Origin of the sequence: Streptomyces umbrinus, from assembly GCF_030817415.1 — a bacterium.
GTDB classification, from domain to species: Bacteria; Actinomycetota; Actinomycetes; order Streptomycetales; family Streptomycetaceae; genus Streptomyces; species Streptomyces umbrinus_A.
This window is the reverse complement of sequence record NZ_JAUSZI010000002.1, coordinates 11,255,165-11,312,835: the sequence shown is the minus strand read 5'-3', so window position 1 is coordinate 11,312,835 and position 57,671 is coordinate 11,255,165. Positions and strand designations below refer to the sequence as shown.

The 57,671-nt window shown below is 69.8% G+C and carries 48 protein-coding genes (2 of these 48 running past the window's edge); 28 read left to right on the top strand and 20 right to left on the bottom strand.

The window, feature by feature from the left end:
• A protein-coding gene (locus QF035_RS50140; protein WP_189841800.1) for a DUF4360 domain-containing protein crosses the window boundary here: on the bottom strand, nucleotides 1–126 show its start. 525 nt of this gene lie to the left of the window's left edge; only the first 126 of its 651 coding nucleotides appear in the window; its start codon is at nucleotides 124–126; its stop codon lies beyond the left edge, outside the window.
• A 534-nt stretch (nucleotides 127–660) separates the two neighbouring features.
• Between QF035_RS50140 and QF035_RS50135 the strand changes: the two genes are divergently transcribed.
• Nucleotides 661–2,307, top strand: a complete 1,647-nt coding sequence (locus tag QF035_RS50135) for an alkaline phosphatase D family protein (RefSeq protein WP_307529288.1) — start codon at nucleotides 661–663, stop codon at nucleotides 2,305–2,307.
• A gap of 48 nt (nucleotides 2,308–2,355) precedes the next feature.
• Here QF035_RS50135 and QF035_RS50130 read toward each other — a convergent pair whose 3' ends face one another.
• The 4 genes from QF035_RS50130 to QF035_RS50115 form a co-directional block, all read right to left on the bottom strand.
• The gene (locus QF035_RS50130) at nucleotides 2,356–2,808 is read right to left on the bottom strand and encodes a hypothetical protein (RefSeq protein ID WP_307529285.1); all 453 of its coding nucleotides are present in this window, start codon (nucleotides 2,806–2,808) and stop codon (nucleotides 2,356–2,358) included.
• A 63-nt stretch (nucleotides 2,809–2,871) separates the two neighbouring features.
• Entirely contained in the window at nucleotides 2,872–3,405 is a 534-nt protein-coding gene (locus tag QF035_RS50125; protein ID WP_307529283.1) for a GNAT family N-acetyltransferase, read from the bottom strand.
• 7 nt (nucleotides 3,406–3,412) lie between these two features.
• Nucleotides 3,413–4,351, bottom strand: coding sequence for an SRPBCC family protein (locus QF035_RS50120; RefSeq protein ID WP_307529282.1), 939 nt, complete (start codon nucleotides 4,349–4,351; stop codon nucleotides 3,413–3,415).
• A 115-nt stretch (nucleotides 4,352–4,466) separates the two neighbouring features.
• Nucleotides 4,467–5,426: a LysR family transcriptional regulator gene (locus QF035_RS50115; RefSeq protein ID WP_307529280.1), complete on the bottom strand. Its 960-nt coding sequence runs from the start codon at nucleotides 5,424–5,426 to the stop codon at nucleotides 4,467–4,469.
• Between the two features lie 215 nt (nucleotides 5,427–5,641).
• Between QF035_RS50115 and QF035_RS50110 the strand changes: the two genes are divergently transcribed.
• The 8 genes from QF035_RS50110 to QF035_RS50075 all read left to right on the top strand — a co-directional run bounded on the left by QF035_RS50110 (nucleotide 5,642) and on the right by QF035_RS50075 (nucleotide 14,246).
• On the top strand, nucleotides 5,642–6,535 hold the full coding sequence (locus tag QF035_RS50110) for an FAD binding domain-containing protein (protein WP_307529278.1): 894 nt from the start codon (nucleotides 5,642–5,644) through the stop codon (nucleotides 6,533–6,535).
• A gap of 5 nt (nucleotides 6,536–6,540) precedes the next feature.
• Nucleotides 6,541–7,041: a (2Fe-2S)-binding protein gene (locus QF035_RS50105; RefSeq protein ID WP_307529276.1), complete on the top strand. Its 501-nt coding sequence runs from the start codon at nucleotides 6,541–6,543 to the stop codon at nucleotides 7,039–7,041.
• Complete coding sequence (locus tag QF035_RS50100) at nucleotides 7,038–9,419, top strand: aerobic carbon-monoxide dehydrogenase large subunit (protein ID WP_307529274.1); 2,382 nt, start codon at nucleotides 7,038–7,040, stop codon at nucleotides 9,417–9,419. Before QF035_RS50105 ends, QF035_RS50100 begins: the two co-directional genes overlap by 4 nt.
• Nucleotides 9,416–10,372 carry an XdhC family protein gene (locus QF035_RS50095; protein ID WP_307529273.1) on the top strand — a complete coding sequence of 319 codons (957 nt, stop codon included), beginning with the start codon at nucleotides 9,416–9,418 and terminating at the stop codon, nucleotides 10,370–10,372. The genes QF035_RS50100 and QF035_RS50095 overlap by 4 nt, the downstream gene beginning before the upstream one ends.
• Nucleotides 10,369–11,268: an AAA family ATPase gene (locus QF035_RS50090; RefSeq protein ID WP_307529271.1), complete on the top strand. Its 900-nt coding sequence runs from the start codon at nucleotides 10,369–10,371 to the stop codon at nucleotides 11,266–11,268. Before QF035_RS50095 ends, QF035_RS50090 begins: the two co-directional genes overlap by 4 nt.
• Entirely contained in the window at nucleotides 11,265–12,518 is a 1,254-nt protein-coding gene (locus QF035_RS50085; protein ID WP_307529269.1) for a vWA domain-containing protein, read from the top strand. The genes QF035_RS50090 and QF035_RS50085 overlap by 4 nt, the downstream gene beginning before the upstream one ends.
• 50 nt (nucleotides 12,519–12,568) lie before the next feature.
• Nucleotides 12,569–13,357: a DeoR/GlpR family DNA-binding transcription regulator gene (locus QF035_RS50080; RefSeq protein ID WP_307529267.1), complete on the top strand. Its 789-nt coding sequence runs from the start codon at nucleotides 12,569–12,571 to the stop codon at nucleotides 13,355–13,357.
• Nucleotides 13,358–13,430: 73 nt separating this feature from the next.
• On the top strand, nucleotides 13,431–14,246 hold the full coding sequence (locus QF035_RS50075) for a DUF427 domain-containing protein (protein WP_307529265.1): 816 nt from the start codon (nucleotides 13,431–13,433) through the stop codon (nucleotides 14,244–14,246).
• A gap of 44 nt (nucleotides 14,247–14,290) precedes the next feature.
• Here QF035_RS50075 and QF035_RS50070 read toward each other — a convergent pair whose 3' ends face one another.
• Nucleotides 14,291–14,983: a response regulator gene (locus QF035_RS50070; RefSeq protein WP_373466865.1), complete on the bottom strand. Its 693-nt coding sequence runs from the start codon at nucleotides 14,981–14,983 to the stop codon at nucleotides 14,291–14,293.
• Nucleotides 14,980–16,359 carry a sensor histidine kinase gene (locus tag QF035_RS50065; RefSeq protein ID WP_307529262.1) on the bottom strand — a complete coding sequence of 460 codons (1,380 nt, stop codon included), beginning with the start codon at nucleotides 16,357–16,359 and terminating at the stop codon, nucleotides 14,980–14,982. Before QF035_RS50065 ends, QF035_RS50070 begins: the two co-directional genes overlap by 4 nt.
• Nucleotides 16,360–16,583: 224 nt before the next feature.
• Here QF035_RS50065 and QF035_RS50060 point away from each other — a divergent pair, with 224 nt between their 5' ends.
• A complete protein-coding gene (locus QF035_RS50060; protein ID WP_269655200.1) occupies nucleotides 16,584–17,276 on the top strand; it encodes an ABC transporter ATP-binding protein in 693 nt (230 codons plus the stop codon).
• Nucleotides 17,273–19,666 (top strand): ABC transporter permease, encoded by a 2,394-nt coding sequence (locus QF035_RS50055; RefSeq protein ID WP_307529259.1) that lies wholly within the window; start codon nucleotides 17,273–17,275, stop codon nucleotides 19,664–19,666. Before QF035_RS50060 ends, QF035_RS50055 begins: the two co-directional genes overlap by 4 nt.
• Nucleotides 19,667–19,762: 96 nt before the next feature.
• Here the strand turns inward: QF035_RS50055 and QF035_RS50050 are convergent, their stop codons facing one another.
• From QF035_RS50050 to QF035_RS50040, 3 genes are all read right to left on the bottom strand, one after another.
• A complete protein-coding gene (locus QF035_RS50050; RefSeq protein ID WP_307529257.1) occupies nucleotides 19,763–19,951 on the bottom strand; it encodes a YbdD/YjiX family protein in 189 nt (62 codons plus the stop codon).
• Nucleotides 19,948–22,116: a carbon starvation CstA family protein gene (locus QF035_RS50045; RefSeq protein ID WP_307529255.1), complete on the bottom strand. Its 2,169-nt coding sequence runs from the start codon at nucleotides 22,114–22,116 to the stop codon at nucleotides 19,948–19,950. Before QF035_RS50045 ends, QF035_RS50050 begins: the two co-directional genes overlap by 4 nt.
• Nucleotides 22,117–22,225: 109 nt before the next feature.
• Nucleotides 22,226–22,447 (bottom strand): DUF3311 domain-containing protein, encoded by a 222-nt coding sequence (locus tag QF035_RS50040; protein WP_143642513.1) that lies wholly within the window; start codon nucleotides 22,445–22,447, stop codon nucleotides 22,226–22,228.
• Between the two features lie 168 nt (nucleotides 22,448–22,615).
• On the opposite strand from QF035_RS50040, the gene QF035_RS50035 reads away from it, so the two are divergent.
• The 6 genes from QF035_RS50035 (at nucleotide 22,616) to QF035_RS50010 (ending at nucleotide 28,860) form a co-directional block, all read left to right on the top strand.
• Nucleotides 22,616–24,178, top strand: a complete 1,563-nt coding sequence (locus QF035_RS50035) for a sodium:solute symporter family protein (protein ID WP_307529252.1) — start codon at nucleotides 22,616–22,618, stop codon at nucleotides 24,176–24,178.
• Nucleotides 24,175–24,870, top strand: coding sequence for a sigma-70 family RNA polymerase sigma factor (locus QF035_RS50030; protein WP_373466864.1), 696 nt, complete (start codon nucleotides 24,175–24,177; stop codon nucleotides 24,868–24,870). Before QF035_RS50035 ends, QF035_RS50030 begins: the two co-directional genes overlap by 4 nt.
• Nucleotides 24,867–25,178: a hypothetical protein gene (locus QF035_RS50025; protein ID WP_307529250.1), complete on the top strand. Its 312-nt coding sequence runs from the start codon at nucleotides 24,867–24,869 to the stop codon at nucleotides 25,176–25,178. Before QF035_RS50030 ends, QF035_RS50025 begins: the two co-directional genes overlap by 4 nt.
• A 126-nt stretch (nucleotides 25,179–25,304) precedes the next feature.
• A complete protein-coding gene (locus QF035_RS50020) occupies nucleotides 25,305–26,333 on the top strand; it encodes an alpha/beta hydrolase family protein (RefSeq protein ID WP_307529248.1) in 1,029 nt (342 codons plus the stop codon).
• A gap of 135 nt (nucleotides 26,334–26,468) precedes the next feature.
• Nucleotides 26,469–27,200, top strand: a complete 732-nt coding sequence (locus QF035_RS50015) for an SDR family oxidoreductase (protein WP_307529246.1) — start codon at nucleotides 26,469–26,471, stop codon at nucleotides 27,198–27,200.
• 172 nt (nucleotides 27,201–27,372) lie between these two features.
• On the top strand, nucleotides 27,373–28,860 hold the full coding sequence (locus QF035_RS50010; RefSeq protein ID WP_307529244.1) for a hypothetical protein: 1,488 nt from the start codon (nucleotides 27,373–27,375) through the stop codon (nucleotides 28,858–28,860).
• A 117-nt stretch (nucleotides 28,861–28,977) separates the two neighbouring features.
• On the opposite strand, the gene QF035_RS50005 is transcribed toward QF035_RS50010, so the two are convergent.
• On the bottom strand, nucleotides 28,978–29,820 hold the full coding sequence (locus tag QF035_RS50005) for a hypothetical protein (RefSeq protein ID WP_307529242.1): 843 nt from the start codon (nucleotides 29,818–29,820) through the stop codon (nucleotides 28,978–28,980).
• 637 nt (nucleotides 29,821–30,457) lie between these two features.
• Here QF035_RS50005 and QF035_RS50000 point away from each other — a divergent pair.
• From QF035_RS50000 to QF035_RS49990, 3 genes are all read left to right on the top strand, one after another.
• Nucleotides 30,458–31,549 carry a non-reducing end alpha-L-arabinofuranosidase family hydrolase gene (locus QF035_RS50000; RefSeq protein ID WP_307529240.1) on the top strand — a complete coding sequence of 364 codons (1,092 nt, stop codon included), beginning with the start codon at nucleotides 30,458–30,460 and terminating at the stop codon, nucleotides 31,547–31,549.
• A 43-nt stretch (nucleotides 31,550–31,592) separates the two neighbouring features.
• On the top strand, nucleotides 31,593–33,230 hold the full coding sequence (locus QF035_RS49995; RefSeq protein ID WP_307529238.1) for a glycoside hydrolase family 43 protein: 1,638 nt from the start codon (nucleotides 31,593–31,595) through the stop codon (nucleotides 33,228–33,230).
• A 72-nt stretch (nucleotides 33,231–33,302) separates the two neighbouring features.
• Entirely contained in the window at nucleotides 33,303–35,327 is a 2,025-nt protein-coding gene (locus QF035_RS49990; protein ID WP_307529237.1) for a non-reducing end alpha-L-arabinofuranosidase family hydrolase, read from the top strand.
• Between the two features lie 86 nt (nucleotides 35,328–35,413).
• On the opposite strand, the gene QF035_RS49985 is transcribed toward QF035_RS49990, so the two are convergent.
• Together QF035_RS49985 and QF035_RS49980 are read right to left on the bottom strand one after the other, a co-directional pair.
• On the bottom strand, nucleotides 35,414–37,663 hold the full coding sequence (locus QF035_RS49985) for an MMPL family transporter (RefSeq protein ID WP_307529235.1): 2,250 nt from the start codon (nucleotides 37,661–37,663) through the stop codon (nucleotides 35,414–35,416).
• A 111-nt stretch (nucleotides 37,664–37,774) separates the two neighbouring features.
• Entirely contained in the window at nucleotides 37,775–38,329 is a 555-nt protein-coding gene (locus QF035_RS49980) for an HAD domain-containing protein (protein ID WP_307529233.1), read from the bottom strand.
• 93 nt (nucleotides 38,330–38,422) lie between these two features.
• On the opposite strand from QF035_RS49980, the gene QF035_RS49975 reads away from it, so the two are divergent.
• Nucleotides 38,423–38,914, top strand: coding sequence for a carboxymuconolactone decarboxylase family protein (locus QF035_RS49975; protein WP_307529230.1), 492 nt, complete (start codon nucleotides 38,423–38,425; stop codon nucleotides 38,912–38,914).
• Between the two features lie 136 nt (nucleotides 38,915–39,050).
• On the opposite strand, the gene QF035_RS49970 is transcribed toward QF035_RS49975, so the two are convergent.
• The 6 genes from QF035_RS49970 to QF035_RS49945 are packed head-to-tail and all read right to left on the bottom strand — an operon-like array spanning nucleotide 39,051 to nucleotide 47,050.
• Nucleotides 39,051–39,845 carry an aminotransferase class IV gene (locus tag QF035_RS49970; RefSeq protein ID WP_307529229.1) on the bottom strand — a complete coding sequence of 265 codons (795 nt, stop codon included), beginning with the start codon at nucleotides 39,843–39,845 and terminating at the stop codon, nucleotides 39,051–39,053.
• Between the two features lie 60 nt (nucleotides 39,846–39,905).
• A complete protein-coding gene (locus tag QF035_RS49965) occupies nucleotides 39,906–41,084 on the bottom strand; it encodes an FAD-dependent monooxygenase (RefSeq protein ID WP_307529228.1) in 1,179 nt (392 codons plus the stop codon).
• A gap of 1 nt (nucleotide 41,085) precedes the next feature.
• Nucleotides 41,086–42,678, bottom strand: coding sequence for a class I adenylate-forming enzyme family protein (locus QF035_RS49960; protein WP_307529226.1), 1,593 nt, complete (start codon nucleotides 42,676–42,678; stop codon nucleotides 41,086–41,088).
• Nucleotides 42,679–42,719: 41 nt separating this feature from the next.
• Nucleotides 42,720–44,288 carry an AMP-binding protein gene (locus tag QF035_RS49955; RefSeq protein ID WP_307529224.1) on the bottom strand — a complete coding sequence of 523 codons (1,569 nt, stop codon included), beginning with the start codon at nucleotides 44,286–44,288 and terminating at the stop codon, nucleotides 42,720–42,722.
• Complete coding sequence (gene pabB, locus QF035_RS49950; RefSeq protein ID WP_307529222.1) at nucleotides 44,285–46,429, bottom strand: aminodeoxychorismate synthase component I; 2,145 nt, start codon at nucleotides 46,427–46,429, stop codon at nucleotides 44,285–44,287. The genes QF035_RS49955 and pabB overlap by 4 nt, the downstream gene beginning before the upstream one ends.
• A gap of 24 nt (nucleotides 46,430–46,453) precedes the next feature.
• Nucleotides 46,454–47,050 carry an antibiotic biosynthesis monooxygenase gene (locus QF035_RS49945; protein ID WP_143642528.1) on the bottom strand — a complete coding sequence of 199 codons (597 nt, stop codon included), beginning with the start codon at nucleotides 47,048–47,050 and terminating at the stop codon, nucleotides 46,454–46,456.
• Between the two features lie 270 nt (nucleotides 47,051–47,320).
• Here QF035_RS49945 and QF035_RS49940 point away from each other — a divergent pair, with 270 nt between their 5' ends.
• Complete coding sequence (locus QF035_RS49940; RefSeq protein WP_307529220.1) at nucleotides 47,321–48,112, top strand: DUF3050 domain-containing protein; 792 nt, start codon at nucleotides 47,321–47,323, stop codon at nucleotides 48,110–48,112.
• Nucleotides 48,113–48,285: 173 nt separating this feature from the next.
• Here QF035_RS49940 and QF035_RS49935 read toward each other — a convergent pair whose 3' ends face one another.
• Nucleotides 48,286–49,275 carry a LacI family DNA-binding transcriptional regulator gene (locus QF035_RS49935; protein ID WP_307529218.1) on the bottom strand — a complete coding sequence of 330 codons (990 nt, stop codon included), beginning with the start codon at nucleotides 49,273–49,275 and terminating at the stop codon, nucleotides 48,286–48,288.
• Nucleotides 49,276–49,558: 283 nt separating this feature from the next.
• Here QF035_RS49935 and QF035_RS49930 point away from each other — a divergent pair, with 283 nt between their 5' ends.
• From QF035_RS49930 to QF035_RS49905, 6 genes are all read left to right on the top strand, one after another.
• Nucleotides 49,559–50,485, top strand: coding sequence for a carbohydrate ABC transporter permease (locus QF035_RS49930; RefSeq protein ID WP_307529216.1), 927 nt, complete (start codon nucleotides 49,559–49,561; stop codon nucleotides 50,483–50,485).
• 2 nt (nucleotides 50,486–50,487) lie between these two features.
• Complete coding sequence (locus QF035_RS49925) at nucleotides 50,488–51,432, top strand: carbohydrate ABC transporter permease (RefSeq protein ID WP_307529214.1); 945 nt, start codon at nucleotides 50,488–50,490, stop codon at nucleotides 51,430–51,432.
• Between the two features lie 92 nt (nucleotides 51,433–51,524).
• Entirely contained in the window at nucleotides 51,525–52,862 is a 1,338-nt protein-coding gene (locus tag QF035_RS49920; protein WP_307529212.1) for an ABC transporter substrate-binding protein, read from the top strand.
• Nucleotides 52,863–52,913: 51 nt separating this feature from the next.
• A complete protein-coding gene (locus QF035_RS49915; RefSeq protein WP_307529210.1) occupies nucleotides 52,914–54,956 on the top strand; it encodes a beta-galactosidase in 2,043 nt (680 codons plus the stop codon).
• A 119-nt stretch (nucleotides 54,957–55,075) separates the two neighbouring features.
• Nucleotides 55,076–57,121, top strand: a complete 2,046-nt coding sequence (locus QF035_RS49910; RefSeq protein ID WP_307529208.1) for a glycoside hydrolase — start codon at nucleotides 55,076–55,078, stop codon at nucleotides 57,119–57,121.
• Between the two features lie 211 nt (nucleotides 57,122–57,332).
• Nucleotides 57,333–57,671, top strand: the start of a protein-coding gene (locus QF035_RS49905; RefSeq protein ID WP_307529206.1) for a LysR family transcriptional regulator. The gene runs 525 nt beyond the window's last position; only the first 339 of its 864 coding nucleotides appear in the window; the start codon lies at nucleotides 57,333–57,335; the stop codon falls past the right edge of the window.

Genomic DNA, 57,671 nt, shown 5'->3' with positions numbered 1-57,671 from the left:
CGTGGCGACCTTGATGACGATCTTGTCCGGGGGCGGGTCGACGATCCCGGTGGACGGGTCGTGCGCGGGGAGTGCGGTGGCGAAGAGGGCGGCGATCGCGCCGCTCAGAAGCATCGCACCAGCCATGGTGCTCCAATCCGTTGCGTCGGTGTTCCGGCGGCGGGCAAACGTGCCTCACCGCGAATTGGGGGGTGCGGCCTTCGCATGCGCGAAGAGCCGTCGCGGACCAGGTGCGTTGGATCAGACATGGATCAGGCATGGATCAGACAGCAAACATGGTCATGCACATGCCAAACGCATGACCGTGCGAGCCCGGCCCTGTGAAGGAGCTGTGAAGACCGGAGCGGTCGCATCGTATGTACGTCCGACGGAAGCAGCCAGGTCGAACTCCGGCCATTCCTGGTCGTCTTCCAAGCCACGGGGGCGCGTACGGCATGCCCATCCGGCCGTATACCTTCGGCGATCCGGGTCGGCGGTACCCCGACGGCCCGCGCGCCGCATCGCGCCAACGGGCCCTCGACATGCCTCGGCCGTTACGCCGCCCGCGCTTCGGGAGGCCGCGCCTGCCGGGTTCATGATCTTCATCTGATTAGCATTCACAAGCCCCGCAGCACCCGTTGCCGGGGCTGCCCTGCGCCATCACCGTGAGGGGATAGAGCCATGCCCCCTGGCCGCCGGAGACCGTCGTCGCAGCACGCCCCCGAACTGCGTGCGGCAGCGCACCATCTCGCACGCCGCCGCTTCCTCACCGTCACCGCGGCGGCCGCCGCGCTCGCCTTCGGCACACACCTGCCCGCCACCGGCGCCGCGAGCGCCGCCGAGCTCGACGCGGCGAGGATCGCCGACGACCCCTTCACCCTCGGCGTCGCCTCCGGTGACCCGTGGCCCGGCTCCGTACTGCTGTGGACGCGGCTCGCGCCCGAGCCGTACGAGGCCGACGGCGGCCTGGCCCAGCAGCGTGTCGTCGTCGAATGGGAGGTGGCCGACGACGAGCGGTTCGGCGCGATCGTCCGGCGCGGCACCGCCATCGCCCACCCCGAGGTCCACCACACCCTGCACGTCGAGGTGGACGGTCTCGACGCCGGCCGCGTGTACTACTACCGCTTCAGGACAGGCACCTGGATCAGCCCGACGGGCCGCACGCGCACCGCTCCCGCCACGGTCGGCCCGGCCTCGGCACTCACGTTCGCCGCCGTGTCCTGCCAGGCGTACCACGAGGGGTACTTCACCGCTCACCGGCATCTCGCGGGCGACGACGTCGACGTGGTCTTCCACCTCGGCGACTACCTCTACGAGTACGCGATCGACGCCGCCGGTGGCGCCCGGAAATACACCGACCGTGTCCTGCCCGACCTCTTCAACCGGGAGACGGTGACGCTGGAGGACTACCGGCTGCGCTACGCCCTCTACCACCGGGACCCGGACCTGCAGGCGGTGCACGCCATGCACCCGTTCGTCGTCACCTGGGACGACCACGAGACCGGGAACAACTACGCGGCCGACAGCGACGAGAACGGCACCACGCCCGCCGCGTTCCTGCTGCGGCGCGCCGCAGCCTACCGGGCCCACTGGGAGAACCAGCCGCTGCGCGCCTCCCAGCTGCCCAACGGGCCCGACGCCCAGCTCTACCGCCGTCTGCACTGGGGCACCCTGGCGCAGTTCGACGTCCTCGACACCCGCCAGTACCGCTCCGACCAGGCCTACGGCGACCGGCCGCACATCCCCGGCCCGGAGTCGGACGACCCGGCACGCACGATCACCGGCGCCGCCCAGGAACGCTGGCTGATCGATGGATGGCGTACCTCCGACGCCGTGTGGAACGTGATGCCGCAACAGGTCTGCTTCTCCCAGCGGAAACTGGACCTCAGCCCTGTCGCCAAGGTGTCGATGGACGCCTGGGACGGCTACCGGGCCTCGCGCGAGCGCGTCCTGGCCGGGGCGAAGGCCGCAGGCATCGACAACCTGATGGTCCTCACCGGGGACGTGCACGTCGGGTACGCCTTCGACATCAAGGACGACTTCGACAACCCCTCGTCCAGCGCCCTGGGCACGGAGATCGTCACCCCGTCCATCGCGAGCGGAGGGGACGGCATCGTAAGACCCACGAACTGGGCCACCTATCTGACCGCCAACCCCCACCTGAAGTTCTACAACGGACAACGCGGCTACGTCAGGGTGCGGCTGACGCCACAGGCGGCGCGGGCGGACTTCAAGACCGTGTCCGCCGTCACCACGCTCGGGGCTCCGATCACGACCGCCGCGTCCTTCGTCACCGAAGCGGGAGACCAGGGGCTCAAGCCCGCCTGAGCCCGTGAACGTACAGGTGCCGGAGCCGGTGCCCGCGACCGGCGGCCCTCACATCTCGGCCCGGCGGCGGACCGTCGCGAGCAGGCGCCGCACGCCCACCGCGTGCCCTCCTGTCCCGAGGACGAGCAACCGGTAGAGGCCGCCTGCCGGGCCGGGAAAGGTGGCCCGGGTCTCGGCGGTCAGCCGTGACCGGCCCGGACCCGCGGGCTCCAGGCGAAAGATCAGCGCGTACGACGAGAAGCGATGACGACCGCCGAGGACCAGCTCGCGCCCCGGGACCGCGGCTGCCACCCGGAACCCGGGGAACGTCGAGCCCTCGGCAAGCGGCCGCGGACCCGACGCCGTGCGGTCCGCGCATCCGACCAGCCGCGCGTAGCGGTTCGCGCCGGGTCGCGAGAAGGACCGGTCCAGGGTGTCGCCCAGACTGCGCCACACGTCATCGGCTCCCGCCGCGACGACGGTGGTGTGCTCATCGCGATACGGCAGAGAAGGGATCTGCATCATGTCCTCCATGGCGGTCCGGTCGCGGTCGGCCGCCCGGTCGTTCGGCGCGCCACTGAGGGGTCAGCCCTCGAACTCCGTCAGGTCGATCCCGTACATCCGCACGTCGTGCCCGTAGGCCGGGTCCACCGTCGCGCCTTCCGCCTGCATGCCGAGCTTGTCGAGCACGTTGGACGATGCGGTGTCGGCCGTTCGGCACACGGCGACGACCCGGTCGATGCCGCGGTCCTGCAGAGCGAACTCGAGTGTGGCGTGGGCCGCCTCCGAGGCATAGCCCTGACCCCAGAAGACACGCGCCATCCGCCAGGTGATCGCCACCTGCCCCGCGACCTCGGGCGGGGATTCAGGAACGTACAGCCCGACCGCCCCGGCCAGTTCCCCCGATCCGAGGAGTTCGACGGCGAAGACCCCGAAGCCCTCCTCGTCCCACTCCTCCTCCCATGCCTCGATGTCCTCGGCGGTCTGTTCCAGGGAGCGGGGCGTGCCGTCGCCGACCCATCGCATCACCGTCGGGTCGGCGTGGATCTCGGAGAGGGGCACGAGGTCGTCGTCCTGCCAGCGGCGCAGCAGAAGACGGGGGGTATGGATGTCGGTCATGCCCCCATCATCGCGTGAGCCAGACGACGAGAACGACCACGACCACGGCGAGGACGATCGCCGCCGGAAGAGCGCGTTTGAGTACGGCACCGCGTGCGACGCTCATCAGGTCCAGGGGCTCCGGTGCGGCCGCGGCCGGCGTACGGGAAACTGCGGGCGCTTCCGCCGGGCGGACGCCGTTCGAGGCGGGGGTGGCCGGAGCGGTCGGAGCCGTTGGAGCGGTCTTCCTCGGGGCTTCGGCGGCGGGGGCGTGGTCTGCTGTGGGCCCTCCGGCGGAAGCGGATTCCGGCGTGGCGCTCGATGCGATCCCGGCGCTGACCTCGGGCTCAGCACCAGCACCAGCACCAGCACCAGCACCAGCACCAGCACCAGCACCAGCACCAGCCACGGTCCCAGCGCCAGCACCAGCCACGGTCCCAGCGCCCGCCCCGGTCACAGTCCCCGCCCCGGGCCCCGGCGTCGGTGCGACCGATTCCTGCGCCTGCGCCTGCCCCTGTTCCTTCTCCGTCGCGAGTTGCCCCTCCAGGTTGTCGACGAACTGGGCCAGCAGCTTCCCGCTGACCTCCTCGATCACCCCTCGGCCGAACTGCGCGATCCTGCCGGTGATGGTGAGGTGGGTGTCCACCGTCACCCGCGTCCCGTCGCCGTCCGGGACGAGCCGGGCGGTGACGCGGGCGTCGGCGTTTCCCTGGCCGCGGGTGTCGCGGCCGCGCGCGTGGAGTACCGCCGTACGCGCCTCGTCGTCCTTCTCCTCGAAGGAGACGACGCCCTTGTACTGGACGGTCATGGGGCCGACCTTCACCTTGACGACGCCGTTGTAGGTGTCGCCGTCCACGCCGGTGAGCTGGGCCCCGGGCATGCAGGGAGCGATCCGCTCCACGTCGGTCAGCAGGGACCAGGCCTGGTCGGGCGGCAGGTTCACTCGGAACTCGTTGGTGAAGTCCATGACGGACACACGATGGGCGCGGGCGGCCCGGCCGTCAATGAGCTCTTCAGGGTTTGCTTAAGACGCCGCGCCCAGGGCGCCGGAACCCGTGATCCGCAATGCTCCCCCAGTTCCGTCAGCTCCAGATCGTGACGTGGACCGGTGGTCGGAACTCGTTCATCGGAACGCCCTTGGACCGGGTGAGCACCGCCTGTGTAGCGGCCGGTGTCGTGACGAAACGGCACAGCGCGGCGGCGGTCGTCGAGCGCCGTTCGCCGGTGAGCGCGCTCGCGTACAGCATGCCGCCGAGCCGGGCGCCGGAGACATCGAGGACGACCAGTGACCCGCGGCGCAGTTCGTCGCGTACGACGTGGAGGAAGGCGATGGAAAGACCGGCCCCGCCGGCCACCGCGTTGAGAGAGGCCGTGACGCTGGGGAACGCCTTGGCCTTGGCGGCTTCGACTCCGATGTGGGACAGGAAGGTGCCGGACAGGGTGTCCGGGTCCAGTCCGGCGGGGCCCAACAGCCATGACTCGTGGGCCAGTTGGGCGGATGCCAGCCGCTTCCGGTGTCTGAGCGGATGGTCCGGCGCAGCGACGACGACCAGTTGGAAACGCAGGAAGGGAATCGACTCGATGCCCGGTTCCGGGCGCGACGCCGGGCCGATCGTGACATCGGCACGGCGGTCGCGGAGCAGGTCGCCGAACACCGCCACCGGCACGGCGAGGGTGTCGACGTCCAGGTCGGGCTGTCGCCGCCCGAAGGCGGCGAGCAGCGCGGGGAGGACCTGTTCGGCGCCGGCTTCGGTGGACGCCACCCGCAGTTGGGCGGTGCCCGAACCGGCCTGGCGGACCCGGTGGCGGGTCTCCTCGGCGAGGCCCACGATCTCGGCGGCCCCTGCGGCGAGGCGTCTGCCGCCCGGCGTGAGACTGATCCCGCCGGCGGCCCGGATGAAAAGCAGGTCGCCGAGTTCGCGGCGGAGCGCGGCGACCGCGCCGGAGACCGCGGCCTCGGTGACGCCGAGCGACTCCGCGGCGCCCTTGACCGAGCCCAGACGGGCCACCGTGACGAATGCGCGGAGCTGAGTCAACGTCATGTCCGCCATTACAACGGCTGTTCGACCGGTAGGACCCCCTCCGGTGCCCAGGTCTCTTAAGCATTCGCTTGAGTCGCCGTTGACCGCCCCATCCCTTCGCGCAATTGTTCCCCGGACCGCCGGAAACCGGCCAGGTCCTCAATCGACGGACGGTTCCCCCGCGCGCTGCCTCGCCCGGGCGTGCCGGGCGGGCCCGGTCCGGGAGGGAGCGTGCCGTGCAGGTACCCGCTTCGTTCGACTACCAGCGCGCCGAGAGCGTGGACGAGGCGCTGGAACTATTGCGGCGCTACGGCGAGGAGGCCCGGGTCGTGGCCGGCGGGCACAGTCTGCTGCCGATGATGAAGCTGCGCCTGGCCGCCCCCGAGGTCCTCGTCGACATCAACGACCTCCACGAACTCGACCACATCGCCCTGGTCGGCGACGAACTGCGCGTCGGCGCCCTCACCCGGCACCGCACACTGCTGGAGTCGGAGCTGGTCGGCCGGTACTTTCCCATCGTCCACGACGCGGAGAAGGTCATCGCCGACCCGCCGGTCCGCAACCGGGGCACGATCGGCGGCTCCCTGTGCCAGGCCGACCCGTCGGAGGACCTCTCGGCGGTGTGCGGCGCGCTGCACGCCTGTGCCGTCATACGCGGGGCTGGCGACGAACGGATCGTATCCATGGCCGACTTCCACCAGGGCCCGTACGAAACGGCCGTGGGCGTCGGCGAGATGCTGACCGAGGTGCGACTGCCGGTCCTGCCGGGTGCGGGCAGCGCGTACGAGAAGGTCGAGCGCAAGGCCGGGGACTGGGCCGTCGCGGCTGCGGGAGTCGCCCTGACGCTGCGCGAGGGGCGGATCTCCGACGCGGGAGTGGGTCTGGCGGCGGTCGGCGCCGGGGCGCTGAACCTCCACGCGGTCCAGACGCTGCTGAACGGCAGCGAACCGTCCGAGGCGCTGTACGAGGAGGCGGGCCGGGTCGCGTCCGACAGCTGTTCGCCGGTCACCGACGGCCGGGGCAGCGCCGAGTACAAGCAGCATCTGGCAGGCGAACTCACCCGGCGGGCGCTGCGACGGGCGGTCGCCCGGGCCGGGCGGCCCATCGGGTCCACGGCAAGGGAGGCGTGAGGCGCATGCGGATCACCGTCAACGTCAACGGCGACGACCACACCCGGGAGGTCGAGCCCCGGCATCTGCTCGTGCGCTTCCTCCGCGACGACCTGGAACTGACCGGCACCCACTGGGGCTGCGACACCAGCAACTGCGGCACGTGCGTGGTGCTGATGGACGGGGATCCCGTCAAGAGCTGCACGGTCCTGGCGGTCATGGCGGCCGGTCACGAGATCCGCACGGTCGAGGACCTGGCGGACGGAGACCAACTGGACCCCGTTCAGCAGGGGTTCATCGAGCAGCACGGTCTGCAGTGCGGGTTCTGCACCCCGGGCATGATGCTCACCGGCCGGGCCCTCCTGGACCGCAACCCGGATCCGTCCGAGCAGGAGATCCGCGAGGCCATCTCCGGCCAGCTGTGCCGGTGCACCGGCTATCTGAACATCGTCAAGTCCATCCAGTGGGCGGCGAGGAACCGGGCCGAGGCCGACGGAGTCACGGAGACCGCAGGGAGTCAGTCATGACCGCCATCGACGAGCCTCCCGTCGCACCCGCGCCGGACGAACGGCCCATCGGCTTCGGCCGGATGAAGCGCAAGGAGGACCCCCGCTTCGTACGCGGCAAGGGCCGCTACGTCGACGACATCCACCTGCCCGGCATGCTGCACGGCGCCGTCCTGCGCAGCCCGTTCGCGCATGCCCGCATCGTCTCCATCGACACCTCGGCCGCCGAGGCCCACCCCAAGGTCAAGGCGGTGATCACCGGCGAGACGCTCGCGGGCCTGGGCCTCGCCTGGATGCCGACGCTGTCGATGGACACGCAGGCCGTACTCGCCACCGACAAGGTGCGCTTCCAGGGGCAGGAGGTCGCGTTCGTCGTCGCCGAGGACCACTACGCGGCGCGCGACGCCATCGAGTTGATCGACGTCGAGTACGAACCGCTGGACGCGGTCGTCAACGCCCGCCGTGCCCTCGACGCGGACGCGCCCGTCATCCGGGACGACCTGGAAGGCCGTACGGACAACCACATCTTCGACTGGGAGGCCGGCGACAGCGCGGCCACCGACGAGGTGTTCGCGCGGGCCGACGTCGTCGTCGAGCAGACCATGCTCTACCCGCGCGTCCACCCGGCTCCGCTGGAGACGTGCGGAGCGGTCGCCGCCATGGACCCGGTCGACGGCAAGCTCACGCTCTACTGCACCACCCAGGCCCCGCACGCACACCGCACGCTCTACGCGATGGTGGCCGGGATCCCGGAGCACAAGATCCGGGTCGTCTCCCCCGACATCGGCGGCGGCTTCGGCAACAAGGTCGGGATCTACCCGGGTTACGTGTGCGCGGTCGTCGGCTCGATCGTCACCGGGAAACCCGTGAAGTGGATGGAGGACCGCTCCGAGAACCTGATGAGCACCTCCTTCGCCCGCGACTACCACATGACCGGCGAGATCGCCTCGACCCGGGACGGGAAGATCCTGGGCGTACGGGTCAAGGTCCTCGCCGATCACGGCGCCTTCAACTCCACGGCGCAGCCCACCAAGTACCCGGCCGGCTTCTTCCACATCTTCACCGGCTCGTACGACATCGACGCCGCGCACTGCCAAGTGACCGGCGTCTACACCAACAAGGCGCCCGGCGGCGTCGCGTACGCCTGCTCCTTCCGGGTCACCGAAGCGGTCTATCTGATCGAGCGGATGGTGGACTGCCTGGCGGCCGAACTCGGCGCCGATCCGGCCGAGTTGAGGATGCGCAACCTGCTGCGGCCCGAGCAGTTCCCCTACGAGAACAAGACGGGCTGGACGTACGACTCCGGCGACTACCCCGCCTGTCTGCGCAAGGCACTGAATGTCGCCGGGTACGAGGAACTGCGCAAGGAGCAGAGCGAGAAGCGCGGCCGGGGCGAACTCATGGGCATCGGGCTGTCGTTCTTCACCGAGACCGTCGGCGCCGGGCCGCGCAAGCACATGGACATCCTCGGCCTCGGCATGGCCGACGGCTGCGAGCTGCGCGTCCATCCGACCGGCAAGGCGGTGGTCCGGCTGAGCGTGCAGACGCAGGGCCAGGGTCACGAGACGACGTTCGCGCAGATCGTCGCCGAGGAACTGGGCATCCCGCCCGAGGACATCGACGTCGTGCACGGCGACACCGACCAGACTCCGTTCGGGCTCGGTACGTACGGCAGCCGGTCGACTCCCGTGTCGGGAGCGGCGGCTGCCGTGGTGGCTCGGAAGGTCCGGGACAAGGCGCGGATCATCGCCGGCGCCATGCTGGAGGTCCACCCGGACGATCTGGAGTGGACGAAGGGCCGTTGGTCGGTCGCGGGCGACCCGACGGTGACGAAGACGATCCAGGAGATCGCGCTCGCCGCGCACGGTTCGCTGGAACTGCCGGAAGGGGTGGAGGGCCATCTGGAGGCGACGACCGTCTACAACCCGCCCAATCTCACGTACCCGTTCGGCGCGTACGTCTGCGTGGTCGACGTCGATTCCGGCACGGGCACGGTGAAGGTGCGGCGCTTCATCGCGGTGGACGACTGCGGCACCCGTATCAACCCGATGATCATCGAGGGGCAGGTGCACGGCGGGCTGGCCGACGGGGTCGGTATGGCGCTGATGGAGTTGATCAGCTTCGACGAGGACGGCAACTGTCTGTCCGGGTCCTTCATGGACTATCTGCTGCCGACCGCGCTGGAGGTCCCGGCCTGGGAACTGGACCATACCGTCACGCCTTCCCCGCACCATCCGATCGGCGCGAAGGGCATCGGCGAGTCCGCGACGGTCGGTTCACCGCCTGCCGTCGTCAACGCGGTCCTCGACGCGATCGGCGTACGCCACGCCGACATGCCGCTGACCCCGAGCCGGGTGTGGCAGGCGCTGCACCGGGGCGAGGTGGAGGCACCGCAATGAGCCCCGCCGCACCCCCGCTTGAGGCACGCATGGCCGAACTGACGGGACGGCACGTGCCGTTCGTGAAGGCCACCGTCGTTCGCGCCCGTCGCCCGGCGAGCGCGCGGCCGGGCGACACCGCGCTGGTCCTCGCCGACGGCCGGGTCGAGGGCTTCGTCGGGGGCGCCTGCGCGGAGGCCACCGTGCGGGTGCAGGCGCTGCGGACGCTGCGCAGCGGGGAGTCGCTGCTGCTGCGCATCTCGCCGGAGGAGACGGCGGACGGCACCGGGGAACCGGTCGTCGAGGAGGGCGCGGTGAGCGTCGCCAATCCGTGCCTGTCCGGCGGCGAGTTGGAGATCTTCCTGGAGCCACTGCGGCCCGTGCCGCGCGTGGTGGTCCTGGGCGAGTCCCCCATCGCCCGCGCGCTGGCGGCCTTCGGGCCGGTGCTCGGTTACGAGATCACGGAGGCGTCCGGCGCCGAGAGGATCACGCCGGAGGACCTGGCCGGGAGCCAGGCGCTGGTGATCGCCTCCCACGGGCGGGGGGAGGAACCGGTGCTCGTCTCGGCCGTGCGCGCGGGGGTGCCGTACATCGGGCTCGTGGCCAGCCCCAGGCGCGGGGCGGCGGTCCTGGACGGGCTGGCATTCGATGCCGAGCAGCGTGCGCGGATCCATACGCCTGCGGGTCTGTGGATCGGTGCCCGCACGCCGGGCGAGATCGCGGTGTCGATCCTCGCGGAGGTGATTCAGGCGCTGAGGGGGCGCTCCGTGGAAGTGGACGTGGAGGTAGAGGTGGCTCCGGAGACCGGCTCGGTGACCGCCGTCGACCCTGTGTGCGGGATGACGGTCTCCGTCGCGGACAGCACCCCGTACTGCGACGAGGGCGGCGGCGAGCGCCGCTGGTTCTGCTGTGCCGGCTGTCGTGCCGCGTACGAGAAGGACCCCGCCCGCTACGCGAAGGCCGACGCCTCGTGAGCGAGTACGTCGAGCGCTGTCTGCCGGGCGTGGAGAGCCTGCGCGCCGCGCTGGACTCGCTGGGCTATCTCGCCGACGACGGTCTGGCCACGGCGCTCTTCCTCGCCCTGCGCCTGCCCCAGCCTCTGCTTCTGGAGGGCGAGGCGGGCGTCGGCAAGACCGAGGCGGCCAAGGCGGTGGCCGCGATCCTGGGCAGCCCGCTGATCCGGCTGCAGTGCTACGACGGCCTGGACGCGGCCGAGGCGCTGTACGAGTGGAACTATCCGCGCCAACTGCTCGGCATCCGTCTGGCCGAGTCCCGGTACGAACAGCTCAGTGAGGCCGATCTGTTCAGCGAGGAGTACCTGCTTCGGCGGCCCGTGCTGGCGGCGCTCACGCACCCCGGCCCGGCCCCCGCCGTGCTGCTCATCGACGAGATCGACCGTGCCGACGACGACTTCGAGGCATTCCTGCTCGAAGTACTGGCCGAGGCCGCGGTGACCATCCCGGAGATCGGCACCATCCGGGCCGCCGTGCCGCCCGTCGTGCTCCTCACCTCCAACCGCACGCGTGATCTCCATGACGCCCTCAAACGCCGGTGCCTCTACCACTGGATCGACTATCCGGACACGGAGCGGATCGTCGAGATCGTGCGCCGCCGGGTGCCCGGGACGTCGAGGGAACTGGCGGTCGCGGTGTCGGCGGCCGTACGGCGGCTGCGTGCGCTGGAGGTCCAGAAGGCACCAGGCGTCGCCGAGACCATCGACTGGACCTCAGCGCTGAACCTGCTCGGTGTGCCCCGTCTCGACGCCGAGATCGCCGGGCGCACGCTCGGCTCCCTGCTGAAGTACCGCGAGGACCAGGAGCTGGTGCGGGAGCGCGGCCTGGACTGGCTGGTCGCGGGCCGACAGCTGTGACCTCGACGGCGGTTCCCCTCTTCGACCGGGCAGAGTTCGCGGGCCGGCTCGGCGCGGAACTGCGGCGCGCGGGGGTGGGGGTGACTCCGGAGCGGTCGGTGCGGTTCCTGGAGGCGCTGCGTCTGCTGCCACCGGTGGACCGTACGGCGCTGTACTGGGCGGCGCGGCTGGCGTTCGTGACGGATCGCGAGCAGATCGAGCCGTTCGAGAGGATCTTCGACGCGGTCTTCGCCGGCGGGCCGCACTCGGTGGCAGTCCGCAGAGCCGGTACGGAATCCGAGCCTGCGTCAGAAACCGCCCCTGGTCGCCCCCCGCCGCTCTCCGGAATCGGCCCGGATCCCACCCGCGCTCCCCTACTGGGCGGCGCCAACGGCGAGGCATCGGACAACGACCGTACACAGCCCCCGGAAAAGGACAGTCGGACCGAGGAGGTGCCGACGGCGGGCACTACGGCCGAAGTCCTCGCCCACAAGGACTTCGCTGCCCTCGACCCCACCGAACTGGCCGAACTCAACCGGCTCCTCACCCTGTTGACGCTGAAGGCACCGCTGCGCCGCGGCCGCCGCCAGGAGACCGACCGTCGGGGCCGCCGCATCGACCTGCGCCGCACCCTGCGCACCGGCCAGCGCACCGGCGGCGAGGCCGTACTGCTGGCCCGCACCCGCCACCGCCTACGACGGCGACGACTGGTGCTGCTGTGCGACATCTCCCGCTCCATGGAGCCGTACACCCGCGCCTACCTCCGCCTCTTCCCACGAGCGGCGGCCGGTGCGGCGGCCGAGGCGTTCGTCTTCGCCACCCGCCTCACCCGGCTGACCCCCGTTCTGCGGCACACAGGCCCGTCCGGCGTGGACGCCGCGCTGCGCCGGGCGGGCGCCGCCGCGTCCGACTGGTCCGGCGGCACCCGCATCGGCCACGCACTGTCCGAGTTCAACAACCGCTTCGGCCGCCGGGGCATGGCACGCGGCGCCGTCGTGGTCATCTTCTCCGACGGCTGGGAGGGCGAGGACCCGGCGGCCGTCGCCCGCGAAATGGCCCGCCTCGCCCGCCTCACCCACCGCATCATCTGGGTCAACCCCCGCAAGGCGGCCCCCGGCTACACCCCACGCACCGCCGGCATGACCGCCGCACTCCCCCATTGCGACGCATTCGTCAGCGGCCACAGCCTGGCGGCTCTCATGGAGGTGGTGGAGGCGATCGCGGGCGACGGAGAGTCCGTGCGACAGCGCGTCGACTACGGCCGAAAGTGAGCGGAAAGTAGGCAGATTACGCCTGGTGATGGTGTGTAGTGTTCCGTCGCGTGCTGGCTGAACGGCGACACCAACTCATCCTGCGGGCCCTGCGTTCCGGCGGCACCGCCTCCGTGACCGACCTCTCCGAACAGCTGGACGTGAGTGCGGCGACCGTCCGCCGCGACCTCCTCAAGCTGGAAGGGGACGGGCTGCTCAGCCGCGTGCACGGCGGTGCGGTCATCGAGGAGGACCGTGCGCCGTTCGACGAGGCCGCCGAGGTCCAGGTGGCCGAGAAGGACGCGATAGCCGCCCGCGCGGCCGAGCTGATCGAGGACGGCCAGTCGGTCATCCTCGACAGCGGCACGACCGTCCACCGGCTGGCACGCCGACTGCACGGGCGCCGGCTCACCGTGATCACCAACAGTCTCGCCGTGTACGAAGAACTCACCGCGGACGAGAACATCGCCCTGATGCTGCTCGGCGGCATGGTCATACGCGAGTCACGCATGCTGGACGGCTTCATGGCCGAGGACAACCTCCGCCAGGTGCACGCCGACTGGGCCTTCATGGGCGCCTGCGGCGTACGCTCCGGCGGCCAGGTCATGGACACCACCGTCGCCGAGGTGCCCGCCAGGCGCGCCATGATCGCCGCCGGTGACAAGGTGGCGCTGCTGGCCGACCGGAGCAAGTTCCCCGGCAGCGGCATGGTGAAGATCTGTGGCCCGGAGGACCTGGACCTGCTCATCACCACCGCGTCGGCGGACGATGCGACCTGCACGGCCCTGCACGAAGCCGGCGTGAGAGTGATCGCGACACCTCCGACGACGGTCGACGGCTGGGCCGAGGTCGGCGTCTAGGCTGACGTCCGAGGCACTGTGTGCCCGGCCCGAGCCCCGCGTTCGACGCCCCGTGTTCGGCAAGGAGGCAGTCATGAACTCCCCCGGCAACAGTTCACAGAAGGTCCCGGTACTGCGTCACCCGCCTGCCCCCGCCGACAGCCTCCTGTGGGAACCCAGCGAGCGTTGGGTGCGCGGGATGAAGGGTGATGTCACCGTTGTCGACAGCCGGCGGCCGGTGCTGGTGTGGGAGCCCGGGCGGCCGGTGCCGTTGTACGCGTTTCCGCGTGATGACGTGCGTACGGATCTGTTGCGGGAGACGGAGAAGTCCGCCGGGCGGCCGCACGCCGGGACGACGCTCTTCTACGACCTCGACATCGGCGGTGAGACCATCGCCGGCGCGGCCTGGACGTATCCGGGCGAGGAGTTGGGTTCGTACATCTCGTTCGAGTGGTTCGGGCGGGAGGTGCTCGACCACTGGTACGAGGAGGACGAGGAGATCTTCGTCCATCCGCGTGACCCGCACAAACGAGTGGACGCGCTGCCCAGTTCGCGGCATGTCCAGGTCGAGATCGACGGCACGGTCGTCGCGGACACCCGCGCGCCGGTCCTCCTCTTCGAGACCGGTCTGCCCGTGCGGTACTACCTCCCGCGCGAGGACGTGAGCCTCGATCTGTTCACGCCCAGCGATCTCACGACCCGCTGCCCCTACAAGGGCGTGGCGACCGACTACTGGTCGTGGCCCGGCGAGGGCGTACCGCCGAACATCGCGTGGAGCTATCCCGACCCTCTCTCTGCTGTGGGTGTCATCAAGGACCGGGTGGCCTTCTTCAACGAGGCCGTCGATATCACGGTCGACGGGGAGCGGCTCGAGCGGCCCGTCACCGAATTCATCAAGCCTCGGGAGTGATCAATCCTCGGGAGTGATGAGGGGGGTCGGGGACCGCGTAGTCGTCAGCCTGTGTCGGGTGTTGGGTCTCCCGGAGCGATCAGGCCGGTCTCGTAGGCGAGCACGACTGCCTGGACGCGGTCGCGGAGGTCCAGCTTCGACAGGATGCGGCCGATGTGTGTCTTGACCGTGGTGGGGCTGAGGAAGAGGCGGTCCGCGAGTTCGGCGTTGCTGAGGCCGGTCGCGAGCAGCCGGAGCACCTCCAGTTCGCGTGGGGTCAGGCCGGACAGGTCTCGGTGGAGGGTCGGCGGCCGGGGCTCCTCGCGGTGGGCGAAGCGTTCGATCAGCCGGCGGGTGATGGTGGGCGCGAGGAGCGCGTCGCCGGATCGCACCAGGCGGACTGCGGCCACCAGGTGCTCGGGGGTGACGTCCTTGAGCAGGAAGCCGCTGGCCCCGGCGGTGAGTGCCGCGTAGACGTAGTGGTCGAGGTCGTACGTGGTGAGGATGATGACCCGGGTGTCGCCCGGGCCCTCGTCTCCGAGGATCCGCCGAGTCGCCTCGATGCCGTCCATCCGCGGCATCCTGATGTCCATGAGGACGACGTCGGGCCGGGTGCGCCGGACGGCGGCGACCGCCTCGGCCCCGTCTGCCGCCTCCGCCGTCACCTCGATGCCGTCGGCGGCGAGGATCATCCCGAATCCCGTACGGACCAGGGCCTGGTCGTCGGCGATGACGGCGCGCAGGGAAGGCCCGTTCACGCGGTCCGCCACGGGACTCGGGCTCTGATCCGGTATCCGCCGGCGAGGGTCGGCCCGGCCGTCAGCTCGCCGCCGTAGACCGTCAGCCGCTCACGGAGCCCGATCAGCCCGCGGCCGTTGCCAGTGCTGGTGCCGGTGCCTGGGCCTGTGCCGTTGGCGCTCGTCGACGGGGCGTCGTGGGCGGCTCCGGTGTCCGTGACCTCGATCTCCAGGCAGTCGTCGGTGTGACCGATCGTGACGGAGGCATCCGCGCCGGGCGCGTGTTTGATCGTGTTGGTCAGTGCCTCCTGCACCACGCGGTACGCCGCGAGGTCCACCCCGGGCGGCAGCGGCTCCGGTGGCAGGGACACCGCGATGGCGACCGGTGTCCCGGCGGCGCGTACACGTTCGATCAGGGCGTCGAGATGTCCGAGACCGGGCTGCGGTTCGAGCCCGTCGGCGGGGCTGTCGGGGCGGCCGGTGTCCGGGGCCGCGAGCAGTCCCATCACATGCCGGAGCTCGGACATGGCGGCCCGTCCTCCGGCCTCGACCGCCAACAGTGCCTCTTTGGACCGCTCGGGCGCTGTGTCCATCACCTTGCGGGCCGCGCCCGCCTGGATCACCATCACGCTCACATTGTGGGTCACGACGTCGTGCAACTCAGCGGCTATACGGGCGCGTTCTTCCTCGACGGCCCTCCGCATGGCCTCCTCCTGGGCTCGCTGCAGCTGGGTGAACCGGTCCCGGCTGGCGGTCAGCCGTCGGCCGCCGACGCGGACGAGCCCGGCCAGCACCCCGGCGACCAGCAGGACGACGGCGGGGCTCGACCAGCCCGGGAGCACGGGATCCGTTTCCCGGAACGCGAACCCGGCCAGCACGGCCGCAACGACCATTCCGGCCAGCGCCCGCACTTGGTAACGGCTGTACATGACGGCGCTGTAGGCGCCGATGACACACGTCAGTACGTTGATCCAGGAGGCGTCGTCGCCGATGGGCAGCGCCGCGCCCATCACGATCCCGAACGTGACCAGCGGATACCGCCGCCTGGCCGCGAGAGGCAGCGCCGACAGGACGACCAGCGGCCACGGCACGGTGCGAGGCTCCGGCACCACAACTCCCACGCCGGGTACGGGCGGTCGTGGCGGGACCGGCGGGACCGGCGGCACCTCGGTCCGGTGGTCGGTCCGCTGCTCGGTCCGCTGTTCACTTTTGGCCGAGACTCGGGCCGGCCCGTCGCCGGGAAATTGCGCCGCCACGATCAACGCGATGACGGTCAGCACGATCGCCAGCACCACGTCGGCGCCTACCGCCCACCGCGACAGCGGGGCGGGCTTCTCCTCCGGCCGTAGCGCATCACGCAGTTGGCGGCGCCTGTCGCGGCGGTCCTCCGTCTCCATCGGCTCATTGTGTGGCTCCCCGCCCCGGTCCGCGTCCGTCTGCGCGACCAGAGTCCCGTCCCACAGGTGTACGTCGCAGGGATGACCTCGCGGACGGGTCCTTCGCGGGGAGGTCCTGATGTCGGTGCCGCGGCCGACGCGCCACAACACCCCGCGCTCCTAGGTTCGCTGAGCCCGGCAACACCCCTCGCGAACCGATGCCATCCGAAGGACGGTCGACTCCCATGACTCAGGTGATCCAACTGGAGGGCGTGGCCAAGCGCTACGACAGCGTCGGCACGCCCGCGCTGGGCCCTCTCACGCTCTCCGTCGAGAAGGGCGAGGCCCTCGCCGTGACGGGCCCCTCCGGCAGCGGCAAGTCCACGCTGCTGAACCTCGTCGCGGGCCTGGACAAGCCGACCGAGGGAACCGTGTCCGTGGGCGGCCGGCAGCTGAACGATCTCAGCGAGCACGCGCTGGCCCGGTTCCGCCGCGAACAGATCGGCATGGTGTTCCAGTTCTTCAACCTGCTCGACGACCTCACCGTCGCCGACAACATCCAGCTCCCGGCCCAACTGACCGGCACCGCCCGGCGCAAGACGGCGGCCCGTGCCGATGAGCTCATGGAGGTGCTCGGCATCCAGAAGCACGCCCGCGCCTACCCGGGCCGGCTCTCCGGCGGCGAACGCCAACGCGTCGCGGTCGCCCGGGCCTTGGTCAACCGGCCCGCGCTGCTGCTCGCCGACGAGCCGACCGGTGCCCTCGACACCGCCTCGGGCCAGGACGTACGGGAGCTGCTGGTGGAGCTGCACCGCGGCGGCCAGACCATCGTGCTCGTCACGCACGACCTCGCGCTCGCCGAGGCGTGTGCGAGCCGGACGATCCATCTGGTCGACGGTCATCTCGCCCTCGACACGCGGGCGGAGGCCGTCCGATGACCCGCTTCGGCGGCGGTGCGCTCGGCCGGGTCATACGTTCCGGCGTGGGGCGGCGCCGGGTGCAGACCGTGGTGATCGCCGTGGCCACGATGATGGCCGTGGCCTCGGCGGTGGTCGCCGGGTCGCTCATCGTCGCCGCGAACGCACCCTTCGACCACGCCTTCGCGAAACAGCAAGGCGCCCATCTGACAGCCCAGTTCGATCCGACCAAGGTTACTGCGACGCAGCTCAAGGCGACCCGAGAACAGACGGGCGTCAGTGCGAGCGCGGGGCCGTACCCCTCCACGACGATCCAGCCGGAGGACTCGGCGGGCAGGCGCATGCCGACGCTGACGCTCGTCGGACGGTCCGCTCCGCAGGCCGACGTGGACGATCTGGACCTCAAGTCCGGCCGGTGGCCGACGAAAACGGGCGAGATCGTGCTCAGCGCATCGTTCGCGGGCCCGGCCTTCAAGCTCGGCTCCACTCTCAAGACCTCTGACAAGGAGGGCAGTTCGACCCTGGCCGTCGTCGGTCTCGCGCTGTCGGTCAGCAAGACCGCCGACGCCTGGGCGACCCCCGCCCAGACAAGGGCTCTCGCGTCGGCGGACAACCCGCTCACCAGTCAGATGCTGTACCGCTTGGACTCTGCCGGAACGGACAAACAGATCACCGACGGCCGGAAGAAGCTCGCCGCGGCCGTGCCATCCGGTGCGCTGCTGGGCAGCCAGTCCTATCTGGACACCAAGCGCGCCGCCGACCAGGGCGCCGCTCCGACCATCCCCTTCCTCATCGCCTTCGGCGTCCTCGGCATCGTGATGTCGGTGATCATCGTCGGCAGTGTGACCAGCGGCGCGGTCGGCTCCAGTCTGCGCAGGATCGGCATCCTCAAGGCCATCGGCTTCACACCGCGTGAGGTCGTACGGGCCTATGTGGCCCAGGCGCTGATCCCGGCAGCCGTCGGTATCGCGCTGGGCGTCGTGCTGGGGAACCTGCTGGCCGTGCCGCTCCTCGACGACACCGAGCAGGCGTACGGCACCGCCTCATTGACGGTGGCGTGGTGGGTGGACGTCGTGGTGCCGGTCGCCGCGCTGGTGGTCGTCGGGGTCGCCGCGCTGGTTCCCGCGCTGCGGGCCGGGCGGCTGCGCACGGTGGAGGCCATCGCGGTGGGCCGGGCCCCGCGCACGGGTCGCGGCCAGTGGGCGCACCGGGTGGCGGGGCGGCTGCCGTTGCCGAGGGCGGTGACGTACGGGCTCGCGAGCCCCTTCGCGCACCCGGTCCGCACGGTCGCGATGCTGCTCGCGGTGGCCTTCGGTACGGTCGCGGCGACCTTCGCGGTGGGGCTCACCGCGTCCCTCACCGCGGTCGGCGAGGCGCAGGATCCCGAGGACCGTGCCGCGGTCACCGTGTTCGCCGGCGGACCGTCCAGCGGACCCGTGCCCCCGTCGGCCGAGGGCAAGCCCGGAACCCCGGCCGAGGGCAACTCCGAGGCCCCGCCCGCCGATCCGGCACGGATACGCGCCGCGGTAGAGGCGCAGGAAGGCACCGCCTCGTACTACGCCACGGCCCAGGAGGACGTCACCGTGGCCGGGGTCACCGGCTCGGTCACGATCAGCCTCTATGAGGGAGACTCCCGGCCGGGCAGCTACGAGATGATCACTGGGCACTGGGTCGACGGCGCGGGGCAGGTCGTGGTGGCGACGGGCTTCCTGGAACGGACCGGCACCAAGGTCGGTGACACGGTCCGGGTGACCCACCAGGGAGACACCCGGACCCTGCGGATCGTCGGCGAGGCCTTCGACACGGAGGACGACGGCATGCGACTCCACGCGGGCATGGCCGACTTCCCCAAGGCCGAACCCCGGACCTTCCTCGTCGAGGTGAAGTCAGGTGTCTCTCCCGCCGACTACGCCGAGAAACTCGCCGCGGTGGTGCGGCCGCTCGGCGGCGACGCCATGGCCAACTCCCCTTCGGAGCAGGACAACTTCGTCCTCATCCTGCAGTCGATGGCGGCGCTGCTCACCCTCATGCTGGTCTCCGTGGCCGGCCTCGGAGTGCTCAACTCCGTTGTCATCGACACCCGGGAGCGCGTCCACGACCTCGGCGTCTGCAAGGCGCTCGGCATGTCGCCGCGGCAGACCGTGGGCCTCGTACTCGCCTCGGTGGCAGGGATCGGTGTGCTCGGCGGTCTGATCGGCGTGCCCGCCGGGTTCGCGCTGCACGGCATCGTGCTGCCGGTGATGGGACATGCCGCGGGCACCGATCTGCCTCCCTCGGTCCTCGACGTGTACGTGCCTTGGCAGTTGGTGCTGCTGGGACTGGCCGGGATCGCGATCGCGATGCTGGGCGCGCTGCTCCCGGCGGGCTGGGCGGCCAAGGCCCGTACGGCTGTGGCTCTGCGCACGGAGTAGCGGTCCTCGGCGGCCCGGGAGTGGAACGGGCAGCCGGAAGGGCGGCCCGGCGTCCTTGGCACGCCGGGCCGCCCCGGCCCTCCTGCGAACTCCGGATCAGCAGCAGCGGCTCTGCGGATGGTCCTCCCGGTGCCGGGCCCGCAGTGCCTGGTACTCACGTGGTGTCGGTACCGGGGCGAGTGGGTGGTGGCGGAGACGGCGCTCGCAGTAGCGGCCGTACTCCGCCTCCCCCGTCAGCTCGCGCAGGTACCAGCGCACGGCCCGTGCCCATCGCCGGACACTCATGTCCGGGCTCCCGCCAGGGGTTCGGCGGACTGCTCCGGGAGATCGATGCGGGACTCGACGTACGGCGTCTCGGTCGTCGGCAGCGGGACGGGGGACCGTACGGCGCGTACGCACACCACGGCCGCGTTGACGATCACCACCGCCACCAGGAGCAGGAACAGGGCGATCAGGACGCCGTCGACCGTGGAGTTGGTGACCACCGTGTGCATGTCGTCGAGGGTCTTGGCGGGCGGCAGGACCTGACCGGCGTCGATGCCGTCGGCGTACCGCTCGCGCTGGGCGAAGAAGCCGACGCGCGGGTCGGCGGAGAAGATCTTCTGCCAGCCCGCGGTGAAGGTGATCGCGACCACCCAGGCCAGCGGGACGCCGGTGACCCAGGCAAAGCGCAGCCGCCCGGACTTGACGAGGACGGTCGTGCAGACGGTGAGGGCGATGGCGGCGAGGAGCTGGTTGGCGATGCCGAAGAGCGGGAAGAGCTGGTTGATTCCGCCGAGGGGGTCGGTGGCGCCGGAGTGGAGGAAGTAGCCCCAGGCCGCCACGACGAGTGCGCTGCACAGCCAGATGCCCGGCTTCCAGTTGACCCGGCCGATCGGCTTCCAGACGTTGCCGAGCATGTCCTGGAGCATGAAGCGTCCGACGCGGGTGCCGGCGTCGACCGTGGTCAGGATGAAGAGTGCCTCGAACATGATCGCGAAGTGGTACCAGAAGGCCTTCATCGAGTTGCCGCCGAAGACTCCGGAGAAGATCTCCGACATGCCGACGGCGAGGGTCGGTGCTCCGCCCGATCGGGCGATGAGGGTCTGTTCCTCCACCGCCTTGGCCGCCTGCGTCAGTTGGTCGGGGGTGATGGTGAAGCCGAGGCCCGCCACCGCCTGGGAGGCGGACTCGGCCGTGGTGCCGAGCAGCCCGGCGGGCGCGTTCATCGCGTAGTACAGGCCGGGTTCCAGGGTGGCGGCCGCGATCAGCGCCATGATCGCGACGAACGACTCCATCAGCATGGCGCCGTAGCCGATCATCCGGACCTGGGATTCCTTCTGGATCAGCTTCGGGGTGGTCCCGGAGGCGACCAGCGCGTGGAAACCGGAGAGCGCGCCGCAGGCGATGGTGATGAAGAGGAACGGGAAGAGGGATCCGGCGAAGACCGGGCCCGTGCCCGAGGAGGCGAAGTCGCTGACCGCGTCGGTCCGCAGCACGGGCGCGGCCACGATGACGCCGACGGCGAGCAGTGCGATGGTGCCGATCTTCATGAAGGTGGAGAGATAGTCGCGCGGTGCGAGCAGCATCCACACGGGCAGCACGGAGGCGACGAACCCGTAGCCGACGAGACAGAAGACGAGGGTCGTCGGGCTGAGGGTGAAGGTGTCGGCCAGCGAGGACTCCTGGACCCAGCTGCCGCCGACGATGGCGAGAAGCAGCAGCGCCACACCGATCAGGCTGGTCTCGACGACCCGGCCAGGCCGGATGCGGTGCAGCCAGAAGCCCATGAACAGGGCGATGGGGACGGTCATGGCGACCGAGAAGGTGCCCCACGGGGAGTGGGCGAGCGCGTTGACCACGACCAGGGCCAGCACCCCGAGCAGGATGATCATGATGGCGAAGACGGCGATCAGAGCGGCGGCCCCGCCCGCCCTGCCGATCTCCTCCCGGGCCATCTGCCCGAGCGACTTGCCGTCCCGCCGCATGGACAGGAACAGCACCACCATGTCCTGCACCGCCCCGGCGAAGATCACTCCGGCGACGATCCACAGGGTGCCCGGCAGATACCCCATCTGGGCCGCGAGCACCGGCCCCACCAGCGGCCCGGCGCCTGCGATCGCCGCGAAGTGATGGCCAAGAAGCACCCGGCGGTCGGTCGGCTGGAAGTCGACTCCGTCCTCCAGGCGTTCGGCGGGGGTGGCCCGCCGGTCGTCGGGCTTCAGTACGCGCCGCGCTATGAAGCGGGAGTAGAAGCGGTAGGCGATGGCGTACGAGCCGAGGGCGGCCACCACCAGCCAGACCGCGGAGATCTCCTCGCCGCGGGCCAGCGCGAGGACACCCCAGCCGATCGCGCCGATCAGGGCGACCGCGGCCCACAGCAGCATCGACCGCGGTGTCATCCGGGAACGTGCGGGCGGCGGCTCTTCCGGCGCCGGGCGACCGGATTCGGGCATGACTGACGTGGGCATGGCGGCTCCTCACCTCTACGGTGATGTGTGGTGGTACGGATGCGTACGGGTCGGCGGTGCGGGTTGTGGAACGCGTACGAGCCAGGGGCCGTGGCGGTCGTACGTACGCCTAGGGATCGTGGCGGTCGTGCCTGGTCAGCGCGTACGCGGCCAGGAGGCACAGGCCGCAGCCCGGCACCCAGGCGAGCTGGTACCAGTAGAAGAACGGCGTCCCGGCGAGCCGTGGGCTCTCGCCGGCGTACCAGGGGACCCACAGCAGACCGGCGGCGGGCGCGAGGAGCAGTACGGCGATCGCGACGCGCCGTAGCCGGTGATGACCCGTGGGTGCCATGACCTGCGCTCCTCTCCCCGTGCTTGTCGGTCTGTGCAAGAGTTGCCCACCGGCCGGAACTGGTTGACAGCGAATTTCCAGAAGATTTCCCGCCGGTTCCCTGTCCTCCGAGTGGGGTGCCCGCGCAACTCTCCGGCAAGGGCACAGGCACACCAAGGACGGTGACCCATGGCGGATGTCGCCATGACCGCGACGTTTCTCGCCGTGATCGGCGGAGCGTCGCTGCTCGCCGTCACGGCGCGCCGTCTGCGCCCCACCGACCGGCTGCCGTCCCTGGAGGGCTGGGCGCTGGCCGACCGGAGCCTGGGTCCGGTGTGGACCTGGCTGCTGCTGGGCGGCACGATCTTCACCGCGTACACCTTCACCGCGGTCCCCGGCCTGGCGTACGGCAACGGGGCGCCGGCCTTCTTCGCGGTCCCGTACACGGTGATCGTCTGTCCGCTGGCCTTCGTCCTGCTGACCCGCCTGTGGGCGGTGGCCCGCCGCCACGGCTATGTGACCGTGGGCGACTTCGTCCGGGGACGGTACGGTTCGCCGCCGCTGGCCCTGGTCGTCGCGCTCACCGGGATCCTTGCGACGATGCCGTATCTGGCGCTGCAGTTGCTGGGGATACGAGCGGTGCTGACCGCCGGGGGTGTCTATCCGCGCGGCGCGGCGGGGGATCTGGTGATGGTGGCGCTCTTCGCGGGTCTCGCGGTGGCGACGTACCGGCACGGGCTGCGCGCACCGGCGGTCATCTCCGCGCTCAAGGCGGTGGCCGTCTTCGTCTCGCTCACCGCCGTCTGCTGGCTGGTCCTGCACCGGCTCGGCGGCCCCGGCCCGCTCTTCGACCGGGCCGCACAACGGCTCGGCGGTACGGACACGGTGCACTCCGCCCTGCTCCTCTCCCCCGAGCAGCAGCCCGCCTACGCCACCCTCGCCCTGGGCTCGGCGCTGGCCCTGCTGATGTACCCGCACGTGCTCACCGCCGGATTCGCCGCCGACAGCCCGCGCACCCTGCGCAAGGTCGCCGTGGCCCTGCCCGCCTGGACGGGCCTGCTCGCGCTCTTCGGCTTCCTCGGCGTCGCGGCCCTCGCGGCGGGCGTTCAGGCGCCTGAGGGAGGCGCCGAGGCGGCCGTGCCGATGCTGGTCGACCGGTTGATGCCGGGGCCGCTGGCCGGGCTGGTGTTCGGCGCCATCGTCGTGGGGGCGCTCGTCCCGGCCGCCGTGATGTCGATCGCCGCCGCGACCTGCTTCGTACGCAATGTGTACGTCGAGTACGTCCAGCCGACCGCCACGCCCAAACGCCAGGTGCGTATCGCCAAGGCGGTCTCGCTCACCGCGAAGGTGGGGGCGGTGGCCTTCGTGTTCGGGCTGCGCGACCAGGACGCGATCAACCTCCAACTGCTCGGCGGCGTATGGATTCTGCAGATCTTCCCCGCCGTGGCCGTCGGGCTGTTCACCGGTCGGATGCACCCGCGGGCGCTGATCGCCGGGTGGGCCGTGGGCATGACGGCCGGCACGTTCCTGGTGGTCCGCGAGGGATTCTCGTCCATCGTGGCCTTCGGTTCCGCCGACCGGCCGCTGGAGATCTACGCCGGGCTCGCGGCCCTGGTCCTCAATCTGGCCGTCGCCCTGGTCGGCACCGCGGCCCTCGAACGTCTCGGCGTCCCACGCGGCGCCGATGTCACCGACCTACCGCCACGCCTGACCGTCAGGCACCGCCCCGAGACGGGAGCCACCAACCCGTGAGACGCAGACAGCACACCCGCTCGACGGTGGCGCAGGCCGTTCCGGCCGCCGTCCCCGAGCCACGCGTTCCGCGCGCGGCGACGGCCCGGCCGCCGGGCGCGGACCGGACCGGCCTCGACCAGGAGTCCCGCCCCGACGGCGTACGCGAAGGGGCGCCCGAGGAGACGACACCCCTGTCCCCCGCGGTCGGCGATCCCGTCGACCTGGAACGGGAAGCCGCACTGGCCCGGCTCTTCGAGGTGCACTATTCCTCGATGCTGCGCCTGGCCGTGCTGCTCGGCGCCGACGATCCGGAGAACGTCGTGGCCGAGGCGTACTACCAGATCTACCGAAAGTGGCGCCGACTGCGGGACTCCGAGGCAGCGGAGGCCTATCTGCGGTCCACGGTGTGCAATCTGACCCGGATGCGAATACGCCACCTCCAGGTCGCGCGCAAGCACGTCGAGAACCCGCCGAGCGATGTCGTGGCCTCCGCCGAGAGCACCGCACTGCTCCACGACGACCAGCGCGTACTGATCGACGCGCTGCAGCAACTGCCCGCGCGGCAGCGCGAAGCGCTCGTGCTGCGCCACTGGCTCGGCCTGAAGGAGAGCGAGATAGCCGCCGCGATGGGAATCTCCTGCGGATCGGTCAAGACACACACCGCACGCGGCATCGCCGCCCTGACCCAGGCGATGGAGGCCCGGCGATGAACGACACCTCTCCGGACCGCATGGAACACGAGCCGGACCGGACGGAACAAGAGCTGCGCGAGGCCCTGGAGGCGCTGGCCGGCGGGGTGCACCCGGCCCCCGACGCCTACCGCACGGCCCGCGGCGACTGGCTGCGGCGCGAGCGGCGTCGTCGGCTCGTGCTAGCGGTCCTGATCGCGGTCGTCTTCACGCTCGCCACCCTGATCGGCCTGTGGGTACTGAACCAGGCTCCCTCCGAACCCGGGGTCATCTTCTCCGGCACGGGGGGCCAGGCCACTACCAGCGGAGCGGCCGCCGTCCCGGGCTGATGGACGGCCGCGGGGTCGTGCCCTACCCGGCGGCGGTCCCGCCGTGCCCTGCTCGGACTCGGTCCGCTCCCGTCGAGAACCCGTACGGCACCGCTCGTAGCGGCCGATCGGGGGGATACTGGCCGTATGCGGTTTCGGAGCATGGCCTGTGGTGCCGCGGGGCTGGTGCTGGTGGCCGCTGTCGGCTGCACCGGGGACGGCGACGGCGACACCGGGCCCACGAGTCCGCCGACCTCGGCCCGCGCTTCCGCCAGGACACCCAGCGCGACGCCCACCCCGACTCCGGCCAACCCCGTGTCGATCCCGGGGCTGATCCAGCGCGAGCACCGGGGCTCCGACCTCAAGCTCGGGAACGTACGCGTGCGGACCGACGCGTACACCCAGTACGCGGTCACGTACGAGGCCAACGGGCTGACGATCTCGGGGATCATGAACATTCCCAGGGGCAAGGGGCCGTTCCCCGCGCTGGTACTGGCGCACGGGTACATCGACCCGGCCGTCTACACCAGCGGCCGCGGACTGGCCCGGGAGCAGGAGCTGCTGGCCCGCAACGGCTATGTGGTCCTGCACACCGACTACCGCAACCACGCGGGTTCCGACGACGACCCGGACAATGACGTCAACCTGCGCCTCGGCTACACCGAGGACACGATCGGCGCCGTCATGGCACTGCGCTCGTCGGGGCGTCCGGAGATCGACGGTGAGCGGATCGGTCTGCTGGGGCGGTCGATGGGCGGTGGCGTCGTGTACAACACGCTGGTCGTCGCGCCGGGTCTGGTCGACGCCGCCGTGGTGTTCGCCCCCGTGAGCTCTCGTCCGGACGAGAACATCGACCACTTCCAGCGCGGCGACGGCGACCCGGTCGTCGCCCAGATCGACAAGACGCACGGCACCCCTGAGGAGAACCCGAAGTTCTGGAAGGAAGCCTCCCCGATCACCTACGTCGACCGGGTGACCGAACCGCTGCTCATCCACCACGGCACCGCCGACGAGAGCTGCCCCATCGTCTGGTCGGAGCGGACCACCGCCGCGTTCGAGAAGGCGGGCAAGGACGTCGAACTGGTGAAGTACAAGGGCGAGCACCACACGTTCGCCCCGCAGTGGCCTGCCTCGATGGAGACGACGATGGACTTCTTCGAGAAGCATCTGCGCTGACCCGCCATGGCCGGCTGTCGGCACTCACCGGATGCCGAGCGGCTGCTGGAACCTTCCTCTACCGTTTGTACGGTCCCTCCCGAATCGGGAGCGATTGGCATGTCGAGCGACAGCCCCCGACCGAAAGGCCGTGTCATGAAGTTCGCAGTGATCGGCGGTACCGGACTGATCGGTTCGCAGGTCGTCACGAAACTGAACGACGCCGGGCACGACGCGGTGCCCCACTCCCAGTCCACCGGAATCGATGTCATCACGGGCAAGGGCCTGGAACAGGCCATGGAGGGCGCCGAGACCGTCATCAACCTGACGAACTCCCCGACCTTCGACGAAGCCTCCCCGGCGTTCTTCCAGACCTCGATGGACAACCTGCTCGCGGCCGCCCAGAAGAGCGACGCCCAGCACTTCGTCATCCTCTCGATCGTCGGCGTGGACCAGGTGCCCGAGCTGGACTACTACCGGGCCAAGGTCCTCCAGGAGGACGTGCTGAAGGCCGGGCCGGTCCCCCACTCGATCGTCCGGGCCACCCAGTTCATGGAGTTCGTCGACGCGGTCCTGTCCTGGACCACCGACGGCGACACCGTCCGGCTGCCCAGCACACCGATCCAGCCGATCGCGGCCAAGGACGTCGCCGCCACGGTCGCCGAGGTCGCCGCGGGCACCCCGTTGCGGGGCATCCGCAATGTCGCGGGCCCCGACGTCTACCGGCTCGACGAGCTCGGCAGGATCACGCTGGACGCCCACCCGGACGGCCGCACGGTCACGACCGACGACAGCGCGGGCATGTTCGCGGCCGTCCGCGGTGCCGTCCTCATCGCCCCGAAGGACGCCCACATCGCGCCCACCCGCTACACGGACTGGCTCTCGTGAACTGAATCGGCGGTCCCGACCGCAGGAATACCCGCCGCTGCCCGGCGGGCCTGCGGTCACCGCCGGATGAACACTATGAACGCAATGATCAAGCCATGGGTTTTCACCCGGCCTCTCCTTAGCATCGGCCCCGCCGCGCAACGGTGCGCCGATGAGGAGAAGGAGCACGCCCATGGACCGGCCGAGACTCGGAACGTCGGGGATCCGTGAAATCCACAACGGGACCAAAGGACTTCGACGCCGCCGTGCCGCGATCGCCGCGGGCGTCGCGGGAATTCTCGTCGGCACACTCGCCGGACCGACGTCTGCCTCCTCCGCCTCTGAAGCTGCGGGCGGACCTGCTTCCGTGGAGTGCCCAACCACCCTGACCGGAAAGGCCACTTGTTACACCGGGCAGGATTCCAACGGCGCCTATTACGCGATCGCCGTCCCGAAGGAATGGAACGGCTCGCTCGTGATGCACGCGCACGGAGGCCCCGACCTCGGCGCGGACTCCGACCCGGACCGCAGCATCGGCGATCTGGAACGCTGGTCGGTGATGGTCGACGAAGGCTACGCGTGGGCCGGCTCGTCGTATCGCCGCGGCGGCTACGGAACGCGGATGGCCGCCGCCGACACCGAGAATCTGCGCCGCCTGTTCGTCGAGGAGTTCGACAAGCCGAGGCGGACCTATGTGCACGGCCAGTCCTGGGGCGGCAACGTCGCCGCGAAGGTCGTGGAGACGTACGGCGCGAAGAAGCACGGCCCGTACGACGGCACCCTGCTCACCAACGGCGTGCTCGGCGGCGGCTCGCGCGGCTACGACTACCGCGTGGACCTGCGGGTGGTCTACCAGTACTACTGCCAGAACCACCCTCGTCCCACCGAGCCGCAGTACCCGCTGTGGGAGGGGCTGCGCGCGACCTCGACCATGACGAGCGCGGGGCTGCGGGCTCGCTTGCAGGAATGCACGGGATTCGACTCCCCCGCAGGGGAGCGGACCGCTCTGCAGCAGCGCAATCTGGACGACATCCTCGCGGTCACGGGTATTCCGGAGCGCACCCTGGAATCGCATCTGCGGTTCGCGACGTTCACCTTCCGCGACATCGTGCACACCCGGCTCGGCGGGCGAAATCCGTTCAGCAACAAGGGCGTTCGCTATTCCGGGTCCCATGACGACAAGGCTCTCAACGCGGGCGTCGAACGGTTCTCCGCGGAACCGACCGCCGTTCGCGATCTGTCGTACGACAGTGACCTCACGGGCAAGGTCTCGATTCCCGTCCTCACGCTCCACGCCATCGACGATCCGACGGCGTTCATCGAGCACGAGGCGGCCTACCGCGACAGCCTTCGGGGCTCGCACCGGGACAAGAAGCTCGTGCAGACCTTCACCCGGGAAAGCGAACACAGTGGGCTGAGCAATTCCGAGTACGCCAACTCCATCTTCGCTCTCAGCACTTGGGTACGCACCGGAAAGAAGCCGACGCCGAAGTCGCTCGCGGCATCCTGCGGTGCGTTCGACAAGAAGTACGGCACGGGCTGTTTCTACGACCCGGGTTTCTACCCCCGTTCGTACGCCACACGGGTCAACCCCCGCCCGGACGGGCTGCGTTGGCCTGCCATGACCGCCGCCCAGGAGAAGTCCTGGAGCCGGATCAACGGCGTGGGCATCGCCCCCTGAACGTGACGTGGCCCCTCGGGGCAACAGCTCCGCCTCCCGGCCGGCACGGATGGTGCCAACCGGGAGACGGAGCCTTAGGTGTGCGCTACGGCACGAGGACGATCCCGTGCACGTCCGTCATGAGCGACGCGAGCGGGCCGCGAACACCACACCGGCGCCCAGGGCGATCACCACGGCGGCGCCACCGGCGATCAGGCCGACCGGCGCGCCGGCGCCCGTCTCCGCCAGCGGCGGCGTGCTGTCACTGGACGACGGCTCCGGGGTGGTGGGCGGCTTCGACGACAGCGGCGGCACGTCCGGCGTCGTGGGAGGCGTCGCCGAGGGCTTGGGGGTGGGCGGCGGAGTCGTCTCCTCCGCGGGCGGAGTGCTGCCCGCGGGAGTCGACGGGGTCGGCTCCGAAGGGGTCGGGGTCGGGCTGGGCGAGTCCGGCGGGCTGTCGGCGCACTCCTTCTCGCCTCCGTTCCACGCCGCTATGAGGTGGTACGGAGTGTTGACGCCGTCGGGCTGGTAGGGAGCGGGGCCGTGCCCCTCGCCCGTCTTGCCGTCGTACGCGACGTCGTCGCCGTACAGGTCGATCTGGCCGTAGCAGTCGGGCACCTTCACGGCCAGCTTCTGCCAGGTCCGCTTCGCGTCGTCGTCACCGGCCACGTCATCGGCGGTGAGGTAGACGGTGGCCTTGTCCACCATGGTCTGGCGACCGGAAGTGGCCCAGTTCGGCCCCTCGGTGGTGTATTCGGCGAGGGAGACGGGGTACTTGCAGCCGTCCGCGACCTTCTGCCCGGGGGCCAGCCGGACCTCGACGGGCCCGGGGATGGTGTCCCAAGAACGGAATCCGCCCTGCGAGGTCCAGTCCTCGCCCACGACACCTCCGTCGGCGCCGACGAGACGGTACTGGACGGTGGCCGACTGGCACGTCCCGCCGGGCGTGGCGTTTGCGACGCCCGCCCCGAACACGGGCACGGCGGCGACTGCGAGGAAAGCGGACGCTGCGAGGGCAGCCGGAATTCTGGGTTGTTGCGAACGCGACAAAATGGGCCTCTGTGGATCGAAATGTGTGGGAGGTGGCTGAGCGCATGTGACCGACGCGGGAGGACGCAACGAAGGCGTGCGCGACCGAGTCACTCGCGCCACTTCACTCGCTTGAGACGCAGCGGAGTGGAGTGATCCGAATTCTTGTCACCTTTCACAACTCTCGTCAATCCTTCACGAGTTCACCATGTTCCGACTTGATCACGACTCGCGTTCCCAGGCCGGGAAGGGCGTGACACGAAGGTGGATCCCGAGGCGGGAGGGAGCTCCGGGGGCCCCGCGAGACCACACCGAAAGATGCGGCCCGGAAGCCGAATGATGCGAGAGGTATTGACGCTCCTGGTGAGGCTCCTATCATCCAAGACGTCCAACTGGCCGGTCGATGTTCGACTGCACGAACAAAGACTTGGCCGCAGCGGTTCATGCGCCCGCCGCACGAACCGGGCACGACAGCACCCGCATCACCGCATCACCCGTACCGGCAAGGCTCTCCCCACACGCCACTGTTCCGGACGAAGAGCGCACCTGGCGTTCGTGCGGCGAGCCCCGACCTCCCTTGGGAGCCCGCATGCCCGCACTCGTACACGGCTTACGCCCGCGCCATCACCACATCCACCACGCCCGTCGCGCGGCCATGGTCTTCCTGTTGGGCCTGGCGATGTCGCTGCTCGCCGTTCCCACGCGGTCGTACTCCGCTCCGCCTCCGAAGGAATCGGTGGTCGCGGCGCAACTTCCGAGCAGCTTCACGTGGTCGTCCAGCGGCCAGTTGATCTCCCCGAAGCCCGACGCGAGTCACCCCGTCGTCTCCGTCAAGGACCCGACGGTGGTCCAGGCGAACGGCAAGTGGCACGTCTTCATGACGACGGCGAACACGGCCGGTTCCTGGAGCCTGGCCTACACGAGCTTCACCGACTGGTCGGGGGCTTCGGCGGCCCCGCTCACGTACCTGGACACCAACCCCAACATCGGCACCGGTTACCGGGCCGCCCCACAGGTCTTCTACTTCGCGCCGAAGAACCTGTGGTACCTCGTCTACCAGACCGGCCCGCCCTCGTACTCCACGAGCACGAACCCGGGCAACCCGCAGAGCTGGTCGGCGCCCAGGACGTTCCAGAACGCCGCCCCGTCGGGCACGCTCGACTACTGGACCATCTGCGACAGCGCCATGTGCTACCTGTTCTCCGCGGACGACAACGGCCATGTGTACCGCTCCGAGACCAGCGTGGGCGAGTTCCCGGGCGGCTTCCGCAACACCCAACTCGTGCTCCAGGACTCCAAGTTCGCCCTGTTCGAGGGCGGCGCCGTCTACCGCGTACAGGGCACGAACACCCATCTGCTGCTGTGGGAGGCCTTCGCCGGCGACGGCAGGCGGTACTACCGCTCCTTCACGGCCCAGGGACTCACCGGCCAGTGGCAGCCGCTGGCGGCCACCGAGGCCAACCCGTTCGCCCGTGCCACCAACGTGACGTTCCCCTCCGGCGCCTGGACCAAGGACATCAGCCACGGCGAACTCGTCCGCGCCGGCAACGACCAGACCATGACGATCAACCCCTGTCGTCTGCAGTTCCTCTACCAGGGCCTCAACCCGTCGGCCGGCGGCGACTACTCCCAACTCCCCTATCGTCTCGGCCTGTTGACCCAGACGAACAGCACCTGCTGATCCGCCGCACCTCCTCGTCCCCCGCACAAGGAGAGCGTTCGACATGTCATGGCTCGAACAACCCCACAGTCGCCGGAAGGCACTGAGCGCGGCGAGCGGCCTGGTCGTAGGAGCCGCTCTGCCCGGCACCGCTGCCGCGCAGGCGGCGGCTCACACCTCGGCACGGAACTCCTCGGCCGCCGCGTCGTACACCAACCCCGTGCTCTGGCAGGACTTCGCGGACATCGACATCATCCGCGTCGGCAACGCCTACTACTACTCGGCCTCGACGATGCACTACTCACCGGGGGCGCCCATCCTCCGCTCGTACGACCTGGTCAACTGGGAGTTCGCCGGCCACTCGGTGCCGGTGCTGGACTTCGGGTCCAAGTACGACCTGAACGGCGCCCACGGCTATGTCAGGGGCATCTGGGCGTCGTCACTCGCCTACCGCCCGAGCAACCGGACGTTCTACTGGCTCGGCCAGATCGACTTCGCCAGGACGTACATCTACACCGCGACCGCCGTCGAGGGCCCCTGGAACAGACTCACCACCATCGGTACCGCGTACTACGACGCGGGGCTGCTCGTGGACACCGACGACACGCTGTACGTGGCGTACGGCAACACCACCATCAGCGTGGCCCAGCTCTCCGCGGACGGACGCACCCAGGTCCGCGCACAGCAGGTGTTCAGCACGCCGTCGAGTGTCGGCACCCTGGAGGGCTCACGCTTCTACAGGATCAACGGGAACCACTACATCTTCCTGACCCGCCCGGCCAACGGCCAGTACATCCTCAAGTCGACGAGCGGTCCCTTCGGGCCCTACACGATGCGGCAGGTGCTCCTCGACCTGCGCGGACCGGTCGCCGGCGGCGGGGTCCCGCACCAGGGCGGTCTCGTCCAGACACCGGGCGGGGCCTGGTACTACCTGGCGTTCGTGGACGCGTACCCCGGCGGCCGGATCCCCGTCCTGGCGCCGGTCACGTGGACCTCGGACGGCTGGCCCGTCGTGCAGTTGGTCGACGGAGCCTGGGGTGCGTCGTATCCCAGCCCCGTCGTCCCGGCCCCGCCCCGGCAGGTCACCCCGATGACCGGCGTCGACACGTTCGACGGAACGGCCCTCAAGCCGAAGTGGGAATGGAACCACAACCCGGACAACAGCCGATGGACCGTCGGCAACGGCCTGACCCTCAGGACCGCGACGGTCACCGACGATCTGTACTGGGCCCGGAACACACTCACCCACCGCATCCAGGGCCCAACGTCCACCGCCACGATCCAGCTCGACCACTCAACGATGCGCGACGGCGACCGGGCGGGGCTCGCGCTGCTGCGTGACTCGTCGGCGTGGATCGGCGTCAGGCGGGACGGCGGTGCGACGAGAGTCGTCATGGTCAACGGGCTGACGATGGACAGCAGTTGGAACACCACCGGCACCGGTACGGAGATGGCGAGCGCCAACGTCTCCGGGGGCCGCGTCTGGCTGCGCGCGAACGCCGACATCCGCCCCGGAGCAGCCCGGCCCGGGACCTTCTCCTACAGCACCGACGGCACCAACTTCGTCCGCCTGGGGCCCGTTTTCACCATGGGCAACAGCTGGCAGTTCTTCATGGGCTACCGATTCGCCCTCTTCGACTACGCCACTCAGGCGCTCGGCGGTTCGGTCCGCGTCGAGCGCTTCGAGCTGTCCGCGCCCTGACGGGCGCCCACCCGCCACCCGCATCCGCATCCGCATCCGCATCCGCATCCGACGACCGTACTGAGGAGAACCGTGAACCTTCTCAACCGGCTCAGCCGGCGCCGAGCCTCGGCATTGGGACTGCTGGCCGCCGCCGTCATGGTGGTACCCGGTACCGCGACCGCCGCGCCGCCCGAATCGCCCGACTCCCCCGAGGTCAAGGCCTCCACCCTGGGCACCCAAGCAGCCCAGACGGGGCGGTACTTCGGGACCGCGGTGGCCGCCGGAAAGCTCGGCGACGGGACGTACTCGACGATCCTCGACCGTGAGTTCAACTCGGTCACGCCCGAGAACGAGATGAAGTGGGACGCCACCGAGCGGACCCGCGGCTCGTTCACGTTCGGCCCCGCCGACCAGATCGTCAACCGCGCCACCGCACGCGGACAGCGCGTACGCGGCCACACACTCGTCTGGCACTCCCAACTGCCCGGCTGGGTCAGCGGCATCACGGACGCGAACACACTGCGCGGCGTGATGAACAACCACATCACCACGGTGATGAACCATTACAAGGGCAGGATCCACTCCTGGGACGTGGTGAACGAGGCGTTCGCCGACGGCACCGGCGGCCAGCACCGGCCCTCGGTGTTCCAGAACCTGCTGGGCGACGGCTTCATCGAGCAGGCCTTCCGCACCGCGCGGTCGGCCGACCCGGCGGCCAAGCTCTGCTACAACGACTACAACATCGAGAACTGGAGCGCCGCGAAGACCCAGGGTGTCTACCGCATGGTGCGCGACTTCAAGGCACGCGGCGTACCCATCGACTGCGTCGGTTTCCAGGCCCACTTCGGTACCGGCGGGCCGCCGTCCGACTTCCAGACCACGCTGGCGAACTTCGCCGCGCTCGGCGTGGACGTACAGATCACCGAACTGGACATCGCGCAGGCCCCGACGACCGCGTACGCGAACACGGTGAGGGCCTGCATGAGCGTGTCACGCTGTACGGGCATCACGGTCTGGGGCATCCGGGACAGCGACTCCTGGCGGGCCGGGGAGAACCCGCTGCTGTTCGACCGGAGCGGCAACAAGAAGCCCGCCTTCCAGTCGGCGCTGACCGCGCTGGGCGGCACCGCCGCCACGCGGACCGTGTCCGATGCCGCAGCGTTGCCCGGCAGCTACAGCTGGAGCTCCAGCGGCGTGCTGATGTCCCCGAAGCCGGACTCGACCCACAACATCGCCGGGCTCAAGGACCCGTCGGTCGTCTACCACAACGGCAGGTGGCACGTGTTCGCCAGCGTCGCGAGCGCGTCCGGCTACAACCTCGTGTACCTGAACTTCACCGACTGGTCCCAGGCCTCCTCGGCCACGCACCACTATCTGGACCGCAGCGCCATAGGCACCGGGTACCGGGCCGCGCCGCAGGTGTTCTACTTCGCTCCGCAGCGCACGTGGTACCTCGTCTACCAGACCGGCAACGCGTCGTACTCCACGAACACCGACATCAGCAATCCGAACGGCTGGAGCGCGCCGCGCCACTTCTACTCGTCGATGCCGGACATCATCCGCCAGAACATCGGCAGCGGCTACTGGGTGGACATGTGGGTGATCTGCGACAGCGCCAACTGCTACCTGTTCTCCTCCGACGACAACGGGCATCTCTACCGCTCGCAGACGACCCTGGGCCAGTTCCCGAACGGATTCACCAACACCGTCATCGCGGCCCAGGACTCCAACAAGTACGCCCTGTTCGAAGCGAGCAACGTCTACAAGGTGCAGGACACCAACCAGTACCTGTTGCTCGTGGAGGCGATCGGGTCGGACGGGCGGCGCTACTTCCGGTCCTGGACCGCCGGCAGCCTCGCCGGTTCGTGGTCTCCGCTGGCCGCGTCCGAGAGCAACCCGTTCGCCCGGGCCAACAACGTCGGCTTCCCCTCTGGGACTTGGACCAGGGACATCAGCCACGGTGAACTCGTCCGTGCCGGGAACGACCAGACCCTGGCCGTCAACTCCTGTCGGCTTCAGTACCTTTACCAGGGCAAGGACCCGGGCGCGGGCGGCGACTACAACAGTCTGCCGTGGCGGCTCGGCCTGCTCACCCAGACCAACTCGGCCTGTTGACCGACCGCGGGCCCCTGCGCAGGCGGGGGCCCGCACCTCCCGTACGGATCGCGACGGCGCCCCGCCCGTTCAGCCGTGGTCGTCGTTCAGTCGTGGTCCCCTTCCGGATCCACGTGCGGCATGATCCGGTCCAGCCAGCCCGGCGTCCACCAGGCGTGCCGCCCGAGCAGGGTCATGACGGCCGGAACGAGGAGCAGGCGTACGACAGTTGCGTCGATCAGCACGCTCACGGCCAGGCCGAGCCCGAGCATCTTGACGACGATGTTGTCGCTCACGATGAACGCGGCGAAGACGCTCACCATGATCAGGGCGGCGCAGGTGATGACACGCGCGGTGATCTCCAGGGCGTGGGCCACGCTGGCCTTCGCGTCCCCGGTGCGCGACCAGGCCTCGTGGACGCGCGACAGCAGGAAGATCTCGTAGTCCATGCTGAGGCCGAAGATGATGGCGAACATCATCATGGGTACGTAGCTCTCGATGGGCACCTTGCCCGACACGCCCAACGCAGGTCCGCCCCAGCCCCATTGGAAGACGGCGACGACCACGCCGTACGAGGCGGCGATGGACAGGACGTTGAGGACGGCAGCCTTGAGGGCGACCAGCAGTCCGCGAAAGACCATCAGGATGATGAGGAAGGCGAGGGCGACCACCACCGCGATGATCAGCGGGAGGCGCTCCGCGACGATGTCCCGGAAGTCGACCTGGGCGGCCGTGGTGCCCGTGACATAGCCCTTGGCGTCGGTGCCCGACACGGCCTGGGGCAGGGTCTCGTCGACCAGGCGGTTCGTCAGGTCGGTGGTGTCCGCGCTCTGCGGAGCCTCCTTGGAGTAGACCGTGCCCACCAGCACGTCACCGTCCTGGGTGGGCGTGAGCTGTGTGCTCGTGGCCGCGCCCTGCACATCGGTGAGGGACTTCTGCGCCTGTGTCGCCAGTGACGAACGCTGGTCGGACGGTACGGAGGTCTGGTCGATGACGACGGTCAACGGGCCGTTGGAGCCCGGCCCGAAGGCGTCCGACATGAGGTCGTAGGCCCGTCGGTCGGTGAACGACTTGGGGTCGGCGCCGTCGCCGATGTGGCCGAGCTGGATCGAGAGCACCGGGATCGCCAGGACTAGGACCGTGACGACTCCTCCGACCAGGAACCACCAGGGGCGTCGCTGCACACGCTGGGCGTAGCGGTGCCAGGTGCCCTCGACGGGCTCGCCCGGGGCGGCGTTCGTCTCCGCGACGGGGCGGCGCACCCGGTAACGGTCGATGCGATGGCCGATGAGCCCGAGCAGAGCGGGGACGAGGGTCAGCGCGCCGATGACAGCCGAGACGACCGTCACGGCCGCGGCCAGACCCAGCAGGCCGATGAAACTGACTCCGGAGACCGAGAGACCGGCCAGGGCGACGATCACCGTGCAGCCGGAGACGAGTACGGCCCGGCCACTGGTGGCGGTGGCCCGGCCCGCCGCGCGAACCGGGCCGTCGCCGTTCATGAGGTTCTGCCGGTGGCGGGTGATGAGGAACAGCGCGTAGTCGATGCCCACACCCAGGCCGATCATGGTGGCCAGCGTCGGGGACACCGTGGCGAAGGTGAAGGCCGCGGCCAGCAGCCCCAGGCAGGCCAGCCCTCCCACGGCGCTGATCAGGGCGGTCAGCAGGGGGATGCCCGCCGCGAGCACACTGCCGAAACCGACGAGCAGGACGACGATCGCCACCGCGAATCCGATCAGTTCGCTGATCCGGTCGTCGGGGGCGGGCCTGGCGAGTTCACCGAGGGGGCCGCCGTACTCGACTTCCACGCCCGCCGACCTCAGGGACTGCACCGAGCTGTCCACTCCGTCGAGGTACGAGTCGCCGAGTGTCGACGGCTGTACGTCGAAGCGGATGGTGATGTAGCCGGTCTTCCCGTCGCTGGACAGCGGGCCCACGTTCGGCGGCTGGGACTGGCCCGAGGACTGCGACGACTGCTGGGACGGGGCCGTCAACGGGTTCTGCGCCGAGAGTACGTGGGGAAGTTTCTGCAGGTCGGTGATCGTCTGGCCCATCTGCGAGCTCACCGACGTCAGCGACTGCTTGTCGTCGCGCAGCACGATCTGGCTGCTGTAGCCGCCCGCCGCCGGGTCGTGCTTCTTCAGTACGTCCAGGCCCTTCTCCGACTGGACACCGGGGAGCTGGAAGTCGTCCGAGTAGTCTCCGCCGAACGAGCGGTCCAGCACCTGCAGGGCGGCCAGCACGACCAGCCAGGCCACGATGACGATCACGAAGTGCCGGGCACACCACTCCCCCAGCCTGCGCAGCCGCCCGGGTGCACCCTGCCCGTCCCCCGTACGGGACCGCGTTGGCGACATGGGCTGCTCCCGCAGTGAATGATCACGATTTTCCCCATTAAACGATGCTTTGATCACGCCGTCATACGGAGCGTCGTATGGAGGCGGGAGGCCCGTCGAGTGCTCCAGGAGTCAGGAACCGTCGGCGGCTTCGGCGGCCAGCCACTCGTCGAGGGCGTCGAAGTCCGCGCCCGTCAGGCCCCGGCGGGGGTCGACCCGGTACAGCAGGGCGCGCCCTCGATGGTGCGCGGAGACCCAGGCCCGATCCGTGTCGGTGATCTCGTCGTCGACCCAGACGAACGCCCGGCCCGCTGCCCGGTCGACCAGGGCGCGGGTCTTCCAGTGCAGTCCGCGCCGCGCGTCCTGTTCGGCCTGCCCGTCGGCCTCCGCGTCGTCCGGCTCCGGCCAGGTCACGACGGCCAGTTCGGGGAGACCGAGCCGCGGGGCGACGGTCTCGTTCGCCTCGTCCATCCAGGTGGTGGCCCAGACCAGCTCGCACGGCAGAGCCGTCAAGCGGGGTCCGTGCGCGGGGTTGATCCTGGCCAGGAGCGGATTCTCGTCGGACCCCGCCGCGTCCGACCCATAGGTCGGATACCCGCCCGGGTACTGCCCCGATGCCGCCCCGAAGGGAATGAGCGGGCCGTCGACATCGAGGAAGAGCAGGGGCCGTTCCCCGGATCCGGTCATGACCGCAGGATAGTCGTCCTTCCGGTAAATCGTCGCACGACTATTCGCACTGTTTCCGTTTCATGGAGTCCATAAGGCGGATAGAGTCGACGCATGCCCAAGATTGAATCCACACCCCGCGTGGCCCTCAAGAAAATAACCCCCGATGTGTCCGGAGCAATGGGCGCGCTGCACGGCGCGGCCGTTTTGGCGGCGCAGGACGCCAAGGTCGAGCCGGAGCTCCTTGAGCTCATCCGGATTCGCGCCTCGCAGATCAACGGCTGCGCGTTCTGCATCGACATGCACACGAAGGACGCCCGCGCGCAGGGCGAGAGCGAGCAGCGCGTGTACGCGCTGAACGCCTGGCGGGAGACGCCCTTCTTCAGCGAACGGGAGTGCGCCGCGCTGGCGTTGACCGAGGCGGTGACGCTGGTGCACGACGGGCACGTCCCGGACGAGGTCTACGCGGAGGCAGCCGAGGTCTTCGACGAGGCACAGCTCGCGGCACTGATCTGGGCGGCCACCGTCATCAACGCGTACAACCGCATCGCCATCGCGACACGGATGGTTCCGGGCGCTTATCAGCCTGCCCAGAAAAAGGCGTGAGCGATCCCGGTGATCCCCGTGATCCCCAAGAAGTGATCTCCGAAATTTACTGAATCCGGATATGGATAATCGCGCCGGGCCGAATACTTTCGGTCCGGCGCGAACCTTTCCCCTATTTATCGGATTCTTTATCGGATCAGGCGGCGGGCAGGGGCTCCAACAGGCCGTCGAGCCATTCCCGCCATTCCTTGGCGAAGAGGTCCTGACCCGCTTCCATGGGCCGGCCCTCCCAGCCGATCACCGGCCGGATTCCGTGCAGGGCGTTCACCAGCCACACCTCCCGCCCGGCGAGCTGCTCCAGGGTCCGCTCGCGGTGGGCCATCCGGATTCCGCTGTGCACGGCCCGCTCCTGGATGAGGCCGGTGGTGACGCCCGCCAGGATCGGCAGTTGCTGCGGGGGCAGGCACAGGGTGTCGTCCTCCCACCACAGCACGCTGGAGGTCGCCCCCTCCAGCACCAGGCCCGAGGGGGCGATCAGTACCGCCTCCTCCGCGCCCTGTCCCCTCGCCCGCTGCCGGACCCGGGCCAGCACGTCCAGGTCCGGTCCCTTGCGTCGTGGCACGGTTCTCGGGTCCGGCTGGCCGGCCGCCCACACGCGTACGTCCGGAGCGATCTGCGGCGCGTATCGCAGGAGCAGCCGCAACTGGAGGGAGCCGGCGACGAGTTCGACGCGCGGAAACCACGATCCCGTGCGGGGCAGCGCGGCCGTCATGTCCCGCCAGAACTCGTCGAGTTGGTCGGGGGACGGACCTCCGCAGTCGCCGCAGGACCGCAGGAACCGCTCCCGGTGCCGGTCGAGACCACGCACCTGTCCGTCCCGGACGAGCCAGGAGTCCGCGACCAGCAGCTGTGTGTCGGCCGCCAGGCCGGCGATCAGGCCACGGCCGGGCATCCACGCCAACAGCCCCTCTGCGGTTGCCGGTTGTGTCATCAAGATACTCTCCCCTCTCAGTACGTCCGTCAGTACGGCCGGTGCTTGAAGGTGCTCCGGTCAGTACTTCCGTCCGGCGCTCGCCGGTGATCCGTGCCTGGGACCGTACGGTGCGTGTTCCAACCAGGCCCCGCACCAGGGCAGTACGGGTGCCAGGGCCGCCGCGGCCCACTGTTTCGCCCGTACGGTCCGACGGCTGGGCCGCAGATGGTCAAGAGCGGCGCCGGCCGCCGCGCTGTTGAACAGGGCCGCCGCCCGCCGGGCCGCCGCGAACTCGGCGACCGCCTCCGTGGTGCCGGCGGCCACGGCAGCCGCTGCCGCCGCCGCGTCCGCGATGCCGCTGTTCATGCCGCGGGCGCCGAAGGGCGGGAAGAGGTGGGCCGCCTCACCGACGAGCAGCACGCGATGCTCCTCGTCGGTGAAGGTCGCCGCGACCTTGCGGAGGAAGTGGTACGTCGACACCCACAGGATCCGGTCGGCGTACCCCTCCCCCACGACCGCGGGCAGCCACTGCCGTACCGCCTCCTCGGTGCCGTAGGACTCCTGTGCGTCGTCGTCACGGCACTGCAGGTCGACCTGGAAGCCGCCGGTGAACGGCACGCGCATGACGCTGCGGCCGCCGACGCCGGGGTGCTCGTAGTGGAAGACCCGCTCCAGCGGCAGGTCGGCGCCCGGGATGTCGGACACGTCCACCACGACGTGGAAGCCCTCCGAACGGGTGCCCTCCATGGGGATGTCAAGCTCGCGCCGGACCGCCGAGCGGGCTCCGTCGGCGGCGATGACATGGGTGCCCGTCCAGCCGCGCCCGTCCTCGCTGCTCACCGCGACTGAGGAGTCGGTGACCTTGGCCCCCGTCACGCGCGCGCCCCAGGCGAAGTCCACCCCGGCCGACTCGCAGGCCGCGAGCAGGAACCGCTCGGTGTCCACCTGGCGCAGACTCGTGAACGGGGGCGGGAAGGACGGCGGCGGGAACGACTTGGCGTACACCTCGCGGCCCCGGTACAGGGTCCGTCTGGTCTGCCAGGTCCGTCCGTACGACGTGATGTGGGCGGCCAGCCCGGGTCGCATCCCTTCGAGCAGTTGCAGGGTCTCCTTGTGGACGAACAGGGCGCGGCTGCCCGGCCGTTCGCGTCCCTGCGGGTCCGCTTCCACGAGGGTGACCGGGAGTCCGTGGGCGCGCAGGCCGAGTGCGGCCGACATGCCCACGGGCCCCGCGCCCACGACGATGACAGGGCTCACGTCAGGCGCCACCGGGATGCTCGGCGGTGGCGGTCGCGCTCTCGGTGAGCATGCGGGTGATCTCCACCCGCTTGACCTTCCAGGTGGAGGTCATCGGCAGTTCGTCGAAGCGCCACTGCCGCGGGTAGGTCATCTTGGGGAGGTCGGCGGTCGCCTCGTGCCAGCGTTGCAGGTCGAGGGGCTGTTCGCCCCGGACGACCACCACCGGTACCGGCTCGCGGTCGACGCCGGGCACGATGACGACCTCCCGCAGTTCGTCGAGGCGGGACATCAAGGTGTCCTCGATCTCCAGGTTGCTGTGCACGGAGTCGATCTGGTCGATCTCACGGTCGATCAGATAGAGCGCGCCCCACCGGTTCCGGTAGCCCATGTCGCCCATCTGCCACCAGCCGTCGCCCAGTTGACGGTCGTACTGGTCCTGGGCGCCGAGGTAGGTGAGAATCCGGCCCCTGGTGCGGGCCTCGATACGGCCCGCTGTACCCGGCTGGGTGCGCCGTCCCTCGCTGTCGGCGATCCGGACCCGGGTGAAGCCGGGGATGCCGATGCCGACGCGGCGGCCGTCCGCCCTGGCCGCGCTGCGGCGCGTGTACCACTGGAAGGCGACCGGGCCCGTCTCGCTCTGCCCGTACAACTGCATCAGCCAGGGCGAGCGCCGGTTCGACGCGCCGAGCAGCCGCTGCACGGTACGCGGGTGGATCGCGTCGAAGGTGCTGCCGTACGAGCGGACGCGGGCCAGCGGTGCGCCGGGGGCGTCGGCCAACTCCTCCCACAGGACAAAGGTGTTGGGGTGGGTTTCGACGATGCCGGGGCGGTGCCGGGCGAGCAGCGGGCCGGCGGCAGCGGGCTCGGGGTCGGTGATGAACAGCAGTGGGCTGCCGAAGTGCAGCAGTACGCCGAGCAGGTGGTAGAAGCGCGAGTGCACGAAGGACATGTGCAGCGCGGCCGTCTCGCCGCGGGTGGGCCAGCCCATGGCCTTCTGCGGTACGAGCCGGTTCCACATGGTGTTCGGGCAGTGCACGGCGAGCTTGGGGGTGCCGGTCGTGCCCGAGCTGTGGGTGATCAGCGCGGGTTCGCGCGGGTGCAGCCGGACGGGCCCGTGGGGCGGGGCGCCGGCGTACTTGTCCAGCGGGACCGCTCCGGGCGCGTCGTCCACGCTGAGGGTCTGCCGGACGAGCCGGGCGACGTCGATGTCCTGGAGCGGTCCGGTGAGTTTCGCCCGGTCGGTGACCAGCCAGGGCTCGCGGAGCCGCTTCAGGAGCCGGGCGACGACGGGACCCTCAAGGCCTGGTGAGAGGAGGACGGGGACTGCGCCGATCCGGGAGACGGCACAGGTCAGCAGGACGATGTCGACGTTGTCCGTCTTGTGGACGACGACCTGCTCCGAGGGCCGGACACCTGACTCCCACAACCGCCCGGACAGGTCCTCGACCAGGGCGGCCAGCACCGGGTAGCTGAGGTCGAGACCGAGGTCGGGGCTGACGTCCAGTGGCCGGTCCAGGGTGACCGGGACGGCTCCGTGCCGGGCGGCGGCCTGCTGGAACATCGGGCCGAGGTAGAACCCGCGATCGGAGAGCGGGGACTGCGGCTGTGGCATGTGCCCTTTCCTTTCTGAGGTGTTCGCGATCACGGCCACGGTCACCACGCGCCCTGGCGTACGAGGTGGCGGCGGAGCTTGCCGGTCGGGGTGCGGGGCAGTGACGGCACGACGTGGACGGTTCGGGGGGCCTTGAAGGCGGCGAGGTGTTCGCGGGCCAGGCCGATGAGTTCGGCCTCCAGACCGGACCGGCTCGCCGCGAAGGTGGGAGCCGTCGAGGGCGACACGCCGATGACGACGTAGGCCCGCAGAGCGGTTGCGCCGCGCTCGTCGGTGACGGCCGCCACGGCGACCTCGCGTACCGCCGGATGCTTGCGCAGCACGGCCTCGACCTCCAGCGGGGAGACGGTGATGCCGCCGACCAGCTCCATGTCGTCGGTGCGGCCCAAGTGCCGGTAGGTGCCGTCCGGTTCGCGTCGCGCGCGGTCCCGGGTGTTGAGCCAGCCGTCGACGAGGACACGGTCCGTCTCCCCGGGCAGGTTCAGGTAGCCGGTCGTCAACGTCGGCCCCTTGACCCAGAGTTCGCCCTCCGAGCCGTCCGGCACCGGGTGTCCCGCGCGGTCGCGCAGCTCCACGTCGAAGCCGGGGACCGGGCGGCCGACGGTGCCCGGGGTATTGGCGTCGAAGCTGTTGGCGCAGAAGGCGTGCCCGGCCTCGGTCGAGCCGATCTGTTCCAGGACGGGCGCGCCGAGCAGTTCGGTGACGCGCTCGCCGAGTCCTGCGGGCATGCCCTCTCCGGCCGACACCGCCGCGCGTACGGAGGCGAAGCAGGCGGCGTGTCCGTCGGCCCGGTCGGCGACCAGGGCTGCGTACGCCGAGGGGACGGAGTAGAGCAGGGTCACCCGGTGGCGGGCGACGAGTTCGTCCACCGCGGCGGGCGAGGGGCGCCGGTCGACCAGTACGGCGGAGGACCCCGAGAAGAGCGGGAAGACGAAGGCGTTGCCGAAGCCGTACGCGAAGAAGAGCTTCGACACCGAGAGGGTCACGTCGTCGGGGGTGATGCGCAGCAGCCGGTCGCCGATGAGTTCGTGGTACGTCCCCGGGTCGCCGTGGCAGTGCACAACTCCCTTGGGAGTGCCGGTCGTTCCGGAGGTGTACTGGATGTAGAGCGGGGTGCGCGGTCCGGCCGGGTGGGCGCCGGTGGTCGGCGGTGTGCTGCGGGTGAGCGCGACGAGCTGGTCGGCGCCCAGCCGGGTCCGGCCCGCGAACCGCTCCTCCAGTCCGGGCCCGGTCACACACAGGGCGGCTCCGGCGTCCTCGGCGATGAACTCGTGGTCGGCGGCGGGCAGTTCGGGATTGACGAGGACCGCGACCGCGCCGAGCCTGGCGGTGGCCAGGAACGCCGTGACCCAGGCGAGGGAGTCGGGCAGCGCGAGCAGCACCCGGTCGCCGGGGCAGACACCGTGGTCGGCGAGCACGCTCGCCGCGCGGGCGGCGAGGTCGTGCACCTCGCCGTGGGTCCAGGCCCGGTGGCCCTGGTGGAAGGCGGGCCGGTCGGTCCAGCCCTGGCCCTCGGCCAGTGCGGCCAGCCCGGAGGACAGGTTCCCGGCCTCGGTCTCGGTGACATAGGCCGTGTCGGTGGTGCTCGGAGCGGAGGTCGTGGGCGTCATCGGATCTGCTCCTGCAGGGAGACCGGCTCGGCGGTCGTGGACTCGCGGAGGGCGCGTAACTGCGCGGCGGTCTTCAGCAGCATCTCGTCGTACTCCGTTTCGGGATCGGAGCCGAGGACGATGGCGCCGCCGGCTCCCAGGTGCATCCGACCGCCGGTGAAGACGGCAGTGCGGATGACGATGTTGAGGTCGGCTCCACCGCTGCAGCCGAGATAGCCGATGGCTCCGGAGTAGACCCCGCGGGCGGCGGTCTCCAGTGAGTCGATGATCTCCATCGTGCGCAGCTTCGGCGCTCCGGTCATCGAGCCGCCGGGGAAGCAGGCGCGTACGCAGTCCACGGCTTCCGTGCCTTCGCGGAGACGGCCCTCGACGGTGGAGACCAGTTGGTGCACGGTGGCGTAGGTCTCCGTGGCCATGAGGCGCGGCACCCGGACCGTGCCGGTCTCGCAGACCCGGCCCAGGTCGTTGCGGAGCAGGTCGACGATCATCAGGTTCTCGGCGCGGGTCTTGGCGTCCGCGGCGAGCGAGTCCCTCAGCCGGGCGTCCTCCTCCGGCCGGTCGCCGCGGGGCGCGGTGCCCTTGATGGGCTTGGCCTCGGCGACGCCGTCCCGGGTGATCCGCAGGAAGCGTTCGGGGGACGCGCCGGCCACGGTCAGGTCACCGAACTGCAGGAAGGCCGCGTAGGGCGCCGGGTTGATGCGCCGGAGCACCCGGTAGTAGGCCAACGGGTCGGGGGGCGCGGGTAATTCGGCGGCGTTGGTCAGACAGATCTCGTAGCTCGTGCCGGCGTTCAGCTCGCGCTTGCACGCCGCGATGTCGGCGAGATAGGTCTCGCGGTCGCGCACCAGCCAGGGTTCGGCGGCGTGCAGATCGGGCTCGGACGCGGCCGGCGGGGTCACGGTGGGCCCGGCCGCCGACACGAAGCTCAGCTGCGCCACCGCGCTGTCGAGCCAGTCGGCGGCGCCCCGCGCGCCCTGCGGGGTGTTCTCGGCCAGGCAGACGGCATAGGTGAAGCCGTCCTGGTGGTCGACCGCGATCAGCCGGTCGGCGAAGAGCCAGGAGGCGTCCGGGGTGTCGGCCCGGTGCCGGTTCGGCGAGCCGCAGTCGGCCTTGAGCTCGTATCCGAAGTAGCCGACGTATCCGCCGGTGAAGTCGAAGGGCAGCTCGCCGGCGTCCACCCGGCGGGTCGCCAACTGCCGTTTCAGATAGTCGAAGACGCTGGCCCGCACCTTGCGCGGGGGCCGCCCGGGGCGCTCGACCTCACAGACACCGGACTCGACGTCGTACCGTACGAACTCGGCCAGCGGACCGGTGCCGTCGCCGAAGAACGAGAAGCGGGACTGCCCCTCCTCGACCCGTGAACTGTCCAGCCAGAACGCCCTGGGCGCGTCGGCGCACATCCGGGTGAAGGCCGTCTCGGTGTCCACGGCCGTCGCGATCCGGCGGGTGTGCAGCCGGTATCCGACGGGCGCGGACCGCCGGGGGCGGGGTACGAACGCCTTGGCGGCGCCTGCGGTACGGGGCTCCCGTGTACGGGACTTGGTCAGGCGGACCCCTCGACTGCGCGCCGCCGTGAGGCCCCGGAAGTTCAGGAACAGCCGGTGGCCGTACTCGGTGAGGATCGACTCGGGGTGGAACTGCACACCCCACAGCGGCCGGGTGCGGTGCCGCAGCCCCATCAGGACGCCGTCCTCGGCCCAGGCGGTGCCCTTGAGGCTCGCCGGCAGCGGTTCCCGTACGGCGAGCGAGTGGTAGCGGACCGCAGTGAAGTCCTGCGGAAGTCCGCTGAACAGGCCCTCGCCCGTGTGCCGGATTCTGGACAGATGGCCGTGCCGGGGCTCCTGTGCGGCCACCACCCGGGCACTCTCACCGGCCGCGATGCCCTGGTGTCCGAGGCAGACGCCGAGGACGGGGATCGAGGACTCGGCGAGCACCGTGGCGCTGATGCCGAAGTCGCGTGCCCGAGCGGGGTGTCCCGGTCCCGGGGACACCACGACGTTGTCGAACCCCCGGAGGTCCGGAAGATCGTCGGCCGAGGCGTCATTGAGGATCACCACTGGCTCCTGGCCGTTGACCTCGGCAATCAGCTGGAACAAGTTGTATGTGTACGAGTCATAATTGTCGATGAGCAGGGTCTTCACCCGCCCACCCCCCTTTGGTCGTTCTCAGCCTTGTGCAGCCCGTCGTTTGTGCCGTCCACGGATTGCCTGCAGCGGCGGGTACAGCCATTTCTTGAAGAAACGCTGAAGCCGCGGCATGAGAATCCACGTGACAATGGCCGTCACGGCCAGGCAGAGGAACAAGGTGCGGATGAGAGGGTTGAAGTCACCGAGGTAAGGAAGCACCAACAAATTGAATATGAGTACGGGCGGGAAGACCGCGCTCATATTCACGAACCATAACTTCCACTTCGGTGGCGGACGTGGTGCCGCCGCGGTCGCGGAAGGGGTTTCGGTCAGGGACTCGAACCAGGCCTTCGATCCCTGCACGGTCCGTCGGCCCGTCTCACGGGCCAGCATCTCCCCACGAGCCTGCCACTCGGCCCGCTCGACCGAGTTGTCCCAGGCCAGGGCCGAACCTTCACTGGTGAAGCGGTAGACCACATGCCACTCCGCCTCTCCGTCGACAAGTACGCCACCGCCGAGAAAGCCCGGTTCCTGCGCGGTCGCACGCAGCACACCCCACCCCCAGGAGTGGAACTCGGCCTCACGGCCCGGCACCACTCGATACGCGACGGTGACGGTAACGGGATTCCTGGTCACGCCTCTGAATACGGAAAGGCAACACCTGATGTTCAACTCTCAACGGAGTTTTTGTGTGCAGCCGGGAAAGCAGCGCTTTGTCACCCTTGCGCCCGCCTTGATGGCTTTTGCCACGCCGTACTTCGGGTAACATTTGCGAATTCCTGAAACCGCTTGCCGGGTTCTCGAACAAAGCGGCACCATCGGTCTCGGGGGCACCGTTCGCCGGCGACGTGAAGAGCCGAACGTTGAGCCGAATAAGCCGGATCTCAAACAGCAAGAAGGAGACCCATGTCCAGGTATGACTGGAGCATGACGCACGAGGGAATCGACCGGGCGCGCGCCGAGATCGAACCGGCCCGAAAAGAAGTGACCGCCCATCCGATTTACCAGCGGATAAGCACCCGGGAGGACATGGCGACCTTCATGGAGCACCATGTCTTCGCGGTGTGGGACTTCATGTCGCTGCTGAAGTCCCTCCAGCGGGAGCTGACGTGTGTGGACGTCCCCTGGGTGCCGCGCGGCTCGCAGGTGAGCCGGCGGCTCATCAACGACATCGTGCTGGTGGAGGAGAGCGACGAGCTGGACGGCGGTTTCACCAGCCACTTCGAGCTCTACCGGGGCGGCATGGTCGAGGCGGGGGCGGACACCTCACGCCTGGACACGTTCCTCGCGCTGCTCGGGGAGGGCCATGACGTGCCGGCGGCGCTGCGGGCCGCCCAAGTACCCGGCCCCGCGGCCGAGTTCGTCACCACGACGTTCGGGATCATCCTCGACAGGCCCCTCCACTGCCGGGCGGCGGCCTTCGCCTTCTCCCGGGAGGACCTCATCCCGGACATGTTCGACCAGGTGATCAAGAAGGAGGGTTCCGACCGGTTCCCGGTCTTCTGCGACTACCTGGCCCGGCACATCGAGGTGGACGGCGAGGAGCACACGCCCATGGCGATGGCCATGGTGGCGGACCTCTGCGGCGACGACGACACCCGCTGGAAGGAGGCCGCGGAGACGGCAGCCCTCGCACTGGAGGCCAGGTCCCGCCTCTGGGACGCGATCACGCAGGCCATGGAGAACACGGCCGCCTGATCCGTCCGACGGCTCCCCAGGCCACCCCGAAGGGGCGCGGGGAACTGCGCGACCAGCCACAACCGACCCGCAGACGACACACACGCACAGCACGCCCCGCGGAGCGCTCAACGCAACCGCGGCCGACAACGCACAGCACGCCCCGCGGCGCACACAGCACATCCGGCGGAGCCTCACCGCCCGCGGGGCGCCGCCGTACTGTCCCGCACCACGAGCCGCGTGGGCACAAGCGTGGTCCCGTGCTCCGCCGCGTCGTGCCGCATCTGCCGCAGCACGCCCTCGACACAGCGCCGCCCCACCTCGGCGAAGTCCTGGTGGACGGTGGTCAGGGGAGGCAGGAAGGACCCCGCCTCGGGGATGTCGTCGAAACCGATGACGCTGACGTCGTCGGGCACGTACCGGCCCTGCTCGTGCAGGGCCCTCAGCAGGCCCAGCGCCATCTGGTCGTTGGCCGCGAACACCGCCGTGCAGTCCTGCTGCGCGGCGAGTTCGAGGCCGGCCCGGTAGCCGGACTCGGCCGACCAGTCGCCGCGCACCAGCGGCGGCGCCGTGCAGCCCGCCTCGGTGAGTTCGGCACGCCAGGCGTCGGCGCGGCGCTGGGCCGCGAAGGACTCCTCGGGACCGGCCAGGTGCCAGACGGTCTCGTGGCCGAGGTCGAGCAGATACCGCACCGCGGCGCGGGTCCCGCCGGCCTGGTCGGTGTCGACCACGGTGTAGCGGTCGCCGGCGTCCGAGTCGGCCACGACGACCTGGATGTGGGGCGGCAGGGTGAGGGCCACCGCGTCGAGCAGATGCACTTCCAGGATGACGATGACCGCGTCGACGGCCAGCTCCCCCAGCCGGGAGAACGCGCCGCGCACCTCGTCCTGCGTGGGAACGGCGACGGGCAGCAGCGTGACCGCGTACCCCTCGTGCGCCGCCGAGGTGGCGATCGCCTCCAGTGTGCGCACGTTGCCCGTGGTGGAGAGGCCGAAGGTGATGACGCCGATGGTGCGGAACTCGCCGCGCTTGAGCGCCCGGGCGGCGCTGTTGGGCCGGTATCCCAGTTCCTGCATGGCCGCCAGGACCTGCTGCCGGGTCTCCTCGTTCACACCCGCGTAACCGTTCGAGACGCGCGAGACGGTCTGCGAGGAGACGCCCGCCAGTCGGGCGACATCCGCCATGGACGCGCTCTGTGTCCGACGGGAAGCCCGTTTTCCGGTACGTGCCGGCGCCTTCGGCCTGCTCACCGAGGCGTTGTCCGCTGTGTCCACCCGTCTCCCTCGCTGTCCGAGCCGCAGTTTCCTCAAATGACCCTTGACCACCGTCAACGGGGCAGTGTAGACATGCCGCCATCAGATGTTTACGTAAACATAACAGGCCACGACCTGCTTCGGGACTGGATGTTTACGCAAACATCAGCGGCGCACGACGCCGGGTTCGCGAGAGGGACGAGCGAGGAACGACATGACGACGCTACAACCGCCGGCGGCAGCCAAGCGGCGCCCGGACCGGCCTCCGGCGAAACGGGACCGCCGCTCCTGGACGGGGTGGGGTTTCATCGGTCCCTTCGTGGCCGTGTTCGCCCTCGTCTTCCTGGCCCCGATCGTGTACTCGATCTACCTCAGCCTGTTCCGGGACCAGTTGATCGGTGGCACCACCTTCGTCGGCCTGGACAACTACACACAGGCCCTCAAGGACGAGCAGTTCTGGGACTCGCTGGCACGGGTCTCGCTCTTCCTGGCCGTACAGGTTCCGATCATGCTCGGCATCGCCCTGCTGATCGCCCTCGCGCTGGACAGCGGGCGCCTGTACGGCAAGGACTTCTTCCGCATCGTGATCTTCCTGCCGTACGCCGTGCCCGCCGTGGTCGCCACCCTGATGTGGGGCTTCATGTACGGCACGAAATACGGACTGGTGGGCGACATCAACTCGGCCTTCGATGTCACCCTGCCCGACCCGCTCTCGTCCGACCTGGTCCTGGCGTCGATCGGCAACATCGTCACCTGGGAGTTCATCGGCTACAACATGCTGATCTTCTACTCCGCGCTACGGGTCATCCCCAGCTCGCTCTACGAGGCCGCGGAGATCGACGGCGCCGGGCAGTTCCGCGTCATCAGCGCCATCAAGCTCCCCGCGATCCGTGGTGCCCTGGTCATCGCGACGATCTTCTCGATCATCGGCAGCTTCCAGCTCTTCAACGAGCCGGCCATCCTGCGGCCACTGGCGCGCAACGCCATCACGACCGACTTCACCCCGAACTTCTACACGTACTCGCTGTCCTTCAACGGCCAGCAGCACAACTACTCCGCGGCGGTCGCCATCATCATGGGCCTCATCACCATGGTCATCGCCTATGTCGTGCAGCTCCGCGGCATGCGCAAGGGAGCGTGAACATGAGCAGCTCCGTCACCACCTCCCAGCCCGCACCCGCTCAGAACTCCGGCGGCTCCAAGGGCGCGCCCCGTCTGCGGACGCGCAAGGGGCATGTTCCCGGGCGCCCCAAGCGCAGTGTGCTGCTGACCGTCCTCACCGGCCTGGTCCTGCTCTACACCGTGGTGCCCCTGGTGTGGCTGGTCATCAGCGCCACCAAGACCCAGGAAGGGCTCGCCGACTCGTCCGGGCTGTGGTTCAGCAACGACTTCGCCCTCTGGGACAACATCAGCCAGACGTTCTCGTACCACGACGGCATCTTCGTCCGCTGGCTGCTGAACACCCTGTTGTACGTGGTGCTCGGTGCCGGTGGCGCCACGCTTCTGGCGATCCTGGGCGGCTACGCGCTGGCGAAGTTCACCTTCCCCGGCAAGCGCGCCGTGTTCGCCGTGGTCATCGGTGCCGTCGCCGTCCCGGGCACCGCACTGGCGGTGCCCACCTTCCTGATGTTCAGCAAGATGGGGCTCACCGACACCCCGTGGGCGGTGATCATCCCCTCGCTGGTCTCGCCGTTCGGCCTGTATCTGATGTGGGTCTTCGCCACCGAGGCGATCCCCAACGAACTGATGGAGGCCGCCCGGATCGACGGAGCGGGCGAGATCCGCACCTTCTTCCAGGTGGCCCTGCCGCTGCTCGCCCCCGGCACCGTGACAGTTCTGCTGTTCACCACGGTTGCCACCTGGAACAACTACTTCCTGCCGTTGATCATGCTCAAGGACCCGGACTGGTATCCGCTGACCCTGGGCCTGGACGCCTGGAACAACCAGGCGCAGACGATCGGCGGTGACGTGATCTTCAACCTGGTGATCACGGGTTCGCTGCTCACCATCATCCCCTTGATCGCCGCGTTCCTGCTGCTGCAGAGGTTCTGGCAGTCCGGGCTCGCCGCCGGAAGCGTCAAGGAGTGACCCCGCCCGCAAGGCCCCCTCGGTCCCGTCTCTTTCACCTTCATCTCCTCACCCTCACCCTGTCCCACCCACGAAGAAGTGGAAGCACCTCCATGCGCAGAACCACACGCCGCCTGATGCGCGGCCTCGCCGTCCTCTCCGTCCTCGCCCTGGGCGCGACCGCCTGCGGCGGCTCCGACGACGACAGCTCCGGCCAGAAGCCGGTCTCCGCCGACGACATCCAGGCGGCCCTCAAGAAGGGCGGCTCGGTCACGGTCTGGGCCTGGGAGCCCACGCTGAAGTCGGTCGCCGCCGACTTCCAGAAGAAGTACCCCAAGGTCAAGATCAACCTGGTCGGCGAGCGCTCCGGCGACAAGCACTACACGGCCCTGTCGAACGCCATCTCGGCCAAGAAGGGCGTCCCCGACGTCGCGCAGGTCGAGTACTTCGCGATGAGCCAGTACGCCCTCACCAAGGGCCTCAGCGACCTGACCCCCTTCGGCGCGGACAAGCTCAAGTCCAAGTACACCCCGGGCCCGTGGAACGCGGTGAGCGAGGGCAAGGCGACCTACGGCCTGCCGATGGACTCCGGCCCGATGGCGTTGTTCTACAACAAGAAGGTCTTCGACAAGTACAAGATCGCCGTCCCGACCACCTGGGACGAGTACGTCGAGGCGGCCCGCAAGCTGCACGAGGCCGACCCCAAGGTCTTCATCGCCGCCGACGCCGGCGACGCCGGTCTCACCACCAGCCTGCTGTGGCAGGCCGGTTCGCGTCCCTACAAGGTCGACGGCACCAAGGTGTCGATCAACTTCGACGACGCGGGCGCCAAGAAGTACACCGCCACCTGGCAGAAGCTCATCGACGAGAAGCTCGTCGCGCCCATCAACGGCTGGACCGACGACTGGTACAAGGGCCTGGGCGACGGCACCATCGCCACGCTGCCCAGCGGCGCCTGGATGCCGGCCAACTTCGAAACCGGCGTGAAGAACGCCTCCGGTGACTGGCGAGCGGCCCCGATGCCGGCCTGGACCAAGGGCGACAAGGCGAGCACCGAGAACGGCGGCAGCGCGCTGACCGTGCCCGCGCTGGCCAAGAACAAGGAACTCGCCTACGCCTTCGTCGAGTACGCGAACTCCGGTGACGGCGTCGCGACCCGCATCAAGGAGGGCGCCTTCCCGGCGACCACCGCGGAGCTCCAGGACAACGCGTTCCTGAACAAGGAGTTCCCGTACTTCGGCGGCCAGAAGGCCAACGAGATCTTCGCCGAGTCCGCGGCCAACGTCGCCTCCGACTGGTCGTACCTGCCCTTCCAGCAGTACGCCAACTCGATCTTCAACGACACCGTCGGCAAGGCCTACATCGGCGACACCAAGCTCTCCGCCGGCCTGAAGTCCTGGCAGGACGCCTCCATCAAGTACGGCAAGGAACAGGGCTTCACCGTCGACTAGTCCGACACACGACCCCATGCCGCCCCCTTGTGCCACACCGGAAGGACCACGATGATCTCCACCCTCCTGTCCCAGCTGAACGGGCCGGACGGTGACTCCACCCCACGCCTCGCGTACGGCGCCGACTACAACCCCGAGCAGTGGCCTCGCGAGGTGTGGGAGGAGGACGTACGGCTGATGCGTGAGGCCGGCGTCAACCTGGTCTCCGTGGGGATCTTCTCCTGGGCCCGCATCCAGCCGGCCCGGGACCAGTGGGACTTCGGCTGGCTCGACGAGATCATGGGCCTGCTGCACGAGAGCGGCATCGGGGTCGACCTCGCCACCGCCACCGCGTCCCCGCCGCCCTGGCTCACCACGGCGCACCCGGAGATCCTTCCGGTGACCGCCTCCGGTGAGACGGTGTGGCCGGGGGCGCGGCAGCACTGGCGGCCCACCTCGCCCGTCTTCCGCGAGCACGCGCTGCGCCTGGTGCGGACGATGGCCGAGCGGTACGCGGACCATCCCGCGCTGGTGGCCTGGCACATATCCAACGAGCTGGGCTGCCACAACATCTACGACTACTCGGACGACGCGGCCCGTGCCTTCCGCGACTGGCTGCGCGACCGGTACACCACGCTCGACGCCCTCAACCACGCCTGGGGCACGGCCTTCTGGTCGCAGCGCTACAGCGACTGGGAGCAGATCCTGCCGCCACGGCTGGCCGCCTCCCACCCGAACCCCACACAGCAGCTGGACTTCAAGCGCTTCTCCTCCGACGCGCTGAAGGAGTACCTGCGCGCGGAGCGGAACGTGCTGCGGGAGATCACGCCGGACGTGCCGGTCACCACGAACTTCATGGTGATGGGCAACACCAAGGGCATGAACTACCCGGACTGGGCGGGAGAGATCGACTTCGTCTCCAACGACCACTACGTCCACCCGGGCCCGCAGGACCGCGACGAGCTGTCCTTCTCCGCGAACCTCACCAGCGGTATCGCGAGCGGCCGCCCGTGGTTCCTGATGGAGCACTCCACCAGCGCCGTCAACTGGCAGCCCGTCAACGTGGCCAAGCGTCCCGGCGATCTGGCCCGCGACTCGCTGCTGCACGTCGCGCACGGCGCCGACGCCGTGTGCTACTTCCAGTGGCGCCAGTCCGCGGCCGGCGCCGAGAAGTACCACTCCGCGATGGTGCCGCACGCCGGTGCCGACAGCGAGGTCTTCCGAGCGGTCACCGCCCTTGGCCAGACCCTCAAGGCCCTTGCCCCGGTCGCGGGCACCGAGCGCGAGCCCTCCCGCGTCGGGATCGTCTACGACTGGGACTCGTGGTGGGCGAGCGAGCAGGACTCCCACCCGACCGCCCTGCTCGACTACCGCCAGGAGGCGCTGGACTGGTACTCCGCCCTCCTCGCCCTCGGCGTCCGCGCCGATGTCGTCACCACCACGGCCGACCTCGACCGCTACGACGTGCTGATCGCACCCGTGCTGCATGTGATCCCGGCGCCGCTGGCCAAGGAGCTCACGCGATACGCCGAGACCGGCGGCCACCTGGTCACCACGTACTTCTCCGGTGTCGTCGACGAGAACGACCACGTCTGGCTCGGCGGCCACCCGGGAGCGCTGCGCGACCTCCTCGGCATCCGTATCGAGGAGTTCGGGCCGCTGCTCGACGGCGACAGCGTCGACCTGGACGGCGCCGCCACGGGCACCCTGTGGACCGACCGGATCACCGTCACCGACCCGACGGTGGAAGTGCTGGCCCACTACCGCTCGGGTACATACGCGGGCATGCCCGCCGTCACCCGCCGTGCGGCGGGACAGGGCTCGGCCTCGTACGTCTCCACCCGCCTCGGCGTCGACGGGCTGGCCGGTCTGCTGCCGGAGCTGCTCGGTCCGGCGGGCGTCCGGAGCGAACTGCCCGCCGACGCACGGGGGTCGGTCGAGCAGACCGTGCGCCGCGGGCCCGACGGCCGCTTCCTGTTCCTGGTCAACCGGACCGACGAGAGCGTGCCGCTGACCGGCCTCTCGGGTGAGGTCCTGGTCGGAGACACCGACGCCGAGGGCGGTCTCGTCCTCGGGCCGAGGGACGTCGCCGTGGTGCGACAGCCCGCCGACTGACCCGCGCACCCGCACACCGCCGACTCCTCGAACGTCGCCGCACCCGTTCGAGGGCCATCCCTCCTGCCCGACGGGCGGGAGGTCAACCGCAGCTACCACCACCGCAGTTGGGAGCACAGATGGCACGCCGCACCCGCAACAGACGGCTCCTCGGAGCCGCCGGCCTCACCGCCCTGGCCACCGGGGCCGCCCTGGTCTCCGCCCCGTCGTCCACCGCACAGGTCACGGCCGCGGACACCGCCGCCGTCACCGTGCGGCCCGACCCCTCGTACGAGCAGGAGAAGTTCGAGGGCTGGGGCACCAGCCTGGTCTGGTTCGCCAACGCCACCGGCGACTACCCCAAGGAGATACGCGAGAAGCTCGCCAAGCTCCTGTTCGGTGACGACGGCCTGGCGCTGAACATCGCCCGCTACAACATCGGCGGTGGCAACGCCCCGGACGTCAAGGACTACCTGCGCGCCGGAGGTGCCGTCGAGGGCTGGTGGAAGGCCCCGGCCGGCACCACCCGCGAGGACACCGACTGGTGGAGCGCCGACGACCCGGCGGACTGGAACAAGAACGCCGACGCCACCCAGCGCTGGTGGGTCGACCGCATCAAGAACGACATCGACCACTGGGAGACGTTCAGCAACTCCCCGCCGTGGTTCATGACGAAGAGCGGCTACGTCTCGGGCGGGTTCAACGCCACCGACGACCAGCTCAAGACCGAGTCGGTCGACGACTTCGCCGCCTACATGGCGGGCGCGACCAAGCGTCTCGAGAAGGCCGAGGGCATCAAGGTCGACACGATCGACCCGTTCAACGAGCCCAACACCAACTACTGGAGCACCCGGCTGGGCGCCGACGGCGAGCCGGTCGGCGGCCGTCAGGAAGGGGCGCACATCGGCCCCGAGCTCCAGCAGAAGGTCATCAAGGCCCTGGACCCGGCGCTGAAGAAGGCGAAGACCAAGGCGGAGATCTCCGCGATGGACGAGACCAACCCGTCCATCTTCTCGACGAACTGGAACACCTACCCGCAGGAAGTGCGGGACCTCGTCGACCAGATGAACGTCCACACCTACGGCACCGGCCAGCGCACCACCGTACGCGACCTGGCCAAGGCGGCCGACAAGCCGCTGTGGCAGAGCGAGGTCGAGGGCGACTGGGGCGACGGCCAGAGCTTCACGGACATGCGGCCGGGCCTCGGTCTCGCCCAGCGCATCGTCGACGACCTGCGTGAACTGGAGCCCAGGGCCTGGGTGTTCTGGCAGCCCGTCGAGGACTACGACAACATGAAGCCGGGCGGCGAGTCGGCCAAGGGCGGCAACTGGGGCAGCATCCAGCTGCCGTTCAGCTGCACCTCGAAGGACACCCTGAAGTCCTGCCCGATCTACACGAACACGAAGTTCGACACGGCCCGCAACTTCACGCACTACATCAAGCCCGGTGACCGGCTGATCAAGACCGACGACACCTCCAGCGCCGCCGCCGTCTCCAAGAAGGGCAACGGAGCGACGGTCGTCCACGTCAACAGCACCACCGACGCCCGCGCGGTCACCGTCGACCTGTCGAAGTTCGGCAAGGTCAGCCGCAGCGCCACCGTCACCCCGGTCGTGACCAGCGCCGACGGAAAGCTCGAACGCCACAGGGCCGTCAAGGTCAGTGACCGCAAGGCCACCTTCACGGTGCCCGCGCAGTCGGTGACCTCCTTCGTCGTGAAGGGCGTCTCGGGTGTCGCGAAGGACGCCGCCGAGCTGCGCAAGGGCCACACCTACGCGCTGACCGGCGTCCAGAGCGGCAAGGCGCTCACCGTCGCGGACAACGGCACGAGCCTCGTCATCAAGACCTCCGCCGGAGACGCGGCCGGCCAGGAGTGGAAGCTGCGGCAGATCTCCGGTGACACCGGCAACCGGCAGCGGTACGTCTTCACCAACCCGGTGGAGGGCAAGCGCCTGGCGGTCCGTGACGGCGCCCCGGTGCTGGAGGCCGACTCCGGCCCGCGCGACAAGGCCACCCAGTGGATCATGTCGACGACCGGCGACGGCACCTGGACCCTCGTCAACGCCGCCACCGGACGGCTGCTGGAGGTCGGCGGCCAGGCCACCAACGACGGAGCCGCCGTCACGCTGTGGACGCCCAACTCCGGCGCCAACCAGCGCTGGAGGGTCACGGACGTGACCCACTAGGACCGGCCGCCGCCCCGGGCGGGCGCCCGGACGCACCCTCTGTCGCACAGCTCTGTGCCCGCCATCGCGAACGGCGGGCACAGAGGTGCGTTCGCGGACGTTCTTCCTTTGACCACTCCGTCGAGGGCGTCCTCATGGTGTGATGCCCGATGAAGAGACCCATCTCTGATCAAGATGCCTGAAGAAGCTGAACCACGCCCCGGGAGAGCCAGTGGATCTGCGGCAGATGGAGGTCGTCATCGCGGTGGCCGAGGAGGGCGGCTTCACCGCGGCGGCGCAGCGGCTGCACGTCGTCCAGTCCGCCGTGTCGAGCACGGTGCGCGCGCTGGAACGCGAGCTGGGCACAACGCTGTTCGACCGCACCACGCACCGGGTCTCCCTGACCCCGGCCGGTGAGGCCTTCGTACCGGCCGCGCGGGCGGCGTTACGGGCCGCGGACCAGGCACGGGCCGCCGTCGACGTCGTGCAGGGGCACCTGCGGGGCCGCATCACGGTCGGCACGATGCAGGGAGTCTGGGCCGATCTGCACCGTCCGCTGGCCGCCCTGCGG

Excerpts from the sequence above, each read along its gene's own strand:
- QF035_RS50055 (WP_307529259.1), top strand. The coding sequence starts at position 17,273 with ATGACCCGCTTCGGCGGCGGTGCGCTCGGCCGGGTCATACGTTCCGGC.
- QF035_RS50100 (WP_307529274.1), top strand. The coding sequence starts at position 7,038 with ATGACCGCCATCGACGAGCCTCCCGTCGCACCCGCGCCGGACGAACGG.
- QF035_RS50130 (WP_307529285.1), bottom strand. The coding sequence starts at position 2,808 with ATGCAGATCCCTTCTCTGCCGTATCGCGATGAGCACACCACCGTCGTC.
- QF035_RS49995 (WP_307529238.1), top strand. The coding sequence starts at position 31,593 with ATGTCATGGCTCGAACAACCCCACAGTCGCCGGAAGGCACTGAGCGCG.
- QF035_RS50020 (WP_307529248.1), top strand. The coding sequence starts at position 25,305 with ATGCGGTTTCGGAGCATGGCCTGTGGTGCCGCGGGGCTGGTGCTGGTG.
- QF035_RS49910 (WP_307529208.1), top strand. The coding sequence starts at position 55,076 with ATGGCACGCCGCACCCGCAACAGACGGCTCCTCGGAGCCGCCGGCCTC.
- QF035_RS50040 (WP_143642513.1), bottom strand. The coding sequence starts at position 22,447 with ATGGCACCCACGGGTCATCACCGGCTACGGCGCGTCGCGATCGCCGTA.
- QF035_RS50035 (WP_307529252.1), top strand. The coding sequence starts at position 22,616 with ATGGCGGATGTCGCCATGACCGCGACGTTTCTCGCCGTGATCGGCGGA.
- QF035_RS50095 (WP_307529273.1), top strand. The coding sequence starts at position 9,416 with ATGAGCCCCGCCGCACCCCCGCTTGAGGCACGCATGGCCGAACTGACG.
- QF035_RS49970 (WP_307529229.1), bottom strand. The coding sequence starts at position 39,845 with ATGACACAACCGGCAACCGCAGAGGGGCTGTTGGCGTGGATGCCCGGC.
- QF035_RS50115 (WP_307529280.1), bottom strand. The coding sequence starts at position 5,426 with ATGACGTTGACTCAGCTCCGCGCATTCGTCACGGTGGCCCGTCTGGGC.
- QF035_RS50135 (WP_307529288.1), top strand. The coding sequence starts at position 661 with ATGCCCCCTGGCCGCCGGAGACCGTCGTCGCAGCACGCCCCCGAACTG.
- QF035_RS50105 (WP_307529276.1), top strand. The coding sequence starts at position 6,541 with ATGCGGATCACCGTCAACGTCAACGGCGACGACCACACCCGGGAGGTC.
- QF035_RS49960 (WP_307529226.1), bottom strand. The coding sequence starts at position 42,678 with ATGCCACAGCCGCAGTCCCCGCTCTCCGATCGCGGGTTCTACCTCGGC.
- QF035_RS49935 (WP_307529218.1), bottom strand. The coding sequence starts at position 49,275 with ATGGCGGATGTCGCCCGACTGGCGGGCGTCTCCTCGCAGACCGTCTCG.
- QF035_RS50025 (WP_307529250.1), top strand. The coding sequence starts at position 24,867 with ATGAACGACACCTCTCCGGACCGCATGGAACACGAGCCGGACCGGACG.
- QF035_RS50060 (WP_269655200.1), top strand. The coding sequence starts at position 16,584 with ATGACTCAGGTGATCCAACTGGAGGGCGTGGCCAAGCGCTACGACAGC.
- QF035_RS49980 (WP_307529233.1), bottom strand. The coding sequence starts at position 38,329 with ATGACCGGATCCGGGGAACGGCCCCTGCTCTTCCTCGATGTCGACGGC.
- QF035_RS50075 (WP_307529265.1), top strand. The coding sequence starts at position 13,431 with ATGAACTCCCCCGGCAACAGTTCACAGAAGGTCCCGGTACTGCGTCAC.
- QF035_RS50045 (WP_307529255.1), bottom strand. The coding sequence starts at position 22,116 with ATGCCCACGTCAGTCATGCCCGAATCCGGTCGCCCGGCGCCGGAAGAG.
- QF035_RS50000 (WP_307529240.1), top strand. The coding sequence starts at position 30,458 with ATGCCCGCACTCGTACACGGCTTACGCCCGCGCCATCACCACATCCAC.
- QF035_RS49955 (WP_307529224.1), bottom strand. The coding sequence starts at position 44,288 with ATGACGCCCACGACCTCCGCTCCGAGCACCACCGACACGGCCTATGTC.
- QF035_RS49930 (WP_307529216.1), top strand. The coding sequence starts at position 49,559 with ATGACGACGCTACAACCGCCGGCGGCAGCCAAGCGGCGCCCGGACCGG.
- QF035_RS50125 (WP_307529283.1), bottom strand. The coding sequence starts at position 3,405 with ATGACCGACATCCATACCCCCCGTCTTCTGCTGCGCCGCTGGCAGGAC.
- QF035_RS50120 (WP_307529282.1), bottom strand. The coding sequence starts at position 4,351 with ATGGACTTCACCAACGAGTTCCGAGTGAACCTGCCGCCCGACCAGGCC.
- QF035_RS49920 (WP_307529212.1), top strand. The coding sequence starts at position 51,525 with ATGCGCAGAACCACACGCCGCCTGATGCGCGGCCTCGCCGTCCTCTCC.
- QF035_RS49940 (WP_307529220.1), top strand. The coding sequence starts at position 47,321 with ATGTCCAGGTATGACTGGAGCATGACGCACGAGGGAATCGACCGGGCG.
- QF035_RS49975 (WP_307529230.1), top strand. The coding sequence starts at position 38,423 with ATGCCCAAGATTGAATCCACACCCCGCGTGGCCCTCAAGAAAATAACC.
- QF035_RS50010 (WP_307529244.1), top strand. The coding sequence starts at position 27,373 with ATGGACCGGCCGAGACTCGGAACGTCGGGGATCCGTGAAATCCACAAC.
- QF035_RS50065 (WP_307529262.1), bottom strand. The coding sequence starts at position 16,359 with ATGGAGACGGAGGACCGCCGCGACAGGCGCCGCCAACTGCGTGATGCG.
- QF035_RS49985 (WP_307529235.1), bottom strand. The coding sequence starts at position 37,663 with ATGTCGCCAACGCGGTCCCGTACGGGGGACGGGCAGGGTGCACCCGGG.
- QF035_RS49915 (WP_307529210.1), top strand. The coding sequence starts at position 52,914 with ATGATCTCCACCCTCCTGTCCCAGCTGAACGGGCCGGACGGTGACTCC.
- QF035_RS49925 (WP_307529214.1), top strand. The coding sequence starts at position 50,488 with ATGAGCAGCTCCGTCACCACCTCCCAGCCCGCACCCGCTCAGAACTCC.
- QF035_RS50050 (WP_307529257.1), bottom strand. The coding sequence starts at position 19,951 with ATGAGTGTCCGGCGATGGGCACGGGCCGTGCGCTGGTACCTGCGCGAG.
- QF035_RS50015 (WP_307529246.1), top strand. The coding sequence starts at position 26,469 with ATGAAGTTCGCAGTGATCGGCGGTACCGGACTGATCGGTTCGCAGGTC.